Source organism: Psychroserpens sp. (assembly GCF_036960315.1).
GTDB lineage: Bacteria > Bacteroidota > Bacteroidia > Flavobacteriales > Flavobacteriaceae > Psychroserpens.
This window is the reverse complement of the sequence record NZ_JBALVR010000016.1, coordinates 1-46,802: the sequence shown is the minus strand read 5'-3', so window position 1 is coordinate 46,802 and position 46,802 is coordinate 1. Positions and strand designations below refer to the sequence as shown.

General features: G+C 34.5%; 46 protein-coding genes, 1 tRNA gene, 2 pseudogenes and 1 riboswitch. Of the genes and pseudogenes, 11 read left to right on the top strand and 38 right to left on the bottom strand.

All coding sequences use genetic code 11. The annotated features are described in order from the left end of the window. Window positions 1-7 precede the first annotated feature (7 nt). Window positions 8-101, bottom strand: a riboswitch (SAM-I-IV-variant riboswitch). A gap of 226 nt (window positions 102-327) precedes the next feature. After that, window positions 328-401 (bottom strand) — tRNA-Met (locus V7719_RS18145). A gap of 130 nt (window positions 402-531) precedes the next feature. Between V7719_RS18145 and V7719_RS18140 the strand changes: the two genes are divergently transcribed. Then, window positions 532-924 carry an START-like domain-containing protein gene (locus V7719_RS18140; protein WP_335731366.1) on the top strand — a complete coding sequence of 131 codons (393 nt, stop codon included), beginning with the start codon at window positions 532-534 and terminating at the stop codon, window positions 922-924. A 71-nt stretch (window positions 925-995) separates the two neighbouring features. Further along, a complete protein-coding gene (locus V7719_RS18135) occupies window positions 996-1,841 on the top strand; it encodes an aminotransferase class IV (RefSeq protein ID WP_335731365.1) in 846 nt (281 codons plus the stop codon). Here the strand turns inward: V7719_RS18135 and V7719_RS18130 are convergent. The 5 genes from V7719_RS18130 to V7719_RS18110 form a co-directional block, all read right to left on the bottom strand. Next, on the bottom strand, window positions 1,838-2,398 hold the full coding sequence (locus tag V7719_RS18130) for a YqgE/AlgH family protein (RefSeq protein WP_335731364.1): 561 nt from the start codon (window positions 2,396-2,398) through the stop codon (window positions 1,838-1,840). The two genes, V7719_RS18135 and V7719_RS18130, sit on opposite strands and share 4 nt — an antisense overlap. Before the next feature lie 131 nt (window positions 2,399-2,529). Continuing rightward, window positions 2,530-2,802: an HU family DNA-binding protein gene (locus V7719_RS18125; RefSeq protein WP_321222433.1), complete on the bottom strand. Its 273-nt coding sequence runs from the start codon at window positions 2,800-2,802 to the stop codon at window positions 2,530-2,532. Between the two features lie 197 nt (window positions 2,803-2,999). After that, entirely contained in the window at window positions 3,000-3,953 is a 954-nt protein-coding gene (gene fmt / locus V7719_RS18120; RefSeq protein WP_335731363.1) for a methionyl-tRNA formyltransferase, read from the bottom strand. Further along, a complete protein-coding gene (locus V7719_RS18115; RefSeq protein ID WP_335731362.1) occupies window positions 3,950-5,854 on the bottom strand; it encodes a RecQ family ATP-dependent DNA helicase in 1,905 nt (634 codons plus the stop codon). Before V7719_RS18115 ends, fmt begins: the two co-directional genes overlap by 4 nt. 5 nt (window positions 5,855-5,859) lie before the next feature. Further along, window positions 5,860-6,414 (bottom strand): ATP-binding protein, encoded by a 555-nt coding sequence (locus V7719_RS18110; protein ID WP_335731361.1) that lies wholly within the window; start codon window positions 6,412-6,414, stop codon window positions 5,860-5,862. 253 nt (window positions 6,415-6,667) lie between these two features. On the opposite strand from V7719_RS18110, the gene V7719_RS18105 reads away from it, so the two are divergent. The 3 genes from V7719_RS18105 to murA all read left to right on the top strand — a co-directional run bounded on the left by V7719_RS18105 (window position 6,668) and on the right by murA (window position 9,032). Continuing rightward, on the top strand, window positions 6,668-6,961 hold the full coding sequence (locus V7719_RS18105) for a DUF493 family protein (protein ID WP_335731360.1): 294 nt from the start codon (window positions 6,668-6,670) through the stop codon (window positions 6,959-6,961). 91 nt (window positions 6,962-7,052) lie between these two features. Next, on the top strand, window positions 7,053-7,706 hold the full coding sequence (locus tag V7719_RS18100) for a DUF4290 domain-containing protein (protein ID WP_335731359.1): 654 nt from the start codon (window positions 7,053-7,055) through the stop codon (window positions 7,704-7,706). A 9-nt stretch (window positions 7,707-7,715) separates the two neighbouring features. Next, entirely contained in the window at window positions 7,716-9,032 is a 1,317-nt protein-coding gene (gene murA, locus V7719_RS18095; protein ID WP_335731358.1) for a UDP-N-acetylglucosamine 1-carboxyvinyltransferase, read from the top strand. Window positions 9,033-9,153: 121 nt separating this feature from the next. Here the strand turns inward: murA and V7719_RS18090 are convergent, their stop codons facing one another. The 15 genes and pseudogenes from V7719_RS18090 to V7719_RS18020 form a co-directional block, all read right to left on the bottom strand. After that, window positions 9,154-10,458 (bottom strand): cryptochrome/photolyase family protein, encoded by a 1,305-nt coding sequence (locus tag V7719_RS18090; protein ID WP_335731357.1) that lies wholly within the window; start codon window positions 10,456-10,458, stop codon window positions 9,154-9,156. Continuing rightward, window positions 10,458-10,931, bottom strand: coding sequence for an SRPBCC family protein (locus V7719_RS18085; RefSeq protein ID WP_335731356.1), 474 nt, complete (start codon window positions 10,929-10,931; stop codon window positions 10,458-10,460). Before V7719_RS18085 ends, V7719_RS18090 begins: the two co-directional genes overlap by 1 nt. 1 nt (window position 10,932) lies before the next feature. Next, window positions 10,933-11,394: a TspO/MBR family protein gene (locus V7719_RS18080; RefSeq protein WP_335731355.1), complete on the bottom strand. Its 462-nt coding sequence runs from the start codon at window positions 11,392-11,394 to the stop codon at window positions 10,933-10,935. A 2-nt stretch (window positions 11,395-11,396) separates the two neighbouring features. Beyond that, window positions 11,397-11,567, bottom strand: a complete 171-nt coding sequence (locus V7719_RS18075) for a Lacal_2735 family protein (protein ID WP_335731354.1) — start codon at window positions 11,565-11,567, stop codon at window positions 11,397-11,399. 5 nt (window positions 11,568-11,572) lie between these two features. Continuing rightward, window positions 11,573-12,112, bottom strand: a complete 540-nt coding sequence (locus V7719_RS18070) for a glutathione peroxidase (protein WP_442969105.1) — start codon at window positions 12,110-12,112, stop codon at window positions 11,573-11,575. Between the two features lie 2 nt (window positions 12,113-12,114). After that, complete coding sequence (locus tag V7719_RS18065; RefSeq protein ID WP_335731353.1) at window positions 12,115-12,798, bottom strand: SDR family NAD(P)-dependent oxidoreductase; 684 nt, start codon at window positions 12,796-12,798, stop codon at window positions 12,115-12,117. An 85-nt stretch (window positions 12,799-12,883) separates the two neighbouring features. Beyond that, entirely contained in the window at window positions 12,884-13,108 is a 225-nt protein-coding gene (locus V7719_RS18060) for a hypothetical protein (RefSeq protein WP_335731352.1), read from the bottom strand. 4 nt (window positions 13,109-13,112) lie between these two features. Then, window positions 13,113-13,808, bottom strand: a complete 696-nt coding sequence (gene folE / locus V7719_RS18055) for a GTP cyclohydrolase I FolE (protein WP_335731351.1) — start codon at window positions 13,806-13,808, stop codon at window positions 13,113-13,115. A 58-nt stretch (window positions 13,809-13,866) separates the two neighbouring features. Beyond that, window positions 13,867-14,136: pseudogene (locus V7719_RS18050) on the bottom strand (TIGR03643 family protein). Between the two features lie 6 nt (window positions 14,137-14,142). Next, window positions 14,143-14,568 carry a hypothetical protein gene (locus V7719_RS18045; RefSeq protein WP_335731350.1) on the bottom strand — a complete coding sequence of 142 codons (426 nt, stop codon included), beginning with the start codon at window positions 14,566-14,568 and terminating at the stop codon, window positions 14,143-14,145. A gap of 184 nt (window positions 14,569-14,752) precedes the next feature. Further along, window positions 14,753-16,177: an SDR family oxidoreductase gene (locus V7719_RS18040; RefSeq protein WP_335731349.1), complete on the bottom strand. Its 1,425-nt coding sequence runs from the start codon at window positions 16,175-16,177 to the stop codon at window positions 14,753-14,755. A 5-nt stretch (window positions 16,178-16,182) separates the two neighbouring features. Continuing rightward, window positions 16,183-16,800 (bottom strand): flavin reductase family protein, encoded by a 618-nt coding sequence (locus V7719_RS18035; RefSeq protein WP_335731348.1) that lies wholly within the window; start codon window positions 16,798-16,800, stop codon window positions 16,183-16,185. 1 nt (window position 16,801) lies between these two features. Further along, window positions 16,802-18,112, bottom strand: coding sequence for an ABC1 kinase family protein (locus V7719_RS18030; protein WP_335731347.1), 1,311 nt, complete (start codon window positions 18,110-18,112; stop codon window positions 16,802-16,804). Between the two features lie 10 nt (window positions 18,113-18,122). Further along, window positions 18,123-18,779, bottom strand: coding sequence for a TetR family transcriptional regulator C-terminal domain-containing protein (locus V7719_RS18025; protein WP_335731346.1), 657 nt, complete (start codon window positions 18,777-18,779; stop codon window positions 18,123-18,125). 92 nt (window positions 18,780-18,871) lie between these two features. After that, complete coding sequence (locus V7719_RS18020; RefSeq protein ID WP_335731345.1) at window positions 18,872-19,528, bottom strand: MIP/aquaporin family protein; 657 nt, start codon at window positions 19,526-19,528, stop codon at window positions 18,872-18,874. 112 nt (window positions 19,529-19,640) lie between these two features. Here V7719_RS18020 and V7719_RS18015 point away from each other — a divergent pair, with 112 nt between their 5' ends. Next, entirely contained in the window at window positions 19,641-20,489 is an 849-nt protein-coding gene (locus V7719_RS18015; protein ID WP_335731344.1) for a DUF2911 domain-containing protein, read from the top strand. Window positions 20,490-20,568: 79 nt separating this feature from the next. On the opposite strand, the gene V7719_RS18010 is transcribed toward V7719_RS18015, so the two are convergent. The 10 genes from V7719_RS18010 to V7719_RS17965 all read right to left on the bottom strand — a co-directional run bounded on the left by V7719_RS18010 (window position 20,569) and on the right by V7719_RS17965 (window position 30,769). Further along, complete coding sequence (locus V7719_RS18010) at window positions 20,569-21,549, bottom strand: Gfo/Idh/MocA family protein (RefSeq protein ID WP_335731343.1); 981 nt, start codon at window positions 21,547-21,549, stop codon at window positions 20,569-20,571. Then, a complete protein-coding gene (locus V7719_RS18005; RefSeq protein WP_335731342.1) occupies window positions 21,536-23,239 on the bottom strand; it encodes a sodium:solute symporter in 1,704 nt (567 codons plus the stop codon). The genes V7719_RS18010 and V7719_RS18005 overlap by 14 nt, the downstream gene beginning before the upstream one ends. 121 nt (window positions 23,240-23,360) lie before the next feature. Then, the gene (locus V7719_RS18000; RefSeq protein ID WP_335731341.1) at window positions 23,361-25,886 is read right to left on the bottom strand and encodes a PIG-L family deacetylase; all 2,526 of its coding nucleotides are present in this window, start codon (window positions 25,884-25,886) and stop codon (window positions 23,361-23,363) included. 99 nt (window positions 25,887-25,985) lie between these two features. Further along, window positions 25,986-26,333, bottom strand: a complete 348-nt coding sequence (locus tag V7719_RS17995) for a VOC family protein (protein ID WP_335731340.1) — start codon at window positions 26,331-26,333, stop codon at window positions 25,986-25,988. Window positions 26,334-26,338: 5 nt separating this feature from the next. After that, window positions 26,339-26,791: an RDD family protein gene (locus V7719_RS17990; RefSeq protein WP_335731339.1), complete on the bottom strand. Its 453-nt coding sequence runs from the start codon at window positions 26,789-26,791 to the stop codon at window positions 26,339-26,341. A gap of 134 nt (window positions 26,792-26,925) precedes the next feature. Beyond that, window positions 26,926-27,864 (bottom strand): septum formation inhibitor Maf, encoded by a 939-nt coding sequence (locus V7719_RS17985; protein WP_335731338.1) that lies wholly within the window; start codon window positions 27,862-27,864, stop codon window positions 26,926-26,928. A 36-nt stretch (window positions 27,865-27,900) separates the two neighbouring features. Continuing rightward, on the bottom strand, window positions 27,901-28,488 hold the full coding sequence (locus V7719_RS17980) for a Maf-like protein (protein ID WP_335731337.1): 588 nt from the start codon (window positions 28,486-28,488) through the stop codon (window positions 27,901-27,903). Between the two features lie 2 nt (window positions 28,489-28,490). After that, window positions 28,491-29,408 (bottom strand): geranylgeranylglycerol-phosphate geranylgeranyltransferase, encoded by a 918-nt coding sequence (locus V7719_RS17975; protein ID WP_335731336.1) that lies wholly within the window; start codon window positions 29,406-29,408, stop codon window positions 28,491-28,493. 35 nt (window positions 29,409-29,443) lie between these two features. Further along, on the bottom strand, window positions 29,444-29,974 hold the full coding sequence (locus tag V7719_RS17970) for a KdsC family phosphatase (protein WP_335731335.1): 531 nt from the start codon (window positions 29,972-29,974) through the stop codon (window positions 29,444-29,446). Window positions 29,975-29,977: 3 nt separating this feature from the next. Then, window positions 29,978-30,769 (bottom strand): Rossmann-like and DUF2520 domain-containing protein, encoded by a 792-nt coding sequence (locus V7719_RS17965; protein WP_335731334.1) that lies wholly within the window; start codon window positions 30,767-30,769, stop codon window positions 29,978-29,980. 75 nt (window positions 30,770-30,844) lie between these two features. Here V7719_RS17965 and V7719_RS17960 point away from each other — a divergent pair, with 75 nt between their 5' ends. Beyond that, window positions 30,845-31,261, top strand: a complete 417-nt coding sequence (locus V7719_RS17960) for a group III truncated hemoglobin (RefSeq protein WP_335731333.1) — start codon at window positions 30,845-30,847, stop codon at window positions 31,259-31,261. A 165-nt stretch (window positions 31,262-31,426) separates the two neighbouring features. Next, complete coding sequence (gene ccsA, locus V7719_RS17955) at window positions 31,427-34,747, top strand: cytochrome c biogenesis protein CcsA (RefSeq protein WP_335731332.1); 3,321 nt, start codon at window positions 31,427-31,429, stop codon at window positions 34,745-34,747. Between the two features lie 44 nt (window positions 34,748-34,791). Here the strand turns inward: ccsA and V7719_RS17950 are convergent, their stop codons facing one another. Together V7719_RS17950 and V7719_RS17945 are read right to left on the bottom strand one after the other, a co-directional pair. Beyond that, window positions 34,792-35,511: a DUF3307 domain-containing protein gene (locus V7719_RS17950; protein ID WP_335731331.1), complete on the bottom strand. Its 720-nt coding sequence runs from the start codon at window positions 35,509-35,511 to the stop codon at window positions 34,792-34,794. After that, window positions 35,505-36,107 carry a transcriptional regulator gene (locus V7719_RS17945; protein WP_335731330.1) on the bottom strand — a complete coding sequence of 201 codons (603 nt, stop codon included), beginning with the start codon at window positions 36,105-36,107 and terminating at the stop codon, window positions 35,505-35,507. Before V7719_RS17945 ends, V7719_RS17950 begins: the two co-directional genes overlap by 7 nt. 208 nt (window positions 36,108-36,315) lie before the next feature. On the opposite strand from V7719_RS17945, the gene mscL reads away from it, so the two are divergent. Then, window positions 36,316-36,756, top strand: a complete 441-nt coding sequence (mscL, locus tag V7719_RS17940) for a large conductance mechanosensitive channel protein MscL (RefSeq protein WP_335731329.1) — start codon at window positions 36,316-36,318, stop codon at window positions 36,754-36,756. 238 nt (window positions 36,757-36,994) lie between these two features. Here the strand turns inward: mscL and V7719_RS17935 are convergent, their stop codons facing one another. The 5 genes from V7719_RS17935 to V7719_RS17915 form a co-directional block, all read right to left on the bottom strand. Beyond that, a complete protein-coding gene (locus V7719_RS17935) occupies window positions 36,995-37,282 on the bottom strand; it encodes a DUF2188 domain-containing protein (RefSeq protein WP_335731328.1) in 288 nt (95 codons plus the stop codon). A 207-nt stretch (window positions 37,283-37,489) separates the two neighbouring features. Further along, window positions 37,490-38,125, bottom strand: coding sequence for a hypothetical protein (locus tag V7719_RS17930; protein WP_335731327.1), 636 nt, complete (start codon window positions 38,123-38,125; stop codon window positions 37,490-37,492). A gap of 3 nt (window positions 38,126-38,128) precedes the next feature. After that, window positions 38,129-39,379 carry a trypsin-like serine peptidase gene (locus V7719_RS17925; RefSeq protein ID WP_335731326.1) on the bottom strand — a complete coding sequence of 417 codons (1,251 nt, stop codon included), beginning with the start codon at window positions 39,377-39,379 and terminating at the stop codon, window positions 38,129-38,131. Beyond that, window positions 39,376-42,324 (bottom strand): hypothetical protein, encoded by a 2,949-nt coding sequence (locus V7719_RS17920; RefSeq protein WP_335731325.1) that lies wholly within the window; start codon window positions 42,322-42,324, stop codon window positions 39,376-39,378. The genes V7719_RS17925 and V7719_RS17920 overlap by 4 nt, the downstream gene beginning before the upstream one ends. A gap of 951 nt (window positions 42,325-43,275) precedes the next feature. Next, window positions 43,276-43,947, bottom strand: coding sequence for an HAD family hydrolase (locus tag V7719_RS17915; protein ID WP_335731324.1), 672 nt, complete (start codon window positions 43,945-43,947; stop codon window positions 43,276-43,278). Between the two features lie 324 nt (window positions 43,948-44,271). On the opposite strand from V7719_RS17915, the gene V7719_RS17910 reads away from it, so the two are divergent. Next, window positions 44,272-45,678, top strand: a complete 1,407-nt coding sequence (locus tag V7719_RS17910; protein WP_335731323.1) for an MATE family efflux transporter — start codon at window positions 44,272-44,274, stop codon at window positions 45,676-45,678. Between the two features lie 237 nt (window positions 45,679-45,915). After that, window positions 45,916-46,802: pseudogene (locus V7719_RS17905) on the top strand (hypothetical protein); the annotation flags it as partial.

Sequence of the window (46,802 nt, the reverse complement as noted above, 5' to 3'; positions counted from 1 at the left end):
ACAGTGTGGTAATCATTTATTTTGACTGGACTGTCCGTATACTAAACCACCGTAGCTTTTGTGCTCGGTTGGTACGCTAAATGGCGTTCCTGATACTACTGCGAAGATAGATGAATTTCTTTAGTTGTCAGTTTTCTTGGTTGGCAAAAATAGGTTCTGAAGAACGCTAAGTTCAATAATCATCATTGAGACCATAACTAAAAGACAAATGACATGAAGATTAAGGCCGATTTGTTTCTCTTTTCTACACGACTATGCTTTAAAGCAGGCATTAGCCTTTAGGATAAAAAAAAAGCCTTATACTTTCGTATAAGACTTTTACTGTTGTAGCGAGAACGGGGCACGATCCCGTGACCTCTGGGTTATGAATCCAACGCTCTAACCAACTGAGCTACCTCGCCATTTATAAGGGTGCAAATATAAAAACAAAATTTGTCTGTACAAACATAAAATATACAATTTATTTTTTTCGTCATTTTAGTCCTAAACTCAACAATTATTGTATATATTGAGCGTCATAATAAGATGACTATGGAAGACAAAGTAAAAATAGAAATGGAGTTTGTAATACATGCTTCACCTCAACTTTTATATCAATATATATCAACACCTTCGGGTATGTCTGAGTGGTTTGCAGATAACGTAAACTCTAGAGGAGAATTATTTACTTTTATTTGGGATGGTAGTGAAGAAACCGCAAAACTACTAAGTAAAAAAAGTGGTGAGCGAATTAAGTTTAGATGGTTAACAGATGAAGAGGAAGGGGAATCTTATTTTTTTGAAATAAGAATTCAAGTCGATGAAATAACGAAAGATGTTTCAATAATCGTAACCGATTTTGCTGAAAACGACGAAGTAGAAGAAGTGAAAATGCTTTGGGATAATCAAATTTCAAGTTTAAAGCAAGTTTTAGGTTCTGCTTAGAAATTGTAAATCATATTAGTTTTATATTTGTCTCGACCCTTTAATTAAAAGGATAATCGAGACTTTTTTTTATGATCAATTTTAATGGCAAATTAGTAGAGGATTCAAGTTTTATAACGAACCAAAATAGAGGTTACAAATATGGTGATGCCCTTTTTGAAACTTTAAAAGTGGTACACGGTAAAATTCTATTTTGGGAAGATCACTATTTTAGGCTAATGGCATCTATGCGTATCATGCGTATGGAAATTCCTATGGATTTTACTATGGAATTTCTTGAATCTGAAATTATAAAAACGATTAATGTCAACGGATTAGCAAAATCATCAGCTAGAGTAAGGTTCGATGTCGATAGAGGCGATGGTGGTAAATACCTTCCGAAAGACAAAGTGGTGAGTTTTAGTATTAATGCTGAGTTATTGAATAACGATTTTTATGCCATCTCAAGCCAAGAATCGTATACCGTCGATTTATTCAAGGATTATTTTGTAGCGCCTGGCTTGTTATCTACTTTAAAAACAAATAATAAGGCCATCAATGTTTTAGGTAGTATATATGCAGAAGAAAATGATTTTGATAATTGCTTGCTTTTAAATACCAATAAAAATGTTGTTGAAGCATTGAACGGGAATTTGTTCTTAATTAATGGTGAAACCATAAAAACACCTCCTATAGGTGATGGTTGCCTAAACGGAATTATGAGAAAACAAATGATTGATGTGATTTTAAATTCTGGAGATTATGTCCTAGAAGAATCTTCAATTTCTCCTTTTGAACTTCAAAAAGCAGACGAATTATTTATGACTAATGTGATTGTAGGTGTTCAGCCGATATTAAAATATCGCAAAAAGGAATTTGCAACTAAAATTGCCGAAGACCTATTAAAACGTTTAAATACGAAGATGAGACTAGCTTAGTTGTAACTAGGATTTTCAGGAGCATTAGACCATAAAGAATAATCGCCTCCAAGCTCTACCATCTTTTCTTTCCAGAATGAATCACAGCATTTTTCCATTAATTCATTTTTGTAGACGTTTTCAGATATAATCCAAGCTTGAGATTCTAATTCATTTTCTAATTGTTGGGCATCCCAACCAGAATATCCTAGAAAAAACCGAATATCAGATGCTGTTAGCTTTTCACTTTTCAGAAGATCGAGAACACTTTCAAAGTTTCCTCCCCAAAACACACCATGAGAAATTTCAATACTATCAGGAATTAAATCTGGTACCTGATGAATAAAATACAAATTGTCTTGTTCTACTGGACCACCATTAAAAACTTTAAATGGGGCTTCTGTTTCCGGAATAAGATCGTTAAGGGTATACTCTAAAGGTTTATTTAAGATAAAGCCAATAGAGCCCTGATCATTATAATCTGCTAATAGAATAACAGACCTATTAAATGATAAGTCGCCAATAATCGATGGTTCGGCAATTAAAAGATGTCCTTTTTTGGGCTTCGCAATAATCATATAAGAATGAATTACGTAACTAATCTAAAACATATTTTATTAAAAACCAACAAATTCATAGAATTACTAAGGTTTTGAAAACAAAAAAGCCCACTATAAAGTGAGCTTTTCGTAATCTATTTAAAGAAATACTAGTTTACAGCACTACTTAAATCAGAACCAGCTTTAAACTTTACTACGTTTTTAGCTTTGATCTGTATTGTTTTACCAGTTTGTGGGTTTCTTCCTTCTCTTGCAGATCTTCTTGAAACTGACCAAGAACCAAATCCTACTAAAGAAACTCTGTTTCCTTTTTGTAAAGATCCTTCGATGTCAACTAATAATGAATCTAATGCTTTCTTAGCAGCTGCTTTAGTAATTCCAGCGTTTTCTGCCATTCCATTGATTAAATCTGTTTTGTTCATAAAAATTATATTTTAAATTGTTAAAAAAATAGTTGGGTTAAACGTTATTGTTAATCCGTCTACAAAATTATACGTAAAATCCACCTACGCAAGTAATAGCAAGGGAAATGCAAGTATTTGTTAATAACTTCGAATATTTGTTAATAAAGGAATGTCTTTCATCGGATATTTTTTAAATATCAATGTATATAAGGGTTCTAGAGCATTTTTGAGTTTTTATGAAAATCATAACCATTTAGCAATGATTTGACATCCATTTTGCGCTTTCCCGGAAGCTGTAATTCTTCTATATGTAGGTAACCATCTGTTACTGCAACTTTTAATTCGTTTTTTGTCACTAATAGTATGCCATTTTCAAAATTATGGGTGTCTTTCTCTTTTCCGACTTTAAAAATTTTGACATTTAAGTCTTCATCACCATTAATAAGGTGACACCAAGCCGCAGGAAACGGATTTAAGCCACGGATCTTATTATATATGGTATTCAAATCTAAACTCCAATCAATCTTGCAATTGTCCTTATTAAGCTTATAGGCCGTTTTTAAATCTATGGTTTTAGGTTGAATTGTAGTCTCAACAGTGTCTTGTTGAATTAAGTCTACCGTTTTTAAAACCAAAGCACTACCAATATTCATGAGCTTATCGTGCAACGAGCCCACAGTTTCATCACCTGATATAGCCACGTCTTCCTGAAGAATCATAGCGCCTGTGTCAATTTTTTCATCAATAAAAAATGTGGTCACTCCCGTTTTGGTTTCACCATTAATAATAGCCCAATGTATTGGTGCTGCTCCTCTATAATTAGGTAGGAGCGACGCATGTAAATTGAAAGTGCCATATTTTGGCATGCCCCAAACCACTTCAGGTAACATTCTAAATGCTACGACGATTTGAAGATTAGCTTCAAGCCCTTTCAACTCGTTTACAAAATCTTCATTTTTAAGATTTGTGGGTTGTAAAATAGTCAACCCTTGTTCTACGGCGTATTTTTTTACAGCCGATTCGTTAAGCTTTCTGCCACGACCAGCAGGTTTGTCTGGAGCAGTAATCACACCTACAACCGTATAATCATTATCTATAAGTGTTTTTAATGTGGCAACAGCAAAATCTGGAGTGCCCATAAATACTATTCTCAATGTGTCTCTCTTCATGTGTGTTTTATTTTATAGGTATTGGCCGATGTCATTGTAATGATGTTATGCTCAAGCAATAGTTTCAAAACCTGTAATATACTTTCTTTCTGAAATGGTAATTGTTCTACTATTTGTCTAGAATTTAAAGGTTGACGTTCTAAAGCTAAAATAATATGTTCTTGAATGGTTTTCTGTGAGATGTGTGCTTCGGAAAGATCCACGGATAAACACACAGAGCATTTACCACAATTGTCTTCAGAAGTTTCACCAAAATAGTCTAATATCTGTCTGTTCTTGCAAACCGAATCATTATTGATATAGTCTAAAACCGCATTCACCTGAAAGCGTTTTAATTCTTGCTGCTTTTCAACAATATTTGCAATTCTATTGATCGTTTTATCATCTTCTCTTGGTTGAAGAAAAATAACTTCAGAATCGGTATTCGAAAACAGAAAATCTACAATCTCATCTTTCTGCAACTGCTGTAATACTGCAATCACCTGCCTTTCATCTGTTGAAGTCTTTTTTGAAATTAAAGATAAATTAATCGCTAATTGATGCTCGAAAATTCCGCCATAAGTTCTTAAAATTGTCTTTACAATAGTATTGTATTTTGAGTGGGTTTCTAGATAAGAAAATAGAGCATTATTGCTCACAATAAACTGCAGTTTGGTTTTATAATTAAACTGCTGTGATAATTTAATCACACTAGTTCTGTCCAATATTTGAAACGTATTAAATGTTTTTGAACCTTTAAAATCATAGGCACTACAAAAATCACTAAAACTAAATCGATGTGTTGTTAATTCCCCTTCGCCATAGGATATTTGAAAGTAGTTGCAGAGCTTTCTATATACTAGTTTTATGTCATCAATAGATGGCAGACTGTTTATAAACTGATTTTTTAAAACCTGTTCATCAGATTTGTTCGTTAGTAAAAAAGCATAAGCGTTTTCGTTATTTCGTCCAGCACGGCCAGCTTCTTGATAGTAGCTTTCTATACTTTCTGGTAAATTAATATGGATAACTGTTTTTACATCTGGTTTATCAATTCCCATACCAAAAGCAGTTGTAGCGACCATAATATCTTTTTGGTTGTTCATCCACTGGTACAGACGATCTTGTTTGTCTTTTGTTGGAATTCCGCCATGAAAAAATGTAGAACTAAAACCTCTTTTTTCTAAGATATTATGAATTTCGACACTCATTTTTCGGCTTCTCACATATATTATTGAGGATCCTGGGTATTGTTTGAGTTGTTGTTCTAAGTCGTAGAGCTTGTCTTCACTATAAAGCACTTGATATGAAATATTTGGTCTCGTAAATGATGCTTTAAATATTTTAGGAGCTATGAAATCTAACTCCTTTATCGTTTCTTCAATGACCTTAGGTTTTGCCGTTGCTGTGAGTGCTATCACATTTACGCTTGGTTGCAATTGTCTAAGAATAGTAATGTTTTTATAAGCTGGCCTAAAATCATTTCCCCACTGACTAATACAATGTGCTTCATCTACTGCGATAAGATTCACGTTCATTTGTTCAATACGTTGCCTCACAATATCTTGTTGTAAACGTTCGGGTGAGAGGTACAAGAATTTATAATTTCCGTAGATACAATTATCGAGTAAAGTGTCGAGTTCGGAGTATTTAATTCCGCTCGTAATAGCCATCGCCTTGATGCCTTTTTCTTTCAGACTATTAACTTGGTCTTTCATTAGAGCAACTAAGGGAGAAACAACGATACAAATCCCCTCTTTTATAAGTGCTGGAATTTGAAAGCAGACAGATTTTCCGCCACCTGTAGGCAACAAAACAAAGGTGTCGTTGTTGTCTAAAACCGAATTGATAATCTCTTCCTGAAGTGGTCTAAACTCTGTGTGATTCCAATACTGTTCTAATATGTTTATTGGATGTGGCACTAGGTTTATATATTATTTAAAATAAAATTTGTACGCTCTTTTACAGTTCCAAAGGGAACTTCAATAATTTGATAGTTAAAACTTTCATAGATACCTTTTAAGTGGTTGTGAATTTGAAGTGCTTCTTCAAAAGTCTCAAACCTTTCATTATCCGATTGATAAATAGCTTCCCAAGGAGGTAGCAAAAACACAACATCATATTGATGATTTAAACATGCATTTTTAAAAAAATCATCATATACTTGATTGAAAAAAGCCATATATGCCAACACATCTGGGATCCCACGATCAAAAAAATACATTTCTTTTTTTAAAGTTTTTGCCATTGTAAATTGATCCATTCTTGCATTAATTAAATTAATATTGAATGCCATCGGGTCATTTACAAATGCAATAGGGTTGGAGATATGAGTCGAAGAATCTCCTTCTTTCTTTGCTGATAAAGTCATTGTTCTTATAACTTCATCAAAACAATAAAAGTCATTGTTTTTTAATTCATTTATTATTGAGGTTTTCCCAGTTCCAGGTCCACCAGTAATTACAATTTTTTTAGTATTCAATTTGGCAAGGTTTTGGTTGTAAAATTAACGAATACCATCGTAAGAGTGAAATAACTCGCGCAAATCGTTACTTTTAAGATGTGATTTTTACAGAAAAACAACCCGTAACCCAGGCTATTCTTTGTTTCATGGCTTTCATTCTTTTGAAAAATAATTCAATTTAGTCGTGTCTCATTTCAATCTTAAAATGCTATAAATTATACAAAGCAAAATGCAAAGTAAAATGTATCTTTGCATCCGAAGACAAAAAGTTATGAGTCCAGAGAAAAAATCAGAAGAATTTTATAAAAAATTAAGAGTCCAGTTGCACGAAACTGCAAGCTGGCCTTCAGAATATTTATATAAATTTATTGTCCCAACAGATGCAAATAAAATCAAGCAGATTGAAGACTTATTTGATAATCTTGGTGCAGTAATAACAACTAAAGAATCTGGTAAAGGGACCTATACAAGTGTTTCGGTGAATTTGCAGATGAAAGATCCTGATGCTGTTACTGACAAATACAAAGAAGTTGCCGAGAAAGTTGAAGGTGTTATTTCTTTATAAAAAGCAGTCTCTATAACTATTTTTTTGTATTTTGCATCCATATGCAGAAGTACTTCATGCATGATATACAAATACTACACAAATTTATATTTTGATTGACGATATAGAATACAACACAGAGCGTGAACAATTGATTATTCCTGAATATGGAAGACATCTACAAAAGATGGTTAATTACGCTAAGAAATTACCAACAAAAGAAGAACGCAATAAAGTTGCAAAATCTATCATTAATGTGATGGGTAATATGCAACCGCATTTAAGAGATGTGCCAGATTTTCAGCATAAACTTTGGGATCAGCTTTTTATTATAGCAGATTTTGAATTAGATGTAGATTCTCCATATCCAACGACTTCGAAAGAAGAGTTAAATGAAAAGCCAGATCCTTTAAAATACCCTCAAAACTTTCCTAAATATCGTTTCTATGGAAACAATATTAAAACCATGATCGATGTGGCTAATACGTGGGAAGATGGCGAACTAAAAGAGGCTTTAACTTACACGATTGCTAACCACATGAAAAAGTGTTTCCTTAACTGGAATAAAGACACCGTTGAAGATTATGTGATTTTTAATCATTTGTATGAATTGTCAGATGGGAAAATAGACTTAAAAGAAAGTAAAGAAGATTTGTCTGATTCTACAAGTTTGATGCGAAGTAAAAAGAAATACTCTACTACGAATACCAAGAAAACGCATCACAAAAAAAGCAGCAGTTCTAATCGAAATAGAAAACGTTACTAATAGCAATTCATGTCCACATTTATTATTGAAGGAGGTCACCAACTAAAAGGGAAAATCCAACCTCAAGGCGCAAAAAACGAAGCATTACAAATCTTATGTGCAGTACTCTTAACTGCCGAAGAAATTAAAATTGACAACATACCAGATATTATTGATGTCAATAAACTCATCGCGTTACTTAAAAAGTTAGGGGTTAAAATCAATAAGCTAAGTAAAGGGTCTTATACATTTAAAGCTGATGATGTCAACTTGGAATATTTGGAATCTGCCGAGTTTAAAGAAGATGGAAAAGGCTTAAGAGGTTCAATCATGATTGTTGGTCCTTTATTAGGACGCTTCGGAAAAGGATATATTCCAAAACCAGGAGGCGACAAGATTGGTCGTCGTCGTTTAGATACGCACTTCGAAGGTTTTATTAGTCTAGGCGCAAAATTTAGATACAATAAAGAAGATCTGTTTTATGGTGTAGAAGCCGATAAGTTAAAAGGAACATACATGCTTCTTGATGAAGCTTCGGTAACAGGAACTGCAAATATTGTAATGGCAGCCGTTTTGGCTGAAGGGACAACAACCATATACAACGCAGCCTGTGAACCTTATTTGCAACAACTTTGTAAGATGCTCAATAGAATGGGAGCGAAGATAAGTGGTATTGGTTCTAATATGCTAATTATTGAAGGTGTTGATGAATTAGGCGGGACAGAACACAGAATGCTTCCTGATATGATTGAAATTGGAAGTTGGATTGGTCTAGCTGCAATGACAAAAAGTGAGCTGACAATTACTAATGTCAGTTGGGATGATTTAGGTCAAATTCCTAATGTGTTTAGAAAAATAGGAATTACTGTAGAGCGTCAAGGTGATGATATTCATATACCAGCACATACAAACGGTTACGAAGTGCAAAACTATATTGATGGTTCTATTCTAACGGTTTCAGATGCGCCTTGGCCAGGATTTACCCCAGATTTATTAAGTATTATACTAACAGTATTAACACAGGCTAGAGGAGAAGCGGTTGTACATCAAAAGATGTTTGAAAGTCGTTTGTTTTTCGTAGATAAATTGATTGATATGGGAGCAAAGATTATTCTTTGTGATCCACATAGAGCAACTGTTATTGGTTATGATTTTAAATCAACCTTAAAAGCAACAACGATGACATCTCCAGATATTAGAGCTGGTGTCTCGTTATTAATTGCTGCTTTATCTGCAAAAGGGACATCAACGATTCATAATATAGAGCAAATCGATAGAGGTTACGAAAACATTGACGAGCGTTTAAGAGCAATAGGAGCTAAGATTACAAGAGTGGAAGGTAATTAGTATCTTCGTTATAAATAGAATAAAAAGCCTCGATGATTCGAGGCTTTTTTATGTTTAGGATTAATCTTTAAGATTAATTAAAAATATTAGATGAACCTTTCAAAATAAGGTTATTCTTAGGTTAGCTAACCGCTTCTTTGTAAATTTTTAAGCAGCGTTCTCGAGCCATTTTATGGTCGACCATTGGGAGAGGATAAGTCAGTTCTTGATAATCGGGAACCCACTTTTTAAGATACTCATGGTTTTTGTCAAATTTTTGAATCTGCGATGTCGGATTAAAAATTCTAAAGTAAGGTGCGGCATCAACACCAGAACCAGCAACCCATTGCCAATTCCCAATATTGCTCGACATATCGTAGTCGTGCAATTTTTCGGCAAAATAAGCTTCGCCCCAACGCCAATCTATCAGTAAATGTTTGCAGAGGAAACTGCCTACCAACATTCGAACTCTGTTATGCATAAATCCAGTTTCGTTGAGTTGTCGCATACCTGCATCTACCAGAGGATAACCGGTTTTTCCTTCGCACCAAAGCTTAAATTCAGCTTCGTTATTTCGCCATTCGATTCTATCATACTTAGATTTAAATGACGCTTTTACAGTATGAGGAAAATGCCATAGAATTTGCATGAAGAACTCCCTCCAAATTAATTCTTGCCAAAAAATCTCATTCTCTTCTGCAATGGCTTTTTTTACCATTTTACGGACACTAACAGTGCCAAACCGCAGGTGAGGACCTAACCTAGATGTAGAATCTTGAGCTGGAAAGTTTCTCGTGTCTTCATATTGCTTAATAAGACTAGGTGTAACGCTGTAATCTGCAATTTTCTGATTAGATATTTCGAAGCCAATTTCAGATAAATTTAAATTGGGTAACTGACTATCTTTTATGAGGTTTTTAAAATTTGATATTGAATCGTAAGTCTCTATACCTTGTAACCTGAATAGAGCTTTCCAAACTCTCATGTAAGGTGTATAAACCATATACGGATTGCCATCTTTTTTGACAACTTCATCCTTTTCAAAAATAACTTGGTCTTTATAGGTGTTGAATGTGATATTGTGTTTTGCTAAAACCTCTTTTATGTTATTGTCACGTTCGGAGGCATAAGGTTCATAATCGTGATTGGTATAAACGGAATGTATCTCATACGCGTTTGACAATTTTTTATAAATATCCATAGGTTTGCCATGAAACATCGCAATACTACTATCGTAATTCTCCTGAAGCTTGGTACGCATTTTTTGTAGCGTCTCATAGATAAATGTTACTCGAGCATCATTTATGGGAAGCTCATCTAAGATTTCAGAATCAAATATAAAAATCGGTAAAACAGGATGGTCGCTTTTTAGAGCTTCATAAAACCCAACGTTGTCATCTAAACGTAAATCACGTCTAAACCAGAATATGTTTATGGGTTTTTTCATTAATTTTTACCGTTATAAGTGCCAAATAATTCTTCCAGTTTCTTCGTCCGATAATTGAAAATCTCTTCCAATTTTGGTTTCACTATAATTGGATGCACAAGCTGACCAATAATTCCGAAGGGTACTTTATAATCGATAATATCTTCCATTTCAACACCGCCATCTATCGCTTTCACAAAATGCTTATGATGCCAAAATGCATAAGGTCCAAATCGTTGCTCATCAACAAAATAGTGTTTGTCTGAGCTGTGTGTTATTTCGGTGATCCATTTGGTTTTTATACCTAAAACAGGAGTGACAATGTACTGAATAATTTGTCCAGCATACATAGCTCGATCAGCTCCAGAAAGAATATGAAAGCCCATATACTCTGGAGTAATGGTTTTAAGGTTTCTTGGGTCTGATAAAAATGCCCAAGCAGTATCGATAGAGATTGGAAGATTTTGTTTTTTTTGTAGCCTGTAAACTTTCATTTTAATTGTAGAGTTGAATATAGAGATTGAGTGATGTTGCTATACACAACCAAATGAGATACGGAAGAATCAGCGCAGATTTTGTTTTAAGATCTTTTTGATATATCGATAAAAATGCTGCAACTATTATCGTTAATAGTATAATATTTAAAAGTGCAACAGCAATTAACTTCTGATTGAAAAACACAAAATTCCAACTCATATTTAGTATGCATTGTACAATGTACAATGTGATGACTTTTCTGGTAGGTCGCTTAATATATAGAAATGCCATATACATAGAAAAGCAAATCATTATGGTAGTCCATGCTGCACCAAAAACCCATCCATCTGGTGTCCAAGGCGCTTTTTCAAGTTGAGCATACCATTGACCTTTCGGTCCTTCTGCCATTAGCATACTGCCTATGCCTAACGCGCCAAAATTTATGACTAAGAAAATAATAAATGCTTTGGCAAACTTCATGTTTATTGCTTTTGAAGTTGTTCTATTTGGTCTTGGATTTTTTGAGCTTCAGCGTATTTTTTATCACTTTCTCCTCTGTTGGTCGCTGATAAGGTGTGCCACTCCTTCATGAGTTTCTCATATTTCTTTTGTAGTTTCTCTACTTCAGATGTTTTTTTAAATAGTCCAAACATGATTTTTAATTTAAGTGTTTTGTGATTTTTGAACTCGTAGGAGATGTCATCGAAAAATAGTAATCAATGAGTTCACCTTTGGGGTCAACTAGATATTTCTGAAAGTTCCATTTCACATTAGAATCCTTACGACCATTTTTTCGTTTTTGTGTTAACCACGAATATAACGGATGTTGATGATTTCCTTTAACATCTATTTTCTCGGTAATAGGAAATGTGACACCATAATTTACGTCGCAAAAGGATTCGATGTCTTCAGGGTTTCCAGGTTCTTGTTTTCCAAATTGATTACAGGGAACACCAACGACAACAAGTTTATTCTTATAAGTGTCATAGAGTTCTTGTAATTCTTTGTACTGAGGTGTAAAACCACATTTTGAAGCGACATTAACAAAGAGGATGTATTTTTCTTTGTAATCGGAAAGTACTAATGGTTTTCCATTGAGGTTATTAATCTTTACATTGTAAATAGCTATTTTTTCCATGCTATAGGGCGCCTTCGATTTTGAAAATAGTGTAGCCATAAAAATTTTTAAAGGGTTCATAGTTATATCTTAAAGCTAACAATTCCGCAGTCCATTTCAAATACCTGTCCAGATATTGAGCTCGACTTATCAGAAAGTAAGAATGTAGCCATTTCAGCAACATCTTTTGGTTGCAAGAACTTTTTCATTGGATGACGTTCTGTGATATTTTCAATCATCTTTTCATTTCTGAGAAGCTTTGCTGCTAATTCAGTGTTAGTTACAGTCGGTGCTATGGCGTTAATTCGCAACGTTGTTGCTAGTTCTGCTCCAAGGGATTTTACTAAACCTTCAACTCCAGACTTTGCTGCAGCTATACTCGCGTGAAATGGCATGCCTAATTTTGCCGCTACTGTGCTAAATAAAACTATAGAAGGGTTTTCGCCATTTTTTATCACCTTTAAGTATTTCTGAATGGCTTTAACAGCACCTATCACATTGATTTCATAATCCTTACGAAAATCATCTAGACTTAAACGACTAATAGGTTTTAAGTTTATGCTACCAGGACAGTAAACCATTCCATCTGCACTTTCAATGTCCGGTAACTCATCACTGAGAATGTCACAATTGTGATGCGTTAAATTTGTGTGTGATTGTTCAGGTTGACTTCTACTTAAGTTAATGACTTTGTGGTGTTCAAGTAAGGTGTCTAAAATCGCATTTCCTATACCTTTGCTGCCACCTATAATTATATATGTTTTCATTTACGATTAGTTTCATATAATTAAGCGTAATAGATACAAAATTGTATATCTATTACGCTTAATATTAATTAGGGAGAATCTAAATCTATGCAGTTAAAGGCGCACCCTTTAAGCGCTTTTCAACTTTACGTTTTATAGCTGTTAGGCGTTTCATGATGTCCATGATTTTTTGATCTTTGCGTTCTTTATAGATTAGATTTAATTCTAATATGAGTTCTTTTGCTTCACGAGAAATTTTAACACGATCGCTAGTTGAAAGTGATCTCAATGGTCTCTGCTCAAACTCTAAGGCTCTGTTTATTAATTCCATAATTTTAATTATTTATATAGTTTTGTAATTGTGTAATTTTTTCTGATGTATTAAATTGACCTCCATAGTAAGTCGTAACCGTTGCAGATGTATCGTCTTTAACACCTCTTGATGATACACATAAGTGTTTGGCATCTATAATAACGGCTACATCTTCTGTTTGAAGTACCGACTTAAGTTCTTCGGCAATTTGATTGGTTAATCGCTCCTGTACCTGAGGGCGCTTAGCATAATACTGAACAATTCTATTCAGTTTTGATAACCCGATAACTTTTCCAGATGAAATGTAAGCGACGTGTGCTTTTCCTATAATTGGAACAAAATGATGTTCACAATTCGAATAGAACGTTATATGTTTCTCAACGAGCATTTGATTGTATTGATACTTATTATCAAACAATGCTACTTTTGGTTTGTTAGATGGATTTAGTCCTGAAAATATTTCATCAATATACATTTTGGCAACTCGCATTGGAGTGCCTTTTAATGAATCGTCAGTAAGATCTAATCCCATAACATCCATGATTTCTTCAAATAATATTGAAATACGCTGTTTTTTTTCGTCATCACTTAGTTTGAATGCATCAGCTTTCATTGGGGTTTCAAGACCTGTGAAAAGATGATCGTTTCCAATTTCTGAAGCTGAGAAGTCATTTAAACTATGACCATTGTTTTTAAGATTTAATGTGTTTATACTCATTTACTGTCTTTTTAGTGTGCTGTCCTTAAGAACTCATCTCTTAAGCCAAAGCACGTTATCATATTGAAATCGAGTTATTGGCAATTTGTTTTTGTCTAGTGCATTTAAAACGTCCTTCCTGAAAGGATCTCAGTTTTTCGTGTTATGTTTTTCGAACTTGAACACGTTTACGCCACATTTTGAAACTTCTTAGTTTCATCTCTTTGCGCATGAGTTCAATAACGTTTTGCTCTTTTAAACCAAATTGAATTTCTATGACTTCAAAAGAGGTTTTGTCTTCCCAAGCCATTTCTATTTTTCTATCAGTCGCTTTAATATCTATTTCCATACACTATTAAAATTGAAATTGATATTGCTCGTCAAAGTTAATTTTTGCATTTAATAATTTATCAAAAAACGATTTATTTTCTTTAAAGGTCGTGTTTTTTTTAAAATGAATAAATTTTCCTTGTCCATGAATGCTTGCGCCATTAGTTTTATAAACGGCTAATTGATAATAGGGTAATACCCAAGTAAAGTTTTTTAGACCTTTATTTATATATATTAAAATACCGCTTGGCCTTAATTCAATGTTTGCATAATTTAAATCAGATACTTTATTGATGTGTTGATTTAGATTCGGACTTACATTTTCAATAATCATACGCTTTGACCCAACACCACTCATTTTTAACATTTCAAAAAATGAATAAGGCTTGCCTATTAAATCATTTATGATTTGTTTGTGCTCTTTATTGGTATTTGTAGAATCTAAAATCAAACTTCTATAGGTCTTAATTAATCAAATTTACAATATGTTCAGTCTTTTGTAACGATGATTAAACAAAAAATTAACATATCACTATAGATTTTAGCTATGGCTTATGTAAAAATCTATAAGTAATTGTTTTAATTCGTGTATATAAATATCGAATAGTATGTTTTTCAAGTGCTAAAAAATCTATTTAGTTTGTAACGAGCTTATTAATCATTCCCTTGAAAATAAATCCGTGAAAAGGTAAAACACTATACCAATATAATCGTCCCCAAAGTCCGCGAGGTCTAAATGTCGCTGTTTGTTTGAGCAAGCCATCTTCAATTTTAAATTCTAGCCAAGCTTCACCGGGAAGGCGCATTTCAGCATAGAGCAGAAGCTTTTGTTGAGCTTTGTCAGCAAAGATGACACGCCAAAAATCTAGTGCATCTCCAGCATCGAGTTCAGTTGGACTCGTTCTGCCACGACGTAAGCCTATGCCACCAAAAAGTTTATCGATGTAGCCTCTTATTTTCCAGAGGAAGGTGCCATAGTACCAACCTGTTTTTCCGCCTATACTCCAGATTTTATTGATGGTTCTTTTTGCATCAGTAACTGGACGCTCTTTATAATCCTTAAAACATCCAAACGTTGGAACATTAATATACTTATGGAGGTTGTTTCTTAATCGTCCACTACTAATCATCGAATCTTTCCAGCTTGATACAATACTATTTTGCTCAATTTTCTCAAAAGCTAACGATACAGCTTCTTTATAGGGTTTTGGTTGTACATCTAGCCGTTCATTGATTGTGCTTGGTTTGCCAATAATTTGAACTCCCATACTATCTACTAATGCGGTGGCTAATTTGTATGAGGTTGACGTTACAAAATACAACCAATAGGATGACAATTTTGCAGTCATGACAGGAACCGTTAAAATGTATCGTTTTAATCCTCTAACTTCTGCAAATTGTAAAAGCATTTGCTTGTAAGTTAAAATTTCAGGACCAAAAACATCAAACGATTTATTGTATAAGTCTTCACGTCCAATACTGCGATGTAAAAAGGCTAAGACATCTCTAACAGCAAGAGGTTGTGTTTTTGTGTTTAGCCATTTAGGCGCAATCATAAAAGGTAGTTTTTCTACTATATCTCTTATAATTTCGAAAGATGAACTTCCTGAGCCAACGATGATTCCTGCCTTAAAAATGGTTAATCCATAGGCATCAGATTCAAGTCTGTCTTCCACATTTTTTCGAGACTGTAAGTGTTTAGAGAGGTTGTCCTCGTTGGTAATTCCACTTAAATAAATGACTTGTTTTACCTTAGTCTTTTCGAGTCGATTTTTAAAATTGATGGCACAGCGTTCCTCGAGGGATTCGAAATCTTTTGAAGAATTAGACATCGAGTGGATCAAGTAAAAAGCCACATCAATATCCTCCGGAATGTTATGAAGTGTTTCTGGTTTTAAGAAATCGGCTTCAATCACATCGATTAAATCCTCTTCAGCATAACTTTTATCAGCTCGTAATTTATCTCTAACAGCGCATACAACATGATGGTCATCATTGACTAGTAAAGGAATTAATCGTTTACCTATATAACCTGTTGCTCCTGTGACAAGAATTTTCATGTCCTTTATAATTTTGGTCTTTGATACCCAAATCTAGTCTTTAATTCTGGGATAGCATAACCATCTAATCCGTTTATGGCGGCGACTTGAGCTTTTGATAAGTCTATAAATCCGTCGTCTTCTAGGATATTATCTCTGACGTGTAAACCAAGGATTTTTCCGATTATAAGAAGCGTGTCATTAGCTTTGATATGATATTCTTCAACATATTCCATAGCTAATTGAAGTGGAGCACCTTTTACAAAAGGGGCATGAAAGCCGTTTTTGTAATCTGAAATGAGTTTCGTTTTATCAAATTCTGAAATATCTGAATCATATTTAGCAGACGTATGATGTGCATCTTCTAGTATGTTTTTATGAATATGATTAATGGTATAAAAACCAGTAGATTTTATATTGTCATAGGTGTTTCTCAAAACTGATGTTGGTCTGCAAAAGAAGCCTAGCATTGGAGGATTAGAACCTATATGTGTTACTGAACTAAATACGGCAACATTTTCAGCGCCATCGGAAGATTTGGTTCCTAATAGATTAGCCGATTTATAGCCAGAGCAACTATTAATTAAGTTAATGCGATATAAATGATGTAAGTTGTCAAGCGCTTCATTGCTAATATAGGTCACGTTAAAAGGTTTTGTAATTATTGATTTTAATAGCGTTTGCTTTTAAGTCAAACATTAAATTATACAATCCAAAGAAAGTTCTGTTGATATAAATAAAGTGCTTAGAGCCACGATTTGCGTTCATTTTTCTGAGCTCACTACTTTTAGAATAACGTTCACCAAGTTCTGTTATTTTTCCGAAGAATGTTCCATCAGAAAAGTCAAATGTTTCAGCTTGCAGTGGTTGCGTAAACAAACTCAGCATCTCGTGAAACATTTCAGTAAAAAACGCAATTTCTTTCGGGCTATCATCTGTTCTCAAGATTTCAAGTTGATATAATTTTTCAACGAAATACTCACGATTATTTATTTTTTCTTTGTCAGCTAATTCAAAATAGGGCACATAAAATTCTTGTGGTATGGTTTTCATACAACCAAAGTCTAAAGCGATTAATTGACCCTCTTGAGAGACTAAGAAATTTCCAGGATGTGGATCGGCATGTACTTTTTTGAGATTATGAATTTGAAACATAAAGAAATCCCAAAGTGCTTGACCTAATTGATTTGAAACCTCTTGGTTTTCGTTGTAAGCTGTAAATTCTGAAAGGTGCTCGCCTTCCATATAGTCCATGGTAATGATGCGTTCAGAAGATAAGTCTTCATAATATTGAGGAAATAAAAGATTTGGAATATGGGCACACTTTTGAGCAATTTCTTTGCTTTGCTCAACTTCCAAAATGTAATTTGTTTCTTCGATTAATTTACCTTCGACTTCTTTAAAGTACTTATCAGAATCTTTTCCTTTAATGTTAAACATACTCATCGCAATAGGTTTAACCATAGCAAGATCTGAAGCGATACTCTCAGCAACTCCTGGATATTGGATTTTCACAGCAAGTTTCTTCCCATTTTTTTCTGCAATATGGACTTGTCCAATACTTGCAGCATTTACAGAAGTTGCGTTGAAGGTATCATAAATGTCATTCGGTAATTTTCCGAAGTATTTTTTAAAGGTCTTTAACACCAATGGAGGTGATAAAGGTGGAACAGAAAACTGGGCCAATGAGAATTTTTCTACGTAAGCTTGTGGTAAAATACTTTTTTCCATACTGAGCATCTGTGCTACTTTAAGGGCACTTCCTTTTAGCTGTTTTAAACCGTCATAAATATCTGATGCATTGTTTTCATTTAAGCGTTCTTTTGCTTCAGATTCAGATTTCGTGAGTTTATCTCCATAATATTTGAGATAATTCACGCCAACTTTTGCGCCTGTAGAAACAAGCTTAGATGCTCTTTGTATTTTAGATGTAGGTATTTTATCTATAGTCTTCATATTGGGCAAATTAATTCATGTGCATTTTTTCTTTGAAAATAAATTTCCCAAAGTCTATGAGGCTTCGTATTGGAGCGACATCCAGTACATCAAAACTTGTATTCACTGATTTCTCAATAAAAATATCTGTTTTTTCAAATCCTTTAGACGTATCATCTATCCAAAACTTCATCGTTAGCAATAATTGTAACCAAGCCGATTCTTTTAAGCCACGACGTTGGATTCTATCGATATGCTCTTGTTTCGTTTCAATGAGATCAATGTCTAAGTGCTCAATGAAGTTGGTGAACGAATGTTTTAATTCTGAAAGTAGAAGCAGTCCTTTTAGACTATTCTTATGATGCTCTAATGCATATTTTATGTAACTTCTATTTGCTGTTAAGTTTTCAAAGAATGTAAAGTAGAAGCTTAGTAGTTTGTTTCTTGAGTCAAAAGTGTTGTAATCGTCACTTTTTTCTAAAATAGTTATCGTGTTATTAAAGAAGGCATTAAAAACATGTTTCTCAACGGCTTCGAAAGATCCAAAATACTCATAGAATTTTTGTTCTTCAAAGTTATTGACTTTTGCAAATGCATAAACTGTTTTAGGTTGCTTATTATGATCTAAGACAAAATCCATATAATATGAGATAATGTCATTTTTGGATAGGTTTTTCTTTTTTGCCATGACTGTTAAATTGTATGTAAAGATACAAAATGTTTAACTTTATATACAAATCGTTAAACAAAATTTAACAAGATATTATAAGTGTTTTATGTCTAGCAACAATTATCATCTTTAACAATTGAACAACTTACTACAGCAAGAAAAGCACCAATAAAAGGTGCAGTGAGATAAAGCCATAAATGTTGTAGATTTCCAGAGACAAGAGCAGGAGCGAGCGAACGAATAGGATTCATAGAGGCTTTAGTCATTGGGCCTGCAAACATGGCTTCAAGTAAAATAACACCACCTATTGCAATACCAGCCATGGTACCAATTTCCTTGCTACCTGTAGACACATTTATAATAACTAGCATTAAAAAAAATGTAAGTATAATTTCCAATACAAAAGCTCTATAGGGTTCAAAGCCTTCAGCAGGAATCGTGCTTCCTAGTGTTTCGCTTTCTGGAAATAAAAACCATAATATAAAACACGCTAAAAAAGCACCTATAGCTTGAGCCAATATGTATTTCGGTACTTCTTTCCACGGAAACTTTTTTGCATAGGCAAATCCGAAGGTAACAGCTGGATTAAAATGCGCTCCAGAAATTTCACCAAACGCATAAATCATGCTCATGACAATCAATCCCCAAGTAATGGCAACACCAACGTGAGTAATACTTCCATTTGTGATTTCGTTTACGGTCATAGCGCCACAACCACAAAATACCATAGCGAAAGTTCCGAAAGTTTCTGAGTAATATTTTTTCATTTTATAGTATACCAGTATGGCTTATCTTAATTTAAGGTTTTCTTAACTAACAAAGGGTTTGCTTGTTTGTAAATTTACGTGAATTTTAAAACTAATCATTAAAACTAATACAATGAAAAAATTATTACTTGTGTTTGCAGTTTCTGCAATGACTTTCACTTCTTATGCACAAATCGAAACACCGGCACCAAGTCCTTCTGCTAAGTTTGAGCAAAAAGTTGGATTAACAGACATTACTATCGAATATTCTCGTCCTAGTGTAAAAGGAAGAACCGTATTTGGAGATTTAGAACCTTATGGTGGATTATGGAGAACTGGAGCGAACAAAAATACTGTAATCACTTTTAGTGACGATGTAACTATTGCTGGACAAGATGTAAAAGCTGGAGCTTATGCAATGTTTACAAAATTGAATTCAGCAGAGCAATGGGATGTTATTTTTTATAACGATACCAATAACTGGGGAACACCAGCAGAATGGGATGACAGTAAAGTCGTTGCTACTGCTAAAGTAAATGTTATGCAACTTCCTTTTAGTGTTGAAACGTTAGCAATCGACATCAACAACATTACTGCTAAAGGTGGTACTATTGATATTATCTGGGAAAAGGCGTATGTAGGGATTCCTTTTACGGTACCAACAGATAAAACGGTTAGTGCTTCTATTGATAAAATAATGGCTGGACCAAGTGCTAATGATTATTATGCATCTGCTGTATATTACTTAAATTCAGGTAAAGATGTTAAGAAAGCAAAAATGTGGATTGATAAAGCAATGTCTATGATTGAAAAACCAGGATTCTGGCAAGTAAGACAACAGTCATTAATCTATGCTGCTGCTGGTGATAAAAAAGGAGCGATTGATTTAGCCAAGAAGTCTATGGCTGGAGCTAAAGAAGCTAAAAACGAAAACTATGTAAAGCAAAATATGGCATCTCTAAAAGAATGGGGAGCGATGTAAGCTAGCAAATAGAAGAATATTAAAGACCTTTTGAGAAATCGAAAGGTCTTTTTTTATGCCAATCGAAGTTTATTTGGTATTAGTCGTAATTGAGACCTATTTGAAATCTAACAGTATCAAGTAGTTTTATGAGTTCTCTACTGAGATCGAAAGTCATAATATCACTTTCGGTTTTTTTATATCTGAGAAGATTATTAAAATGAAGTATCTCATAGTAATAACCATGTGTTGTGTAATCAAAATCAAAAGTGTTTTCTTTTCCCTCGGAAATGAGCGTGACATTTGAAGGTGCTTGAAATCTAGAATTAATTTTAATAATGCCATTTTCACAGTAAAAAATTGCCTCTGTAGGTGTGTTTTCTGATAATGTGCTTTTCAAATGAGCCTCAACACCATCGTCGTAAGTGAATAGCATTAGGCAAGAGGAATCGACGCCGTTTTCAAAAAACGTAGCTTTTGATTCTATTTCAATAGGTTTGCCTAAACTAGATAATGCTGCAAAAATAGGGTAGATCCCAATATCGAGTAAGCTTCCTCCACCTAGAGACTTTTTAAACACTCTTGATGTCATATCTAGTTCTGGTTTAAACCCAAAGTCGGATTCAATCTTTACAATTCTCCCAAACGTTTTCTCTTGAATATGCTTTAACGCAAATTGATAGTGCGGAAGAAAATAAGTCCACATCGCTTCCATCAATAAGGTATTATTTGCTTTTGCAGTCGCTATCATTTCTTCAACCTGAGCACTATTCATTGCAAAAGGTTTCTCACATAAGACAGCCTTTTTGTGATTTAAGCATAAAATAGAATGTTCATTATGAAACGCGTGTGGTGTAGCAATATACACAGCATCAACACGTGGGTCTTTTGCTAAAGCCTCATAATTATCATATGCTTTTTCAGCAGTATAGGTTGTTGCAAAATCGTTAGCCTTGTTTTGACTTCGGGAAGCAACGGCATACAATTGAGAATTTTCATCTTTGACTAGGTCTTGAGCAAACTTGTGCGCAATTTTGCCAAGACCGATAATTCCCCAATTTATGGTTTTAGGCTTCTGCATACGTTTTTTTAGAACTTAGCGATTGTATTAAACAAGCAATCACAATGACGATGAAGCAGCCTACAAAATTCAACCATAAAAACGGTAAGTTGATGTAATCATATTCATTAAGCAAGAATAAGCCAATAACTAAAACTTGTGTAATTAGTGCTGCTGTAAATACAGCATTGGCTCTAACGAATTTAAAGAAGAAAGCCAATAGAAAAATACCAAGCACATTTCCGTAGAAAATAGAACCGATAATATTGACCAACTGAATTAAATTCTCAGCAAGGTTGGCAACAGATGCGACACCTATAGCTACAATTCCCCAACCTAAAGTAAACCATCTTGAGGCTGCTACCATTTCAGCTTCAGACTTTTCACTAGTGTTTCGTTTGTATAAATCCATTGCCGTTGTGCTAGCTAATGCATTTAATTCACTAGATGTACTCGACATGGCTGCACTTAAGATAACAGCAAGTAATAAGCCAATTAAGCCTCGAGGTAAGTTGTTTAAAATAAAGCTTATAAAAACATAATCTTTATCGTTACTTTCAACTTTTGTGTTTCGAGATTTTCCGGCTTTTTCAATCAATTCTCTAGCATCTGCTCTTAATTTGTCGTTACTCAAATTTAAAGTCGCAATCGATTCAGCAGCATTAACACTATTGTTGCTAACAAAGTCATTAATGATGTTTTTCTTTTCATTAAAATTAAGTGTCTGCTGATCTTGAATTGCTTTGTATTCATCTGCATATTCAGAATTCAAAACGACTTCGGTTGCTGTCGGATTAAAATTTACAGGAGCTTGATTGAATTGATAAAACACAAAAACCATAACACCAACAAGAAGTATAAAGAACTGCATAGGAACTTTTAGAAGTCCGTTAAACATCATGCCTATTTGCATTTCTTTTAAAGATTTTCCAGAGAGATAACGTTGCACCTGACTTTGGTCTGTACCAAAATAGGAAAGCATTAAAAACGTACCACCAATGAGTCCACTCCAAACGGTATAACGATTGTCAAGACTAAACGAAAAATCTAAGACTTCCATTTTGCCACTGGCTCCAGCAATATCTAATGCTTTTGAAAAGGTAATGCCTTCAGGAAGTTTGTCAATTATTAAACAGAACGCGATAATCATTCCAGTGAAAATCACAATCATTTGATGTTTCTGGGTGACGTTAACAGCTTTAGTTCCTCCAGAAACCGTATAGATAATTACGAGAACTCCAATAATAACATTGAGTAGAAGTAAATTCCAACCCAATACTGCAGATAGGATAATTGCAGGAGCGAAAATTGTGATTCCAGCTGCTAAGCCACGTTGTATTAAAAATAGAATAGCTGTAAGTGTTCTTGTTTTTAGATCAAAGCGATCTTCAAGAAATTCATATGCTGTATAGACTTTAAGACGATGATATAATGGAATAAACACCACGCAGATCACAACCATAGCTATTGGTAATCCGAAATAGAATTGCACAAATCCCATTCCGTCATTAAAGGCTTGTCCAGGTGTAGACAAGAACGTAATGGCACTCGCTTGTGTTGCCATAACCGATAGACCAATCGTCCACCATTTAGAGGTGTTTCCGCCTTTTAAATAGTCCTGAACGTTTTTGCTACCTCTAGATTGATATGTTCCGTAGATAACAATAAGTAATAATGTGCTTGTGAGCACAATCCAATCTAAGGTTTGCATTTTTAAAAGGCTTTAGTGATGAAGAAGAATGCGATGACGTAGATAATATTAGCAATAAGTACTAAAGTGTACATTTTACTCCATTTGTATTTCTCCATGGTTGATTGGCGATTTAGTTTGGTTAATTTTTGATTTGATTGCTTGGTTGCATTTCGTTTTTCCCTAAGGATAGCATATTTGCAAACAAACGATAGGCTCCCGAAACTCCAGCAGGAAACTCTCTAAAAAAGCTTAAGCCTGTATAGACATAATAGCCTTCGCCATGTTTTGCAACAAGTAGGCTTCCGGTTTTTTCTGATTCACCTTGATCGTTCATGCTTAGAATAGGAGTGAACTCACTTGACCATTCATTAGGAAAATATAATCCACGCTCTTGTGTCCATCCTTCAAAATCATTTTTGGTAATTTTATTCGGAAAGTTTAATACTTCGTGATTGGTTGCTAACAAGCTAACGTCTGCATTTTCATCGGTAACTCTGTCTCTTGATAATTTTAAATCGTAAGGTGCTATTTGGTCCACTTTTACACGATGTCTGGTGTTGTATTGCACAATCATATTTCCGCCTTGAGCGACATAATCAAACAGTATTTGTTGTTTGAAATTTAATTCTTCAACAGTGTTGTAAGCTCTTATTCCGACAACAATAGCATCAAATCGTTCTAAGTTTTCTGCGGAAATGTCTTCCGGTTTCAAAATCGCAACATTGTAGCCAATTTGTCTTAAACTTTCAGGAACGACATCACCTGCGCCTTCAATATAACCGATGTTTTCTCCTCGTTTCTGAATGTCTAGACGCACAATTTTACTTTCGCTAGGTAGCAATACTGTTTGAAACGGAATGTGATCGTAGTCGATTTCAATAAGCTCTTTAGTATAAACTTTATCTCCAACATGTACCATAGGCGTTATTAAACCTTCACTTTGCTCTTTGGGTGGAATCACAGTAAATATTAAACGTTCTTCTTGTCCTTTGGTCGCAATACTAACTTTCTGCTTCTCAGGAAACACACTCCAATTTCTTGGATAAGCCAATTCTACATAGCCTTCTAAGTTGTCTCTACCAGCTTTAACAATAACCTCAATGTCGCGTTGTTGGTTTTTATCTATTATGATGACGTTTTCTGAAATTTTAGCAGATGCTTCCGGAATGATTTCAAACGGTTTGTAGATTTCACCTTTTACAGGATCGTTGGTTTTGTAAACGATAGCTTTAGTAAATGGTATCGCTATATTTCCAATGTTTAAATTAAATGTAACGTTGAGGTCTCTTGGTGTTTCTGGTTTTCCGATGAGTTTTTTATCATCAACAGCATACATCCCCAAAGTTCCTTTTTTAGTAAGCCAATATGGTGTTGATATACTTTGATTGGAATTGATTTGTAAAGTTTCCTTGAAATCAAAACCGGTATTGTTTTCTAGTTTGAGATTCTTTTCGATTTTAACTCCGTTAGGGTTAACGATGTTTGATAAGATGATATTGGCATTACTACGATTGATAACCTCTATATTTAAATTGACACTGGAACCTGCTGTAGCATGATTGGTATCAGCTGTTACTTCTAAATATAATCCAGCACAAGTCGCAATGATATCTTTGATTTCTTTCGTTTTAATGATTTTCCAATGCTCATCTTTTAAATTTTGAATGGCTTTATAAGCTCTAACCAATTCTGGAATTGATGCTGAAGGATTGTTGAAATCATAGTTGTTTTGAACAGCGTAGAGGATGTCTCCAATGGCTTTTCCGCCTTCAATACGATTCCAAGAGGTGTCAATGCCTTCAAAAATATTGTTTCTGTCTACAGGTAAATTTCCTTTAATAAGTTCGATATATTCGATTTGTGATCCACGACTTCCAGTGCTTCCAAAGCCTTGTGATTTGTGCTGACTTCTGCTCAACGCAGCAATTTCGGGATTACTCAAACCACTACTTGGAAAGTAAACGCCAGTATCAATTTCTAATAAGTTTGTTTTATCAGCTTCTTCAAATTTTTCACGACTTCCGTAGAACCACCAAGATGTATTAAAGAATAAGCGTTGAGGTTGCCAAATATCTACACCTGATAATTGATTTGGGTATGAATTTTTATTACCTACCAAATCAAAAGCTTCAACACTTAGCATTGCAGAACTGGTATGATGACCATGTGTCGATCCAGGACTTCTATGATCAAAACGATTAACAATCACATCAGGTTTAAACTTTCTGATAGCTAAAACAACATCACTTAATACCTGTTCTTTGTTCCAAATAGCTAACGTTTCATCAGGATGTTTAGAGTACCCAAAATCGTTTGCTCTGGTGAATAGTTGTTCACCTCCATCAGTACGACGAGCAGCAAGGAGCTCTTGGGTTCTAATCACACCTAGAAGCTCTCTAATTTCTGGTCCGACAAGATTTTGTCCACCATCACCACGTGTTAACGATAGGTAGGCTGTTCTCGCTTTTACCTCGTTAGACATGTATGAAATTAAACGTGTGTTTTCATCATCTGGATGAGCAGCAACATAGAGCACAGATCCAAGAAAATTGAGTTTCTTTATGGATTCGTGTATGTCTGAGGCTGTAGGTTTTTTGGGTTGTTGCGCTGTGAGTAACGCTGTTGAAAATAGGAATAAAAAGAGTAGGCGTAATCTTGTCTTCATTATGATATAGTTAGTTGTAACCAAATATAATGAAGTCTTATAGTGCTTGAGTTATTTTTAGTTTTTCTTTAACGTTAGTAGTAGATCAGCGGTTCATTTTTATTTGTCAGACCAAATTGCCAATTCGTTACCAGCTGGATCTATAAACTGAAACCGTTTACCACCAGGAAATGAGAAGGTGTCTATTGAGATTTTGCCTCCGAAGTCAGTGATTTTACGTTTTATACTATCGAGGTCATCGTGGTATAAAATAACTAAAGCGCCATTTACAATGGGATCATTTTTAGTTTCAAAACCACCTTCTAGTCCACTATTTGAAAACGCAGTGTACGTTGGACCATAATCTGTAAATGTCCAACCAAAAACTTTGGTATAGAAGGTTTTTACGGTTTCTAGATCTTTAGCATAGAGCTCGATGTAATTGATATGGTTGTTTTTTGCTGTCATAACACTCATGAATTAGGTTTGGTAGAAATTACTATAGTGTTGGCAACCATGTCACCAACTCGTTTCTTCTTTTTGTTTGTGGCTGCTACAATAATGCCTATCAAGAAAAAGTAATCAACAAAACCAATAATAAATCTAGCTATGCCTTCACCAAGTCCAATAGGTTTAAAATCTCCTTTAACCACTTTTAAATCTAGAAAACGTTTGCCAATTGTTTGTCCAAACATTCCTTCGCTAATTGGCCAGAGGAAAAGCCCAATTAGTATAACAAAAAATGCTGGAAATCCATTATAACTAAATCCTATTTCATTCTCTAGAGGTGTTCCAAAGAAGATACCAAATATGATGGCAATAAGCCAAAAAATTATAATATCGATAAAAAAAGCCAAAATTCTAAATCTTATTTTAGCTAAGGAAAACCGGTTTTCAAAATCTTGAGCAAACGTACTCTCTGTCATATTTTTCTCGTTAGTTTATATCGAATCCCTATCATCATTTTGAAGTCCTTCAATAGCCTCTTTTTCTATAAGTGTAACCACCTTTTGAGGTGTTAAATTATTTGGGTATGTCACCAAGTTACCATTATATAATCTTATTTATTTAAATGTAGAGTTTCACGTAGTTTTTCATCAGCATTTGAGTTTTTACCCCAATAAGGTGATTTGATGGTTTTGAGTTTTGTCGCTTTTGTAGTTAACAATTTCTTGCGCGCTCCATAACCATCTTCGAAGGTTTCTTCCCACCCTAAAATATCATAAGGGAATTCAGGATTAAAGTTAATAGACAACGTTCTTCCGAGTTCAGGATAAATTATCATATAAATGTCTTCACTAATTACTGCTTGAGCTTTATAAGCCTTTAATTCGATATGCTTTAATCTAATGTATTCCATAGAAGGTATAACTTCTATATTACCTATTGGTAGACTTTTAGGATCGAGTCGCAGTTGTGTCCATAATTCATTTTCCAAAATACCTTTGTCTAGTTTAAAGTCTTGATCACCTTCACTTTCAAAATAACTATAGGAGTTGATTTCAAATTGATCTTTATTATTAAGTTGTGAATATACGTGTCCACACCATTCTTGAACAGAGCAACTCACTTTAATAGCATGTTTGTTGTTGCTCACAGGATAGAATGTAGATTGCATTATAGAATACGGATAAACACCAGTATTGAATTTTTTGGTGGCATTCAGTTTTAATACAGGCGTATTGGATTTGCTGTATCGATCTGCTTTAACTTGTTGTTCTGGAAGGAAATCTTCAGTAACAAAAACTAAAACAGCTTTGCCATCACGCATTTGCCCGTAACGCGCTTGATTTAGTTGATAGGATGATATTTCAGCTTCACCAGCATACCAATACTCTTTGAAATCTTGAGATTGTTCAAAGGCAGTTGTCTTCGGAAGTGTTTTTGATACTTCGGAAATTGGTTCAGTAAGTAAAGCTTGATCTTTGGAGGTTTGATTCTCTTTGCAGGAGATTATAATTCCGAAGAAAATAATGAATGCTAAAGTGATCTTATTCATGGCTGTAAAATTTCCTGTAAAATTACAAACGAAAGTTTATAAAACCATACTGTTTAACGTTTTGTAAACGAGGTGTGTTGGCAATCCAACGACATTCGTATAAGAGCCTTCTATGTGAGTGATGCCTATTTGACCAATCCATTCTTGAATGCCGTAAGCGCCAGCTTTATCAAAAGGTTTACACCTATGAATATAATGGTTGATTTCATCTTCAGTAAGCGCTTTAAAAGTGACTTTAGTTATAGCATTTACCGTCATTTGAGTATGTTTTGACGTAAAGCATACCGAAGTAATAACCTCATGTGTTTTGTCGCTCATAGATGTTAACATTTCAAAAGCTTCTTGATGATTTCTAGGTTTTCCTAAGGCAATAGCATTGAGCCAAACAATAGTGTCGCTAGTGATTAATATATCGTTGTCTTTTAATTCATCTTTAAAAGGAAGTGATTTCAGCTGAGCCAAATAATCACTAATTTCAAAATGACTTAAGCGATTTGGGTATTCTTCTTTTACAGGTTTTAATCGAATCTCAAAGGTTAATCCCAAATCTTTAAAAAACTGCTGACGTCTAGGCGAGCCAGAAGCGAGTATGAGATTATAGCTATTAAGTTTATCGTTAAACATGGTTAATTGATTTCAATAATAAAAGGATATAATAGCAAAGATAACATGCCCATGAGCATAACTAACTTATAAATCGTACTAATGTGTTGGTAATGTTTGTCATGTTCGGCACCAAAAATTTTGATGGTTGCATAAATAAGTGGAGCAATAACAAAAACTAAAAAGTAGCCTATGGCGATTTGATGTTGGTATAAATAAGTTACTATAAAATAAATGACAGCTCCAATTGGAATCATGCTCATAGCAAAAGCTACCTTATTTGCACGTTCACGACCTAAAACAATTGGTAAGGTATTCATTCCTGCTTTATAATCACCATCAACGTCTTGGATGTCTTTTATAACTTCTCTTACGAGATTTACTAAAAATGCAAAAACAGCATAATCAATCACGATTTTGAAAAAGACCATTTGCGTGGGTCTGTTCTCCGGAAAAGTAGCTGGTAATAAATCAAATATTCCAACAATAATGATGCTCATCGCAACGAGAATGGAAATAAGCAGATTTCCAAAAAGCACAGTTCCTTTGAGGTAAGATGCATAAACGTAAAGTGCTAAAGAAATCATCACGAATATAGCGAAGAATGAACTTTGACCAACGCTATGAGACAAATAGAAACCTATACCTATACCAATGATATTGAGTGCAAAAAACAGGTTGTAAGCTAGTTTTTCAGAGACCTGATTACCAATGATCACTTTATTGGGTTTGTTCACATGGTCAGTTTCTAGGTCGTAAATATCATTAATAATATTACCTGCTGCGGCAAGACATAAAGTGATTGTGACTAAAAGAAAGAAACCAAAGGGACTTAGTGTTGTAAGCACATTAAAAGATTCAAATAGGGCATATTTGATAAGTACTTGCGCAATGATAATCATTACTAGGTTTTTCCAGCGGATAAGATTTAGAATGTGCAATTTGGTTGGTTGTTTTAGTTGATTAGGGTTTAAAATCAGTCATATTTAGCATCAAAATTCCCATTCCATTTATCTTGAACTTTCATGACCTGTTCTATGATGTCCCTTACTGCGCCTTTTCCACCTTCTTTATGTGATACATATTTACTAACACCTTTAACTTCTATGGCAGCGTCTTGCGGACAACTAGGTAATCCAACTAATTTCATTACAGGAATATCAGGAATATCGTCTCCCATATACAACACATTTTTCGTATCGATATTGTTGTTGGACAAATACTCATGAAACTGATCCACTTTTTGATGCGCACCTAAATAGATATCGGTGATACCTAAACCTTCCAAGCGCTTTTGCACGCCAAGATTGCTTCCGCCAGATATGATACAGATATTAAAGCCAGCATCTTTAGCGGATTTAAGAGCGTAACCGTCTTTAATATTCATCCGCCTCAACATATCACCATTGGTCATAATAGTGACTGTTCCGTCGGTTAATACACCATCTACATCAAAAATGAAAGTGGTAATATGTTCTAAGTGTTCTTTATAGCTTTTATCGTCCATGTATTATTTTTTATTGGAATGACCATTATGTCTAGTCGTAGTGGCATGTGTTTGTTTTATCGAAGCCGTTAGTAACTTATAAATGTCTTTATGATGTTCTTTATCTAACAGCTTTAAATGTTTTTTTATGGTTTTTTTGTCATTGCGTTTTGCAGGACCTGTTTGGGCTGTAAAAGGCGAATGTTCTTGAACCTTATTGGCAGTTTCCAGAATTAAGGGTTTGAGTAAATCAAATTCTGCACCTTGAGATTCGGTAATCTCATGAGCAACTCTATACAATTGGTTGGTAAAATTATTGACAAATACAGCCGCCAAATGTAGTACAGCACGTTGGTCACTATTCACTTTTTTGGTAATGCTAGTCGTAGAGTTCGCTAATAATTTGAGTAAAGGATAATCCTTTTTTTGTAGTGTTTCAATGCATATTGGGACTTGTGAAAGATCGATTTCAGCCGATTTAGAAAAGGTTTGTAGTGGGTAAAATATACCACGTCTGTTCTTCATATCTATGTCATAGGCACTCACACTACCTGAAGTATGCACTACAAAACGGTTTTCAAAAGGTAATTGCTTAGATAGTTCTGCAATGGCATCATCGCTTACTGCAATCACATAGACATCAGCTTCAGCTAGTTGCGATAAATCGTCAGTAATGTTTGTCTCATTTTTAAATGAAGCGATGTGCTCAATATTTCTATTATACCATTGTTTCACACTTATATTTTCCGAAGAATAAAAAGCCTTATACAAATGATGAGCTACGTTTCCTGCTCCTAAAATTACCACTGAAATCATACTGCTAAAATACAATAGAAATAAGTAATGATAAATATCATTTATAAATTTATTACTTGTGATTACATTTGAAGGATGAAAACAGATATTAAGACAAGAGCCGATATATTTTTACTAGTATCCACATTTTACGAAAAGGTAAGAGTTAATGATACACTTGGTCCTTTTTTTAATGAAACCATTAAAGATTGGGATGCACATTTACAACATTTGACCACGTTCTGGGAAACGAGTTTGTTTATGACACGAAAGCTGGATCATAAATACCAAGGAGATCCTTTGGAAGCACATGTGAAAGTCGATAAAACCTATCATAATAGTATTACTGAAATGCACTTTGGCATATGGCTCAACCTATGGTATGAAACTTTAGGCGACTTATTTGAAGGAGACGTTACCGAAAACGCAAAACGTAGAGCTCGTAAAATGGGAACTTTTTTGTATCTGAAGATTTTTGAAGCGAGATCTCAAGACTCAAATGCCAAAAACTAAATCCTAAACTCCAATCCAGTAGCATTAAAATTTCTATGGGACAAACTACGGCATGTGAAACAACTTTGCAACTGAGATATTTAACACTTTTTTGGTACGAAAAGGCAAAGTCTATACAAACTAAATTGGTTATCTTTGCACAACAAAAAAATAAGCTTTCCTGCTATGCAAAAGAAACTTGCTAACATTCTCTTTTCTACACGACTTACTGGTACTTTATTTATTGTTTATGCCGTTGCCATGATTATTGGTACGTTTTTAGACTCAGGCCAGGAGACATCACCGACACCTTTTACAAGACATTACATTTATAATGCATGGTGGTTTGAGACCATTATGGTGCTTTTTGTGATTAATTTCATCGGGAATATTTTTAGGTACAGACTCTTAAAAAAAGAAAAATGGGCAACCTTGACTTTGCACCTGGCTTTTATTTTTATTTTCATTGGTGCAGGAATTACCAGATACATCGGTTTTGAAGGATGGATGCCAATTCGTGAAGGTGCTACTGAAAACACCTATCTCACTCGTGATATTTACCTCACTGCTTTTATTGATGGAAGTTTAGTTGTCGATGGGCAACAGCAAAGAAGAGTAGTGCAAGAGCGTGTGGATTTTTCGGAACGTTTGGATAATGACTTAGAGCTCAATTCTGAATACAACGGAACTCCAGTAACCATAGAAGTCAAACAATTTGTTAAAGATGCCGAACTCGATATCATTCCTGATGATATTGGAGAGTCTTACTTGAAACTTGTTGAAGCAGGTGACGAAGGTTCTCATAGTCATTATATAAAAGATGGTGATGATGAGTTGATACATAACGTCGTATTTACTTTAAATAATCCAAAAAGTGGTGCCATAAATATCACCACCACAGATGATAATATATTTATAGAATCCCCTTTTGAAGGTGATTATTTGACCATGGCCACTAAAGCAACAGGCAAGCTTGCCAAGGATTCTATTCAGCCATTGGCATTGCGTTCCCGTTACCAAATTGGGAATATGGCTATAGTATTTCCTAAACCAGTTGTACAAGGGACGTTTGGTGTTGTTAAAAAATCTCAGTTGCTACGAAGCCGTGAAGATGGTGTTGTAGTTGATGTTACTGCTAATGGAGAAACCAAAACGGTTAATCTATTAGGCGGACAATATGTTAACGGACGTTTTGAACAAGTTAAAGTTGGGGGATTAGATGTTGCTGTGAAATATGGTTCTATCGTAAAAGAATTGCCATTTAGTATCAAACTCAACGATTTTTCCGCAGAACGTTATCCTGGCACTGAAGATAATTTTTCAGCTTTTTCTAGTGATGTGACCGTTATAAAACCCAACCAAGAACCCTTTGATTATAGCATTTTCATGAATCATGTTTTGGATGAAGAAGGGTATCGCTTTTTTCAATCCAGTTTCTTTCCAGATGAAAAGGGAACTAAGCTTTCTGTCAACCACGACCAATGGGGAACTTGGGTGACTTATTTTGGTTATATGCTTTTATACTTTGGTTTGATGTCTATTCTATTTAGCAAAGGAACCCGTTTTGCAGATCTTAGGCGTGTGCTAAAAAAGATAAAGGATAAAAAGGCAAAGCTATTGACCGTTTTATTATTATGCTTCGGAATGTTTGGATTCTCACAGGAACATAGTGAAGGTGACGGACACGATCATAGTGCGCCGACGCAACAAGAACATTTTGAAGGCGATGGTCATGATCATAGCGATAATGCTGATATTAAGACTGAGAAGCCAAGCAAAGCTAAGATTGATTCGGTAATTAGAGCGAATATTATACCTAAAGCGCATTCTGATCAGTTTGGTGAGTTGGTGATACAAGATTATAGTGGGCGAATGATGCCGATGAATACGTATGCTTCCGAAGTCTTAAGAAAATTAAGCAAAAGAGATCATTACGAAGAATTTGATGCCAATCAGGTCTTATTGTCGATGCAAGAGAGTCCGTTGTTTTGGTATAATGTTCCAATCATTTATTTGGCGAAACGAAAAGGGGATTCTATACGAAATATTATAGGTGTTAGTAAAGACCAGAAATATGTCGCCATTACCGATTTTTTAACCGAAGATGGACGAAATAAACTTGGGCCTTACCTTGAAGAAGCCTATACTACTGATACGCCTAACGGATTCCAAAAAGAATTTAAGGAAGCTTACGACCGAATGAGTTTATTGTTCAATACACTTGACGGACGTTCGATTAAGATTTTCCCTATTCCTGATGATGAAGGAAATATGTGGATTTCTCCAGTGGAATACAAAGAAGACTATCGTGAGCAAATAAAAGACACACTCTACGGAAAGTTCATTGAAAATAGTTTTGGTTTTTATTTAGGTGAATTATATAAAGCCAAGCAATCGGGAGATTACAAATTGGCCAATCGCTTATTAGCCGGATTTAAAAGTAGTCAGGCAGAAGTTGGGAGTGAAGTCATGATTTCCGACGATAAAATAAAGGCCGAAATTTTATATAATAAGTACGATATCTTCAAAAAGTTGTTTAGCTGGTATATGTATGCTGGAGCGCTTTTGTTTGTAGTGTTGATCGTGCAAATTTTTAGCAGTAAAAGTAAAATCGTAGATATTTCAGTTAAAGTCTTAGGAGGCGTCATTATTGGTTTATTCTTATTACATACTGCCGGACTTGTTATACGTTGGTATATTTCGGGTCACGCGCCTTGGAGTGATGCTTACGAATCTATGATTTATGTGGCTTGGGCAACGATGCTTTTTGGATTATTGTTATCTAAAGAGTCAAGTTCTAGTTCTGGTACAACGTCAATTTTTTATAATCTTTTAGGCGGAAAAAATAAGTCTTATTTAACAATTGCTGCTGGTGCTTTTGTAACGGCAATGATTTTAATGGTAGCGCACTGGAATTGGATGGATCCAACTATTGCTAATTTATCTCCTGTTTTAGATAGTTATTGGCTTATGATTCATGTGGCAGTTATTGTGGCGAGTTATGGACCGTTTACACTTGGAATGATTCTAGGATTTACAGTGTTGCTCTTGATGATTTTTACTACGGAAAAGAATAAAGAAAAGATGTTACTCAATATTAGAGAGCTCACGGTAATTAACGAAATGGCTTTAACGGTTGGTTTAGTGATGTTAGCTATTGGAAATTTCCTTGGTGGTATGTGGGCCAATGAAAGTTGGGGACGTTATTGGGGTTGGGATCCAAAAGAAACTTGGGCTTTAATTAGTATTATGTTGTATGCCTTTGTAATTCATATGCGATTAATACCCGGACTTCGTGGGCGTTACGGATTTAACTTAGCATCGATAATTGCTTTTGCAAGTATTCTATTTACTTATTTTGGTGTTAATTTCTATCTATCTGGGTTGCATTCTTACCAATCTGGTCAACAAATATTGAGCTATCAGTATATTGCTATCGCCATAGGTTTTGTTGCGATTATTGGGGTCTTGGCGTATCGCAAGTATGCTAAATATTATAAGAAGTAGATTTTTGGTTAAGAGTTAAGTGTGTTTAGTACTTAGAAATGAAGTTAAAGCATCGAAAACAAATAATTATAAGCCAACCCAATTACCATTGCTAATCCAAAACTAATCAGTGTTCCAATGAGGACATATTCGGTGAGTTTTCGGTCTTTAGCTCTAGAGAGGTCACCAAATCTAAATATAGATTTTGCGGCTAGTAAGAATCCGACACCTTCCCAGAATCCTAGTATTACAAACAGAAAGACGAATAAACGCTCTAGCATACCTATGTAAGCACCAGCATGTTCTAGAGAATCTTCCTTGTCTGATTTGTCTTCAATTTTCCATTTAGAAATTATGGTTTTCATAACGATAGCAGACATGGCTGTCACACCAATGATACAAGTGGTCAACAACAATAATGTATTGTAATCTAAGTCCTTGAGCGTTGCTATATATGGTGCATAGATATTAACCACTAAGGCAATAACGATGAGGTGTGCCAATTGATCAAAAGCAAAAAGCCATCGGCTATTTTTTTTGGTTCTAAGATGAAGTTTTAAAACGTCAATGCTATAATGACTTATGATAATAATAAGAAAGCCCAGCCAATAGCTGGTATCAAATAACAAGACCAGCATTAAAGCGGCAACATGCACAAGCATATGTAAATACAAGTATTTGGATTTGTGCTTATGCTTGTTTTTGTGTTTGACCCATTTTTCAGGTTGAAACAGGAAATCACCAATAAGATGTGCCAAGATGAGTTTGATAAAAAGGACTAGCATAGCGTTTGGATTTGAGATTCGTAATAGGAGAGTAGTTTCGAGAGTTCGTCGTATCCTCCACGTTTAAGGCCTTCGCTAATATTACTTTGCGCTTTATGGAGTTGTTTTGCAATGACCTTTTGATTTTTTTTTGGATTTTCCAGTGTGTACTTTAGGATGGTTGAGGTTGCCGGTTTCCAATTGTCCATAACTAGCAAAGCCAATTCTAGCATAATGTTTATTTGATAGTCAAAGTCTATCATTGGTGATTTTATGGCTAATGTGGTTTTCTTCAATTGCTCAAAACACTGTCCCGAATTCACAAAAGCACTACCATTAGATTCTGTTATTTTTTTCGATTCATAGGTTTTATCGCCGATCCCTATGGCAAGCCTGATATCTATATGTTTAAATTGCTTAATAGAAGCTTTAATTAAGATGGCTGCTTTTAAGGCGTCATTGGGTTGAACTTCCAGCTGAAAACTATCACCTCTGTATATTTCCCAATGCTTCGGTTCTTTTCCAAAACGATTTAGGACCGACTTCAATGCGTTTAGCCACACGCTTGGTGTAGTTTCAGTTGAATTGATGACATCTCCAGTAATGATTGCTATCATGACTTTAAATTATTATAGATCAAATATATCACTTTTTTAGCAGATAATACAAAATATCTGCTTTTTAACAGATAATTAAGTATATCTGCTTTTTAACAGATATTTGTAATTACTTCAAAATGTCTTAAAAAATGCTACGATTGCGCTTTTGGGTTAATTCTAAATCGGTTAGTTTTATGTTTTCAAAAACAGCTAAAATTTAAAGGAGATGAAAATTTTAAAGGAATTCAAAGAGTTTGCAGTCAAAGGGAATATGATGGATATGGCTATTGGTATCATCATTGGTGCTGCATTTAATAAAGTGATAGATGTCTTAGTAAAAAAAGTATTTATGCCACCATTGTCATTAATGACCGACGGACTCAATTTTCAGGATAAAAAATATGTAATGCGTGATGCCATAACAAATGCTGAAGGCACCATAACCACAAAAGAAATCGCTGTAGAATACGGTGTTTTATTTGAAACCTTTCTCGATTTTGTCATTGTAGGGCTCACTGTATTTGTGGTCGTTAAAGCTATGAATCGCTTAAGAGATAAGGCACAAGATCCTAAGAATGAAGTTGTCGCTACACCTAAGGATATAGAGTTGTTATCAAAGCTTACGGATTTAATGGAAGAGCAGAATGCGTTGTTGAAGAAACAGTAGATTTTCTTTTCTTTTCTTTTTTCCATCGCCGAAAAAAGAACCAAAAAAGTCTAGCCTGAATTTTAAACCTTACCCAATTCCGAATTGAAAGCTAAACAAAAAGAACTCAACTTTACTTCTCGCAAAGTCTCAAACAGCTTTTTGTTTTTAGCACTTTCTGCTTCGATTAGGTGCCAAGTTTTAAACTTATGGCGTTTTACAATTAAATATACTAGTTTTTGTGTCCTCGATATATTGATTAATCTTTATAACTAATTCTATCACGAATACCACCACTCTCGCGATGAATAATCACATCGGCTTTGTGTCGTTTTGCTAGGATTTTGGCTTTGCGTATCGCTGTACTTTGCTTTCTGTGTTTAGACGTTATACGCTTATTGCCTTCACGACGTACAGCCCAATCGCTATTATAAGGCACTACATGTTGGTGCCATGTTCTTTTTTTAGTGCTGTCATGCCCAAGACTTTTAAGAATAGCCTCTATGAGTTGTTGTATAGCCTCTACTATGGCATTTTTTTTGGACATTAATTGGTGTTGAAGTTATTTTAACTGTGGGATTTAAAGATAATAAAAGCCCTTGTGTCTGCAAGGGCTGATTTGATAATATTACATATTTGTTAAAGTAAAGCGAACCAAAGCCAGATAACCCTCTACGATTTCGAAAGATACAATAGCGGATGCTTTTTCAAGCTAACGTTTAGTTCTTGGATAATCTACTCATAATATAATGACCTATGGCGTGTTAAGAATTCCGTATACAATTAATTTAGATTTAAGACCAGGACACAATATTTTATCATAATTATCTAGGTTTTGATTATGGCGATATAATAATAAAATTTCAGCTAGATTACCTGCAACATACGAAGGATCACATTCATTACCTCGGCTACTTTGATTTGGATGTATAGCTCCAAATGAATGCACTCGCTCGTGAATTAAGGTATTGGTAAAAGAAAATTTACTTCGTTTTAGATGCCATTTATTGAGTTTGGTTGTGTTTAAACAATTTGGAAATACACAAGGGGTTGTTACCGCTCGAGTACTAGAAAACGGATTCCATTTTCTCCATAAAAACACTTCATCTGTACTGTAAATACCCTTCTCCTTATATTGCGCTATAAGCCAGCTCATATTATTGGCGTACTGGGATAGCTCTTGTGCATTAACTTTATCCATTCTGCCATTGCTCCAGTCTACACCGTTTTCTTCTTCTAATTCGGTAAGAATTTTATAAAATAATTCATCGTTTAAAACAGAAGATTGTAAATTAATAGCCTCTAATACAGTGCTATTTTCTGTTCCTTTAGTTATGGCACAGCTTTGAAAAAGTGCTATGAATACTAATAGAATAATTGCGTTTTTCATGTCTTAGTTTTTTAAAATGTTATCTATTCTTACTACTTTTTCACCTTTACAATAGGGCAATTTGCATACATTAATTTCATTGCAAGTACCATTATACTTATAGTCTAATTCACCTGATACAAGAATGCCAATTACATTATGAGTTTGTCTATTGAATACTGGAGACCCCGAATTACCTTGAAAACTATCTAGTGTTGTATGAAAATATTGCGAATTTGAATTGTCTATAATTCCAGCATTTAATGCGATTTTTTTTGGTATTCCACTTGGATGGCCTATCATGTATACTTCTGTTGAATCCTCTAATAATTTAGAATTTTCCCATGCTAATATAGGTCGATTCACAGGGCGATCAAGTTCTATAATAGTAACGTCATAATAGTCGTTATTGTAAACTTTTGAAATCGGTTCATACACATTTTTCTTGTTGACTATGGCTTCTACTATTCCGTTTTTGTTTAAGAGCTCGTAGCCAAAAACAATAGCATAGTTTTCTAGGTTACGCTGGAAAACATGTTTGGCAGTAGTCATTTGATTTCGACTAGTAATAAACGCAGTTCCAACACCTATAACTGGTTGATTTTTAAAAGGAACATTCGTACAAAGGTTATAGAAATTTGCCAATGAGGTTGATATATCTAATTGATAAAACTGCTCATTAATTTTACTCAGCTTCTCTTTTTCAACAACAATAGCGACGGATTTATTTTTCTCTAAAATCTTTCTTTGCCATTCAATCTCTGGGTTGAGAATTCTAACCTCGACACGACTATCATAATTGGAAGGACCTCTAAGGCGTGCTTTATTGTAATACACTTCATTATCGAGATCTATTATAACGGCTTTACTTACTTCATAAATTTCATCAACAATTATAGATTCTTGCTGCATTTCCTGGGAGTATGACTCCAATATGGCCTCGACGTTATCTTCTTGGTAGAGTTCTATTATTTTCTCGTTGTCTATACCTGGTACTGGAGGTGGTGGCGGAGGCAACTGAAGCTTTTGAATAGCTTTCATAGGTGAAAAGAAATTATGTCTATTGGCCTTTAATTGTTGCAATTCTTTTTCTAGACGTTTTATTTTTAGTGAGTCTGAAATGGTCTTGACTTCGACGGTCATTGAATCTGTCAATTTCTGATTGATAGTCTTCAACGAATCGGTTGGTTTAACTTGATTTGCATTTGGCTTGTCCTGAGCTAAACACCAATTACAGGATATAATAACCGCTATTAAAAAAACACAGTGTTTCATTGGTTTCGAGGTCTGTTATATATAGTGAATAAAGGGATATCTAGAGTAATACCAATACCAATACGAAATGAATCATCGAATGTTTTTGTTGTCGTTGTCGTTTCTCCAGTCATCGCATCCGTGAATTCCTCAATCACTTCTAGTTCTGGACCATATTGAGCTCCAAAATTGAATGAGAATGGCCCTTTTAAAGGTGACCAAGTAATGTATAATCCAGGAGCTATAATGTTTTTAAAATTGAATTCTGGTAAGGTATTGGTGGCATTGCTGTCATCCAATCTAAATCTAACAGGTGCAGCAATATCTATTATAGGTACAAATAAGCCCAGATTATATTTATGGCTTAATTTGGTATAAATACCTACAGGTGCTGTAAAGGCAAGGGTATTAAATTCTAAATTACTTATAGACCGTTGTTCAAAACCTGTAAGTAATCCTGGGAATGAGTTTATGGCTACATAATCTCCTTCCTTTTTCTTTAGAGCATAGCTGCCAGATGGTAGGGCAAAAGCTGTGATGGCAGCTTCTACATCTTCTTCCGATTCTGAAATAGCAATATCATTTACAAAGTGTATAATTTTGATGAGATTTTGATCTTTAATTCTGAAAGCATCAACAACTAACTCTGGTAAATAGGCTTCAATGTGCATGGTAAGTTGACGAGTAGCTTCTTTTAAAGTCTCATCTTCTTTTAAGTCATTTAACGATAATTTCTCAGTCGTAATAACTTTCGTAACCAAGTTTTGAATAAAGGTATTGGTTATTGAAATAATTTTTTGTCTTATAACTGGGTCATTAATGTTGGCGCTTAGGTAAGTAGTTAAAGGTGTAATTACTGTTTTGTCAATGTTAATTGATGCAAATTCGGATAACGATTCTTTAAAATTATTTTTTAGTTCATTAATTATATTTGTTCTAACATCACTGTAGTCCTTATCAGATTTATTATTGACTACTAAGATAATGGCCTTATTAATATCACTAATTATCGGATTTAATTTTGGGTTGTTTTTCTTTTGAATGACAGCTTTAAGAAATAATAAATGACTCTCTAAGGTTTGACGGTCTTCTTTTTTATTTGGAATTTTCTTTTGAACTAATACATTCTTGATAACATTTAATTCTTGTGTCTGCAGAAGCTTTTGTTGTATGTTGTAAATTTTTGAAGCATCAAAACCAGTTGTATTCAGATAGGTCGGAATTTCAATAGCCTTAATAATAGCGCTACTATATTTTTTAGTATGAATATCTAGCATGATGTTATTACTTGTATTGGCAATTTTAAAATACGGACTCGTATAATGCTCCATAGTTTCTGGTAAATTAATTCCTAAGCTTTGCATTGGTAATGTCGAACTAAAAATCTGGTCTGCACTTTTTACAGTTTCTTGTGCCATCTGAAGAATACCTTCAATGAGCGCATGAACATCTTTAATATCTACTTTCTCATTATTATTCTTGGATTTTTTGATAGCTAAAGCGTCATTGTGGATTTTTTCAGCATTAATGGTTATTTGAGATAATTCCTGAAATAAAAATTTAGCCTTTACTTCCGTATTTTTAATGGTTGCGGCATCAATGACATTCATTATTTTTTTGAAATCAAGATCTGTTGTCGCACCTACGAATCTAAACTTTATATTAAAATATTTGATGTTCTGCTGATTCAAAAAACCCGTGTATAATAAATAGAAGTTTAGTTCAGAACCGTAATTGCTCATGAAATCAGTTGATACAAATCTCGTCTCTGATTGTTCTGATACCGTTAAGCTATGTGCAAGCATGTTAGCCAACTTTATGGCGTTGGCCAAATTAAATTTTGTTGCATCAGTCTCGGTAATATCAGCCCATCTTGAGATGTTTCGACTAGAACCGATGATGTCGAAATAATCTATAGGATTCTTGATTTTTGAAATATTTGGATAAATCTCAAGTGCTTCGAATGCAAAATCTAAGTCTGGATGCTGTTTAAGAATAGCCTTAAACCTTGGTGTGTCTTTTAGGTTAGCTGCATTTGACAACAGGTTGTTTAAGTCACCCTCAATGTATTGTTTGATTTCGTCAATAAAATTTAATACTTGATCGGCTTCGAAATTTTTAATATAGTCAGTTGTTACAGGCAATAGCACCATTAACTCATTGAGATAACTTGATGGCTTCGGATTATTAAGATTGTCTTTAATTTGAGCTACAACATAGGTTGCGAGCTCTTCTTTAATACGTTTTGCAAGGAATCGACTTAAACCATCAATTAATGTCTCAAGAGCGAGATCACCACCTAAAAACGGTAAACTTTTTTGAATAGACGACTGGTAGTTCTGTGCTGCAAAAGCATCAATTTCATTAGCTTGGATATTAGAATACTTTTTAATGAATAATTCTATACAATATTTGATGTAGTTATTATCTTCATAATTGACAAGAAGAGTGACGAAATTTTTCACATCCCTGTAATAACTGGATTTATAATATTCAGATTTAGAGGTGCTTAAATTATTTGACTCTGATCTAAGTGTTGCTATTGTATTTCCATTTGCTGAAATGTTAAGCGCTTTTATATCTTGAACCCTATTCTTTTGTTCTTCATATCGGTTTAATTTTTCAGCATAATTATCAGCATAGGTAATTATGTATGGTAGATCCAAATTATCAATATTCAGGATTTCATCTCCTGCAGCAGTAATAATCTGTTTAGAAATGAGTTTGGCTTCGTCGATGTCTAAATCGAGATCAGCAGCCATATAAGATTTAAATATTGACATGGCCTTAGCTCTGTCTTTCATGATTTCTTCAGCTCTGTTATCAGGACTAATGCCATTGTAGTCTTTTTTTAAGATATCAATCAGCATGGCTGCATCACCTGCAACTGGTGCCGATTTTTGAGAATAAGAATAATTAAAGCAAAGAAGTGTACTCAATAAAATACATAAATAGCAAGCTTTCATAATCGATTGGTTTAGTTAATTAAAATGACATCATAAAAATAACAGCTGGAACCATATCAAAACATACCCAATAATGGGTAAATCCTTTTAAGGAATATTTGGTATGGCCTTATGTTTTCTCAACTAAACATAAAACTGCTGTGTCAACAACATTAACTAATCCAATTGAGTGATCCTCAAAGGGAAGTACATAAAGATATAAAAATTTTCTTACATAAACTGAAATAAATTTAGACGCAAGCGTATCATAGGATATGTCATCAAACGATGATACCACCAAATCGGCCTTGGTATAATATTAAGGAATAAAGCCATTCGTTATTTAGTCCAATTCTTAACGAATTGTTAAACTTTGTTAATGAGCGTTAATTGCTGTAACAGATTAAAAGTTAAGGCGTCTATACAGTATAAACAATCAAATATTAAAATCATGAGAACTTTAAACACAAACAGAATCACAACAACAACAAACACGACAAAGACGTTTGCTTGGAACTCAAAAAGACGTTACAGCTAAATTGTAATAATAACCATCAATAGATTAAATATTAAAATTATGAGAACTTTAAACACCAACAGAATCACAACAACAACAAACACGACAAAGACGTTTGCTTGGAACTCAAAAAGACGTTACAGCTAAATTGTAATAATAACCATCAATAGATTAAATATTAAAATTATGAGAACTTTAAACACCAACAGAATCACAGCAACAACAAACACGACAAAGACATTTGCTTGGAACTCAAAGAGACGTTACAACTAAACTGTAAGAATAACCATCAATCAATCAATCAATCAATCAAATCATGAGAACATTAAACACAAACAGAATAACGTCAACAACAAACACGACAAAGACGTTTGCTTGGAACTCAAAAAGACGTTACAATTAAATTATAAGAATTAACACCATCAATCAATAAAATTAAGGAACAGGACTAATACTTACACCAATTTTTTAGATTGTAAACTTCTCAACGCTTCATACCCAATCTCCTCAAAACGCGACACCACCAAATCAGCATTCGTATAATCTTGGTCTTCGCTATGTAAACTATCATAACCAATACAATATATGTTTGCGGATTTCGCAGCAGCAATCCCATTGGTAGAATCTTCAATCACAAAGCAGTCTTTGGGTTCATGACCAGAAAGTTCTGCAGCTTTGATAAAGATTTCCGGATGTGGTTTGGATTGTATTAAATCGGCACCACTAATTTTTGCAACAAAATATTGATCCAAATCAAAGCGTTCAAAAATACGGTTGATATTAGGCATAGATGCCGAAGACGCCAAAACCAGAGTCATACCATGACTGTGATAATCCTTAATGACATCCAATACTCCGTCCAAAAGATGCAAGGCTGTATCAGTTTCAAAAAGCTGTTTAAAATGATGACGTTTGATGTCGACCAAGGTCTGTGGACCTATGGGTAATTTAAAATGATTGATAAGTTGTTTGCAAATTTCTAGTGTGGATTGTCCAGTAAACGATGCATATAAATCATCAGAAACGTGGATGTTTACATCACTAAACATTTGGTAGTAGGCGTTGTGATGCAATGGTTCAGAATCGACAATGACCCCGTCCATATCAAATAAGGCAGCTTTAAACATGTTGAATTAATTAGCAAGACGAATATATATAAATGTATATTGATAATCAATACTTTCGGTAGGGAATTATATGGACTATAGTTTATTTGCGTTTATGTTCGATAAAGTGTTTATGCCTTCATTTTTATCATGGAAAAAAGGAACATCTAATAAAACGGTTGAAACCATTGATGTCAAATTTTGAAATTTAAAAAAAAAATCGCACTTTTGAAGTCTTATGATTGTTTAAGCCCACACTTCGCGACACATCACCATTACAAGTGATTCTCAAAATTGCCACTAGCATTTCGTTAGAGGCTATGTTTATTTTTACTAACAACAATCATGTCAAAATCAACTATTTCAATCCAACAATTTTTTAGCTACCTCAAACAAGCTGTTTCTGGTAAAGAACAAGAATTCACTAAAGGAAGCATTCGTAAAGCCGTTTTTATGCTGTCCATTCCTATGATTCTAGAAATGCTCATGGAATCCATCTTTGCTGTTGTCGATATTTTCTATGTGTCCAAAGTGAGCGTCAACGCCGTTGCAACCATTGGTCTTACCGAATCTGTAGTGACTTTAGTTTATGCTGTAGCTATTGGCCTCAGTATTGCAGCAACCGCAATCGTTGCGAGACGTATCGGAGAAAAGGATAGGGAAGGAGCTTCTCAAGCGGCAGTGCAAGTGATTTTTTTAGGCGTTTTTATTGCGGTGGTCATTAGTGTCATTGGCATCCTATTTCCAAAGGAGATTTTGGAATTCATGGGAGGCGAACCCGATTTAATTGCTGAAGGTTACGGCTATACGCAAATTCTTTTAGGCGGAAATATAACCATCATGCTCCTGTTTTTAATCAATGCGATTTTTCGTGGTGCTGGTGATGCCTCAATTGCGATGTGGACTTTGATTCTGTCTAACGGACTCAATATCATTTTAGATCCGATGTTTATTTTTGGATTTGGACCTATTCCAGCTTATGGTGTTGAAGGTGCTGCCATTGCAACAACGATTGGTCGAGGAGCTGCAGTTCTTTTTCAACTTATAGTCTTATTCTATGGTTGGAGTAAAATTAAAATCGGATTTAAAGACGTCGTATTAAGAATTGCAGTAATGCTTAATTTAATCAAAGTATCTCTTGGAGGCATTGGTCAATTCTTAATAGGAACGTCGTCTTGGGTATTCTTGATGAGAATCATGAGCGAGTTTGGGAGTGAAGTCCTGGCAGGCTATACCATTGCCATTCGTGTGATGATGTTTACCTTCATGCCTGCTTGGGGAATGAGTAATGCTGCAGCAACTTTAGTCGGACAAAACCTAGGCGCAAAGCAGCCCGATCGTGCCGAACAATCGGTTTGGAAAACCGGAAAATATTGTGCCTATTTTATGGGAATAGTATCTGTAGCCTATTTGGTTTTTGCTCCTCAAATTATATCGTGGTTTACTGAAGAACCCAATGTTGTAGAACAAGGAAGTCTTTGTCTTCGTGTTATTGCTGCTGGCTATATTTTCTACGCCTACGGAATGGTCGTTATCAATTCGTTTAATGGTGCAGGTGATACCATAACGCCAACCATTATCAACTTTATTTGCTTTTGGTTATTCCAATTGCCTTTTGCATATGTGATGGCAATCACATTAGAACTTGGTCCTTTAGGTGTGTTTTTAGCCATTACTTTAGCAGAAGTATTAATTGCTATTATTGGAATCCTTTGGTTTAAAAAAGGAAAATGGAAGCAGGTTGATATTTAAAAGGTTAACACTTTTTTTGTACTCTTATTCTGATAGTAAATTGCTTAAAGTCAATCATAAAGAGAATATATGCGCTTTGACGATTATTTTCTTTTTTATGCCATAGTAGAGGTAAATTTGAGCTCTCCCTCATTGATTAATAGTCCAAAATTAGTACCCAAATTTACATTCTTGGCAGTTTAACTATTTTGAGTTAGATGATCAACAATGTCGTTTAACCTATTTAATATGATATCAATGATGAAACGAATACGTTTGATATTACACGTTTTTGTGTTTTTAGCGCTAGGAATTACTGCTTTAAATGCACAAAATGAATCAGCTGTAGATGAAAGTAATCTAATACTTGATTTCGGTGCAGGAAATCAATACTATAATCTATTTAATTCTGGCAACCCCAATTTTCAAGGTACCAACTTTGGTAACTTTAATTGCGGTGATACTTTTATTCTTAATGGCGCACAACAATTAACACATAAATGCGGTGATCATAATATTAGTTCTTCTGAATTAAATTATAGAATTTATCAAGGCGCTCCTCCTGCCTTTACACCTGTAAACATACTTCATAATACAGACCTTGCTACTTTCAATTACTGTACTGGTACAAGTAATGACCAAAATTGGCAAACAGCTGCTGCTGGAATAGATATTTTATCTGGCTTAGCACCTGGCACATATAATATTGAAGTGTATACTACTGCGACTTATGAATCCGTAATAGATGGTAATGGCACACACTTTATTTCTAACTTAGGCGCTAATTTTATTGCGACTTTTACACTGATTGATACGACTGCACCAACACCAGATGCGGCAAGTTTATCAGATATCCTTGCGGAATGTGAAGTAACAACTTTAACAGCTCCAACTGCTTCAGATAATTGTTTAGGATCTGTAACAGTAACAAACGATGCAAGTTTACCAATCTCAGGAGAAGGAACAACAACAGTTGTGACTTGGACTTATGATGATGGTAACGGAAATACTTCTACACAACTTCAGAATGTAATCATTGATGATGTCACTGCACCAGTAGCAGATGCAGCAAGTTTATCAGATATCCTTGCGGAATGTGAAGTAACAACTTTAACAGCTCCAACTGCTTCAGATAATTGTTTAGG

Excerpts from the sequence above, each read along its gene's own strand:
- V7719_RS18140 (WP_335731366.1), top strand. The coding sequence starts at position 532 with ATGGAAGACAAAGTAAAAATAGAAATGGAGTTTGTAATACATGCTTCA.
- V7719_RS18135 (WP_335731365.1), top strand. The coding sequence starts at position 996 with ATGATCAATTTTAATGGCAAATTAGTAGAGGATTCAAGTTTTATAACG.
- V7719_RS18130 (WP_335731364.1), bottom strand. The coding sequence starts at position 2,398 with ATGATTATTGCGAAGCCCAAAAAAGGACATCTTTTAATTGCCGAACCA.
- V7719_RS18125 (WP_321222433.1), bottom strand. The coding sequence starts at position 2,802 with ATGAACAAAACAGATTTAATCAATGGAATGGCAGAAAACGCTGGAATT.
- fmt (WP_335731363.1), bottom strand. The coding sequence starts at position 3,953 with ATGAAGAGAGACACATTGAGAATAGTATTTATGGGCACTCCAGATTTT.
- V7719_RS18105 (WP_335731360.1), top strand. The coding sequence starts at position 6,668 with ATGAGTCCAGAGAAAAAATCAGAAGAATTTTATAAAAAATTAAGAGTC.
- murA (WP_335731358.1), top strand. The coding sequence starts at position 7,716 with ATGTCCACATTTATTATTGAAGGAGGTCACCAACTAAAAGGGAAAATC.
- V7719_RS18090 (WP_335731357.1), bottom strand. The coding sequence starts at position 10,458 with ATGAAAAAACCCATAAACATATTCTGGTTTAGACGTGATTTACGTTTA.
- V7719_RS18085 (WP_335731356.1), bottom strand. The coding sequence starts at position 10,931 with ATGAAAGTTTACAGGCTACAAAAAAAACAAAATCTTCCAATCTCTATC.
- V7719_RS18080 (WP_335731355.1), bottom strand. The coding sequence starts at position 11,394 with ATGAAGTTTGCCAAAGCATTTATTATTTTCTTAGTCATAAATTTTGGC.
- V7719_RS18075 (WP_335731354.1), bottom strand. The coding sequence starts at position 11,567 with ATGTTTGGACTATTTAAAAAAACATCTGAAGTAGAGAAACTACAAAAG.
- V7719_RS18070 (WP_442969105.1), bottom strand. The coding sequence starts at position 12,112 with ATGAACCCTTTAAAAATTTTTATGGCTACACTATTTTCAAAATCGAAG.
- V7719_RS18065 (WP_335731353.1), bottom strand. The coding sequence starts at position 12,798 with ATGAAAACATATATAATTATAGGTGGCAGCAAAGGTATAGGAAATGCG.
- V7719_RS18060 (WP_335731352.1), bottom strand. The coding sequence starts at position 13,108 with ATGGAATTAATAAACAGAGCCTTAGAGTTTGAGCAGAGACCATTGAGA.
- folE (WP_335731351.1), bottom strand. The coding sequence starts at position 13,808 with ATGAGTATAAACACATTAAATCTTAAAAACAATGGTCATAGTTTAAAT.
- V7719_RS18040 (WP_335731349.1), bottom strand. The coding sequence starts at position 16,177 with ATGAAAATTCTTGTCACAGGAGCAACAGGTTATATAGGTAAACGATTA.
- V7719_RS18030 (WP_335731347.1), bottom strand. The coding sequence starts at position 18,112 with ATGAAGACTATAGATAAAATACCTACATCTAAAATACAAAGAGCATCT.
- V7719_RS18025 (WP_335731346.1), bottom strand. The coding sequence starts at position 18,779 with ATGGCAAAAAAGAAAAACCTATCCAAAAATGACATTATCTCATATTAT.
- V7719_RS18020 (WP_335731345.1), bottom strand. The coding sequence starts at position 19,528 with ATGAAAAAATATTACTCAGAAACTTTCGGAACTTTCGCTATGGTATTT.
- V7719_RS18015 (WP_335731344.1), top strand. The coding sequence starts at position 19,641 with ATGAAAAAATTATTACTTGTGTTTGCAGTTTCTGCAATGACTTTCACT.
- V7719_RS18010 (WP_335731343.1), bottom strand. The coding sequence starts at position 21,549 with ATGCAGAAGCCTAAAACCATAAATTGGGGAATTATCGGTCTTGGCAAA.
- V7719_RS18005 (WP_335731342.1), bottom strand. The coding sequence starts at position 23,239 with ATGCAAACCTTAGATTGGATTGTGCTCACAAGCACATTATTACTTATT.
- V7719_RS18000 (WP_335731341.1), bottom strand. The coding sequence starts at position 25,886 with ATGAAGACAAGATTACGCCTACTCTTTTTATTCCTATTTTCAACAGCG.
- V7719_RS17995 (WP_335731340.1), bottom strand. The coding sequence starts at position 26,333 with ATGACAGCAAAAAACAACCATATCAATTACATCGAGCTCTATGCTAAA.
- V7719_RS17990 (WP_335731339.1), bottom strand. The coding sequence starts at position 26,791 with ATGACAGAGAGTACGTTTGCTCAAGATTTTGAAAACCGGTTTTCCTTA.
- V7719_RS17985 (WP_335731338.1), bottom strand. The coding sequence starts at position 27,864 with ATGAATAAGATCACTTTAGCATTCATTATTTTCTTCGGAATTATAATC.
- V7719_RS17980 (WP_335731337.1), bottom strand. The coding sequence starts at position 28,488 with ATGTTTAACGATAAACTTAATAGCTATAATCTCATACTCGCTTCTGGC.
- V7719_RS17970 (WP_335731335.1), bottom strand. The coding sequence starts at position 29,974 with ATGGACGATAAAAGCTATAAAGAACACTTAGAACATATTACCACTTTC.
- V7719_RS17965 (WP_335731334.1), bottom strand. The coding sequence starts at position 30,769 with ATGATTTCAGTGGTAATTTTAGGAGCAGGAAACGTAGCTCATCATTTG.
- V7719_RS17960 (WP_335731333.1), top strand. The coding sequence starts at position 30,845 with ATGAAAACAGATATTAAGACAAGAGCCGATATATTTTTACTAGTATCC.
- ccsA (WP_335731332.1), top strand. The coding sequence starts at position 31,427 with ATGCAAAAGAAACTTGCTAACATTCTCTTTTCTACACGACTTACTGGT.
- V7719_RS17950 (WP_335731331.1), bottom strand. The coding sequence starts at position 35,511 with ATGCTAGTCCTTTTTATCAAACTCATCTTGGCACATCTTATTGGTGAT.
- V7719_RS17945 (WP_335731330.1), bottom strand. The coding sequence starts at position 36,107 with ATGATAGCAATCATTACTGGAGATGTCATCAATTCAACTGAAACTACA.
- mscL (WP_335731329.1), top strand. The coding sequence starts at position 36,316 with ATGAAAATTTTAAAGGAATTCAAAGAGTTTGCAGTCAAAGGGAATATG.
- V7719_RS17935 (WP_335731328.1), bottom strand. The coding sequence starts at position 37,282 with ATGTCCAAAAAAAATGCCATAGTAGAGGCTATACAACAACTCATAGAG.
- V7719_RS17930 (WP_335731327.1), bottom strand. The coding sequence starts at position 38,125 with ATGAAAAACGCAATTATTCTATTAGTATTCATAGCACTTTTTCAAAGC.
- V7719_RS17925 (WP_335731326.1), bottom strand. The coding sequence starts at position 39,379 with ATGAAACACTGTGTTTTTTTAATAGCGGTTATTATATCCTGTAATTGG.
- V7719_RS17920 (WP_335731325.1), bottom strand. The coding sequence starts at position 42,324 with ATGAAAGCTTGCTATTTATGTATTTTATTGAGTACACTTCTTTGCTTT.
- V7719_RS17915 (WP_335731324.1), bottom strand. The coding sequence starts at position 43,947 with ATGTTTAAAGCTGCCTTATTTGATATGGACGGGGTCATTGTCGATTCT.
- V7719_RS17910 (WP_335731323.1), top strand. The coding sequence starts at position 44,272 with ATGTCAAAATCAACTATTTCAATCCAACAATTTTTTAGCTACCTCAAA.